Below are 55,865 nucleotides of genomic sequence, written 5' to 3'. Positions count from 1 at the left end.
GCGCTGCCCGAGCGGGGTGGCGGTGGTGTTGTCCACCGCGAGCAGCGCCCCGGCGGCGTGCGCCCGCTCCGCCAGCGCGGCGATGTCGCAGACGTCCAGGCCGGGGTTGGCCGGGGTCTCCAGCAGCACCAGGCGTACGCCGTCCAGCGCCGGGTACGGTCCGGCGGTCGGCGCGAACCGCACCGTGACCCCGATCCCGGCGAGGGTGTCGGTGGCGAAGGACCGGACCGGGAAGTACCCGTCGGCGGGGAGCAGCACGGTGTCCCCGGGACGCAGCACGGCCAGCAGCAGCCCGGTGATCGCGGCCTGGCCGCTGGCGAAGACCCGGCAGTCGCCCCTCTCCAGTTCCCCGATCGCCGCTTCGAGCAGCCGGCGGGTCGGGTTGTCCGGGCGGCCGTAGCCGTTCGGGCTGGCCGCCGGCCCCTGCCACGGGTCGAGGTGGTACGGCGCGGCGAAGACCGGACCGGGCAGGAACGGCTGCCCGGGGGCGGGTTCGGGCAGTCCGGCGTGCACGCAGCGGGTCCCGTCCGCCCAGTCGACCGGCAGGGCGCTTCCCGGCTCCCCCGCGTCCATCCGTCCTACTCCGGCTTCGTGGTGCGGCTCATCAGCGCCCGGACCGCCAGACGCGGGTCGACGCCCTCGTGGCAGACCCGTTCGACCTGCTCGGTGATGGGCATCTCCACCCTGTGCGCACGGGCCAGGTCGCGGATCGCCAGGCAGCTCTTGACCCCCTCGGCGGTCTGCCGGGTGGCCACCTGCGCCTGCTCCAGGGTCTCCCCCCGGCCCAGGTGCTCGCCGAACGTACGGTTGCGCGACAACGGCGACGAGCAGGTGCCGACCAGGTCGCCCATGCCGGCCAGGCCGGCGAAGGTCAGCGGGTCCGCGCCGAGCGCCACGCCCAGCCGGGCGGTCTCGGCCAGCCCCCGGGTGATCAGCATGGCGCGGGTGTTGTCCCCGAAGCCCATCGCGGTGGCGATGCCGTACGCCAGGGCGATCACGTTCTTGACCGCCCCACCCAGCTCGCAGCCGATCACGTCGTCGTTGGTGTACGGCCGGAAGTACGGCGTGGTGACCGCCCGCTGTACCAGGGTGGCCCGCCCGACGTCGGTGCAGGCGACCACCGTGGCGGCCGGCTGCCCGGCGGCGATCTCGGGGGCCAGGTTGGGGCCGGAGACCACCACCACCCGGTCCGCCGCCACCTTGGCGGTCTCCACGATCACCTCGCTCATCCGCTTGGTGGTGCCCAGCTCGATCCCCTTCATCAGGGAGACCAGGGTGGCGTCCGGCTCCAGGTGGCTGGTCCACTCGGCAAGGTTGCCCCGCAGCGTCTGCGACGGCACCGCCAGTACCACCACCTCGGCCCCGGAGATCGCCTCGACGGCGTCGCCGGTGGCCGTCACCCGGTGCGGCAGGCGCAGGTCGGGCAGGTACTCCGGGTTGCGCCCCCGGAACCGGATCGCCTCGGCGACCGGTGGCCGCCGCGCCCAGATCGCCACCTCCCGGCCCGCGTCGGCGAGGATCTTGGCGAACGCCGTGCCCCAGGACCCGGCCCCGAGCACCGCCACGTGCCCGCTCATCGCCGCCGGATCCCTTCTCGCGGTCATGCGCCACCCCCCGGTTCCTCGATGCCGTCCCGGCTCGCTTCGAGCGCGCCCGGACGTCCCGGGCGTTGCCAGAGCGGCGGTGGTGTGCCGCCCCGGATCCCGGCGAGCAGGTCGCGGATCCGGAGCATGATCTCGTCGGTCATCTCCTCCAGGGTCGCCTTGGTCGGTGGCGCGTCCGCCCAGCGGCCCAGGTCGACCGGCGGGCCGGCGGTCACGGTGACCGGGATCCTCGGACGTAGGCTCACCCGGTTGCGCCGGGAGTCGATGATCTTCTCCGGGCCCCACATCGCGAGCGGGACCACCGGCGCTCCGGTGGCCAGGGCGAGCCGGGCCGCCCCGGTCTTCCCGCGCATCGGCCACAGGTCGGGCTCCCGGGTGAGCGTGCCCTCCGGATAGATGACCACCGCGCCGCCCTCGTCCAGCGCGGCGACCAGGGCGTCGAGGGAGCGGGCCGCGTCGACGGTGCCCCGTTCGACCGGGATCTGGCGGCAGCGGTACAGGATCGACCCCACCAGCGGAACCCGGAAGACGCTGGCCTTGCCGAGGTAGCGCGGCCACCGGCCGGCGTCGTAGACGAAGTGCGCGGAGACCAGCGGGTCGGCGTGCGAGAGGTGGTTGGGGACGATGATCACCCCACCGTCGCGCGGGATGTGCTCCATGCCGATCCAGGTGCGCCGCGTCCAGACGGTCATCACGGGCTTGACCAGCACCACGGCGAACCACTGCCAGAATCCCAGCCTGCGCCGTGCCACGCTGCCTCCTCGTCCCACCGCCCCGCGACCGCGTCCACCGGTGACGCCCGCAGCGAAATCATGCCTGCTTCCAGCGGTCGGGGCCAGCGAGGGTGCCGCGCCCCGGCTGGGGCAGGATGAGCCAGTGAGCGAGCCGAGCTGGACCGTGGTGGTACCGGTGAAGCGCCTTGACGTGGCGAAGAGCAGACTACGCGGTGCACTGCCGGGCGTACCGCACGAGTCCCTGGCCCTCGCCCTCGCCCTCGACACGGTCCGCGCGGTGCTCGCCTGCGACGCGGTGGCCGCCCTGCTGGTGGTGACCGACGACCCCCGGGTCGCCCCGGCGGTCCGCTCGGCGGGCGCGCGGGTGCTGCCCGACGTCCCGGACGCCGGGCTCAACGCCGCGCTGCGGCACGGCGCGGAGACCGCCGGCGGTCCGGTGGCCGGGCTCACCGCCGACCTGCCCGCGCTGCTCCCGGCCGACCTGGGCGCGGCGCTGCGGGCCGCCGCCGGCACCCCGGGGGTACGCCACTTCGTCGCCGACGCCCCGGGGGACGGCACGGTGCTGCTCGCCGCACCGGCCGGCGTACCGCTGGACCCGCGCTTCGGGGCCGGTTCGGCCGCCGCGCACGCGGCCAGCGGGGCGCTCCCCCTGGCTGGCGGCTGGCCGACCCTGCGCCGGGACGTGGACACCCCGGCCGACCTGGCGGAGGCCGCCCGGCTCGGGCTGGGCCCGCACACCGCCGCGCTGGCCGCGCCCCGCTGCCCGGCCGCCGCCCCCGGCTGACCCGGGCGGGTGTACGGTGCGGGCATGCAGGGCACGGTGGCCACCTTCGACGGCGCGACACGCACCGGGACGCTGCTCCTCGACGACGGCACCGAGCTGTCCTTCCCGGCCCCCGCCTTCGACGCCTCCGGGCTGCGCCTGCTCCGCCTCGGCCAACGGGTCCGCGTCGACCGGGACACCGCCGGGGCGATCGTGAGGGTGACCTTGCCGACCATGGACTGACCTGGGCTGCGCAAGTTCATTTCGCGTTCACCCTCGTCGGGTCATGATGGCGGGGTGAGCACCCCTCCGCGCCGCCGACCGGTCCGCCCACGCCGCACCCCCGAGCCGTCCGGCCCGGTGGGCACCGACCCGGCCGACACCACCGCCACGGGTTCCGACGTGCCCGCCGGTGCCACCCCCGGCACCGAGGCCGGGACCACCGCCAGCGACGTCGACGGCCGGGTCGACGACGGACAGCCGGGACCGGGTGCCGGCGGCGCGGCGTCCGCCGGGCTGGAGGAGGTCGTCGACCCCGAGCAGGTCCCTGCGGCCGACGCCGGGCACGGTCCCGCGGCCGACGCCGGGCCGGACGGTCCCGACCCCACCGGTGGCGGACCGGCGCGGGAGCCGCTGCCCGAGGACCGCTTCCTCAACCGCGAACTCTCCTGGCTCGACTTCAACGCCCGGGTGCTCACCCTGGCCGAGGACCCCCGCACCCCGCTGCTGGAACGGGCCAAGTTCCTGGCCATCTTCGCCAGCAACCTCGACGAGTTCTACATGGTCCGGGTGGCCGGGTTGAAGCGACGCCTCCAGGCCGGCCTGCCGGTCCGTGGCGGCGACCGGATGCCGCTGCGCACCCAGCTCGACCTGGTCGCGGGGAAGACCGCCGGACTGGTCGGCCGGCACGCCACCTGCTTCGTCGACGACGTCCAGCCGAAGCTGGCCGCCGAGGACATCCACCTGCTGAACTGGTCCGACCTCGGTGACCCCGAGCGGGAACGGCTGCGCACCTACTTCCGCGAGCAGATCTTCCCGGTGCTGACCCCGCTGGCCGTCGACCCGGCGCACCCGTTCCCGTACATCTCCGGGCGGTCGCTCAACCTCGCGGTGACGGTCCGCGACCCGCACGGCGGGGCCGAGCTGTTCGCCCGGGTCAAGGTGCCGAACAACGTCCCGCGGTTCGTCCGGGTCTGCCGGGACCTGCCCGGGGTCCGGTTCCTGCCGGTCGAGGAGCTGATCTCGGTGCACCTGGGGCAGCTCTTCTCCGGCATGCAGGTGGTCGAGTGCCACCCCTTCCGGGTCACCCGCAACGCCGAGCTGGAGGTCGACGAGGACCGCGACGAGGACCTCCTCCAGGCGCTGGAGCGGGAGCTGGCCCGCCGCCGTTTCGGCCCGCCGGTGCGCCTGGAGGTCGCCGCCTCCATCTCCGACCACATGCTGGAGCTGCTCGTCCGGGAACTGGACATGGACGCCACCGACGTGCTGCGGGTCCGCGGCCTGCTGGACCTCTCGGCGCTCTGGCAGCTCTACGGCGAGGCGGACCGCCCCGACCTGAAGGACCCGCCGTTCGTCCCGGCCACCCACCCCAGGCTCACCGAGGGGGAGGTGCCGCGCAGCGTCTTCGCGACCCTGCGGGACGGGGACGTGCTGGTGCACCACCCGTACCACTCGTTCGCGACCAGCGTGCAGCGCTTCGTCGAGCAGGCCGCCGCCGACCCGAACGTGCTGGCCATCAAGCAGACCCTCTACCGCACCAGCGGCGACTCCCCCATCGTCGACGCGCTGGTCGACGCCGCCGCGGCCGGCAAGCAGGTGGTGGTGCTGGTCGAGCTGAAGGCCCGCTTCGACGAGGTGGCGAACATCGGCTGGGCGCGCACCCTGGAGCGGGCCGGCTGCCACGTGGTCTACGGCCTGGTGGGGCTGAAGACGCACTGCAAGACGTCCCTGGTGGTACGCCAGGAGGGCAACCAGATCCGCCGCTACTGCCACATCGGCACCGGCAACTACCACCCGAAGACCGCCCGGCTGTACGAGGACTTCGGGGTGCTCACCGCCGACCCGGAGATCGGCGCGGACCTGACCGACCTGTTCAACGTGCTCACCGGTTACAGCCGGCAGACCACCTACCGGCGGCTGCTGGTCGCCCCGCAGGGCATCCGGCGGGGCCTGATCGAGCGGATCGAACGGGAGATCGCGCACACCCGGCTCGGCGCGCCCGGACTGGTGCAGATCAAGGTGAACTCCCTGGTCGACGAGGAGGTGACCGACGCGCTCTACCGGGCATCCCGGGCCGGGGTGCACGTGGACCTGATCATCCGGGGCATGTGCACGCTGCGTCCGGGCGTACCGGGGCTGTCGGAGAACATCCGGGTCCGGTCGATCCTCGGCCGGTTCCTGGAGCACTCCCGGATCTTCCGGTTCGGCAACGACGGCGCGGCGGAGTTCTGGATGGGCTCGGCCGACCTGATGCACCGCAACCTGGACCGCCGGGTGGAGGCGCTGGTCCAGGTGAGCGACCCGGTCGCCCGCGCCGAACTGGACCACGTGCTGACCGCCGCGATGAGCCCCGAGGTGGACGCCTTCGAACTGGCCGCCGACGGCACCTGGAGCCGGCGGGAGAGCAGCCCGGACGCGCCGTCGCAGCACCTCCAGGAGCTGCTGCTGCGCCGGGTCGGTGGCACCGCCGGTTGACCCGGTGCGCCGACATAGTCTGGGGCGATGGTCGAACAGGAGCGCAAGTACGCGGTACCGGCCGCCTTCCGGCTGCCGGACCTGTCCCCCGCGCTGCCCTCGGGCGGCCGGGTCGACAGTCCGGCTCCGGTGACGCTGGTCGCCACCTACTTCGACACCGCCGACCTGCGGCTGGCCCGCGCCGGGGTCTCGCTGCGGCACCGGGAGGGTGACGAGCCGCCCTGGACGGTGAAGCTGCCCACCACCTCGCCCGGGGTCCGGCACGAGATCTCCCGGCCGGGGGCGACCGACACCGTGCCGGCGGAACTGGCCGAGTTGGTCACCGCGTACCACCGGGGCGCGCCGCTGGTCGCGGTCGCCCTGGTCAGCACGGTGCGGGACCGCCGTGAACTTCGCGACGGCGACGGCGGGCTGCTCGCCGAGGTGGTCGAGGACCGGGTGACCTCGGTGGCCGCCGGGGGCGCGACCGGCACGGTCGACCTGAGCTTCCGGGAGGTGGAGGTGGAACGCGGCAGCGCCGACGCCGACCTGCTCGACCGGGTGGAGGCGCTGCTCACCACGGCGGGCGCGCGGCTGGCGGAGTTCGTTCCCAAGCACGTCAAGGCGCTCGGCAAGCCGGCGCGACGGGCCCCGGACCTGGTCGGGCCGGGCGAGCTGCCGGCGGAGCCGACCGCCGGTGACGTGGTCACCGAGGCGATCCGGCGCGGCGTACGCCGCATCCTCCGCTACGACCCGCTGGTACGCCTCGGCGAGGAGGCTGGCGACGTCGAGGCGGTCCGGAAGATGCGGGTCGGCACCCGGCGGCTCCGCAGCGACCTGCGCACCTTCGCGCCGCTGCTCGACGCCGCCTGGGCGGATCCGCTCGCCGACCAGCTGCGCTGGCTCGCCGGGGTGCTCGGCGAGGCCCGGGACGTCGAGGTGCTCCGCGACCGGCTGCGACGCACCGCCGCGGCCGACCCGGTCGACCCGCTCGACGCGGGCGCGCTGGACCGGCTGGACGCCGCGCTCGCCGCCCGGCAGCGGCAGGCCACCACCGCCGTCGCCGACGCGCTGCGCTCGCCCCGCTACCTCGCCCTGGTCGAGTCCCTGGTGGTGGCGGACCGCGCCCCCCGCCTCACCCCGAAGGCGGACACCCCGGCGGAGAAGGCGCTGCCCCGGCTGGTCCGGAAACCGTGGCGCCGGCTGGCGCACGGCACCGGCCGGCACGGCGGCGTACCCGCGCTCGACCCGCTCGGGCCGGACGAGCAGTGGCACGACGTCCGTAAGGCGGCCAAGCGGGTCCGCTACGCGCTGGAGGCGGTCGCCCCGGTGCTGGGTGCGGGCGCCGGCAAGCTGGCCCGGGCGGTCCGGGAGAGCCAGGCGCTGCTCGGCGCGCACCAGGACGCGGCCGTCGCCGCCGAGACCTGGACGGCGCTGGCCCTGGCACACCCCGACGACCCGACCCTGGCGGTGACCGCCGGTCGGCTGGCCGAGCGGGAGCGGGCCGAGGTCCGCCGGGCCCGCGCCGACCTCCCGGACACCTGGCGTCGGGCGGTACGCCGCCGGAAGGGCTGGCTGACATGAGCGTCATCCGGGCGGCGGGCGGGGTGGCGTGGCGTCCCGCCGTGGGCGGCGGGACCGAGGTGTGCCTGGTGCACCGCCCCCGGTACGGGGACTGGTCGCTGCCGAAGGGCAAACTCGAACCGGGCGAGCACCCGCTGCTCGCCGCGGTCCGCGAGGTCGCGGAGGAGAGCGACGTCCAGGGGGTGCCCCAGGTCCGCCTGCCGAGCGTCTCGTACCGCAGCGAGGGCCGCCCGAAGGTGGTCGACTACTGGTCGCTGCGGGCGGTGGCGGAGGGGGGCTTCCAGGCGGACACCGAGGTCGACGGGGTGCGTTGGTTACCGGTGGCGGCGGCGCTGGAGCTGGTGAACTACCCGCACGACGCCCAGGTGCTGCGCGCGTTCGCGGCCCTGCCGCCGGTGACCGGGGCGGTGGCGCTCCTCCGGCACGCGCAGGCCGGTGCCCGGGGCACCTGGTCCGGGCCGGACACCGCCCGGCCGCTCGACGCCACCGGTCGGGTGCAGGCGCGTACGCTCGCCCCGCTGGTGGCCGCGATCCGCCCGGTACGTCTCGTCTCCGCCTCGCCCCGCCGCTGCGTGCAGACCCTCGACCCGCTGGCCGAGCTGCTGGACCTACCGATCGAGGTGAACCGCGACCTGGACGAGCCGGAGCCGGGCCAGCAGCTGGTGGAGCGGGCCCTGGCCGCCGCGGCCCGGCTGACCGCGCTGGCCGCCGCCGGCGACCCGGTCGCGGTGTGCAGCCAGGGCAAGGTGATCCCGCCGGCCCTGGAGCGGCTGACCGGCCGTACGGACGACTTCACCACGGTCAAGGGTGGCGGCTGGCTGCTGGCGTTCACGGCCGACGGGGTGCTCCCACCCGACCGTCTCTGACGCCCCGACCGGTGCCGGGTCGGGTCCCGGGCGGCGGGCACGACGAAGGGCGCCCACCTCGACGGTGGACGCCCCTCGGTCGGTGCGGGATCAGCGGGTGGCGGTCTTCTTCGCCGGTGCCTTGCGGGCCGGCGACTTCTTGGCCACCGTGCTCTTGGCCGTCGTGGTGCCGGCCTTCTTCGCGGCGGTCGTCTTCGCGGCCGTGGCCGTCTTGCTCGCCGCCGTGGCCTTGGCGGTGGCCGCGCTCTTCTTCGCCGGAGCGGCCTTCGCGCCGGCCGCCTTGGTGGTGGCCTTGGTGCCGGCTGCCTTGGTGGCCGCCTTCGTCGCGGCCTTCGTCGCGGCCTTCGTGGCCGCCTTGGTGGCCGCCTTCGTCGCGGCCTTGGTGGCCGTCGCCGGGGCGGCCTTGGCCGCAGCCGTGGCCTTCTTCGTGGCGGTGGCCTTGGTGCCGGTGGCCTTCGCCCCGGTCGCCTTGGCACCCGTCGCCTTGGCACCGGTCGCCTTCGCCCCGGTGGTCTTGGCCGCCGCCGTCGTCTTCGCTGCGGTCGTGGTCTTCTTCGCGGCGGTCGTGGCCTTCGGCGCCTTGCCGCTGGCCACCATCTCCTTGAAGCCCGCGCCCGGCCGGAAGGTCGGCACGGATGTCTTCTTGACCTTCACCGCCTCTCCGGTGCGCGGGTTGCGGGCTGTTCGCGCGGCGCGTACGCGCTTCTCGAACGCTCCGAAACCGGTGATGGACACCTTCTCGCCCTTCGCCACCGCCGCCTGGACCTCAGCGAGGACCGCGTCGAGCGCCGCAGTCGCCGACTTCCTGTCCCCCAGGCGAGCGGCGAGCGCCTCGATGAGCTCGGCCTTGTTCACGACTTCCTCCCGATTGTGCAACTGACTCGACGCGAGCCATTCTGCGCGCACGGTATGCCCTCTGCTGCCCGGACACAAACATTCGGTGGAAAAAAGCCCTTGTGTCGTAACGGATTCGCCCCCGTCGGCCGAGGCGACGGGGGCGAAAACCAAGGCGTGAGTGCCCTTACGGCTACCCGAGGACGGGCAGGAACGGCAACCGGCGGGCCTCGTAGGCGCTGATCTCCGCCTCCTGGCGCAGGGTCAGTCCAATGTCGTCCAAGCCCTCCATCAGCCGCCAACGGCTGAAGTCGTCCATGGGGAAGGCCCAGGTGTCCGTCCCGACCCGGACCTCCCGCGCGGCCAGGTCGACGGTGACCGGAGTGGTCGGGTCGGCATCGAGCCGATCCCACAACTCTTCGACCGTCTTCAATTCCAGCTCGACCGGGAGGAGCCCCTCCTTCAACGCGTTGCCACGGAAGATGTCACCGAAGCGGGGCGAGATCACCGCCCGGAAGCCCCAGTCCCGCAGCGCCCACACCGCGTGTTCACGGGATGACCCGGTGCCGAACTCTGGGCCAGCGACGAGAATCGATGCCCCGGAATACGAGGAATCGTTCAGCACGAATCCCGGGTCCTCCCGCCACGCGCTGAAGAGGCCGTCGGCGAAACCGGTCCGGGTCACCCGCTTGAGGTACACCGCGGGAATGATCTGATCCGTGTCCACATTGGAGCGCCGCAATGGCACGGCGGTGCCGGTGTGCGTGGTGAACCTGTCCATCGTCCCAGTCATCCCTTCACAGGTCGGCCGGCGCGGCCAGCCGGCCGACCACGGCGGTGGCGGCGGCGACCGGGGGCGACACCAGATGGGTACGCCCGCCCCGGCCCTGCCGGCCCTCGAAGTTGCGGTTGGAGGTGGAGGCGGACCGCTGCCCCGGCGAGAGGGTGTCCGGGTTCATGCCCAGGCACATGGAGCAGCCGGCGAAGCGCCACTCCGCCCCGGCGTCGCTGAAGATCTTGTCCAGCCCCTCCGCCTCGGCAGCCTGGCGGACCGCGGCGGAGCCGGGCACCACCAGCATCCGCACCCCGTCGGCGACCCGCCGGCCGCGCAGCACGTCGGCCGCCGCACGGAGATCCTCCAGCCGGCCGTTGGTACAGGAGCCGACGAAGACCACGTCCACGGGCAGATCGCGCAGCGGCGTCCCGGGGCGCAGGTCCATGTACTCCAGCGCGCGGCGGGCGGCGGTCCGCTCGGCCTCGTTGTCGAAGCCGTCCGGGTCGGGCACCCGCTCGGCCAGGGGCGCTCCCTGGCCCGGGTTGGTGCCCCAGGTGACGAAGGGCGTCACCCGGGAGGCGTCCAGGGTCACCTCGGCGTCGAAGACGGCATCCTCGTCGGTGGGGAGCGTCCGCCAGTACGCCACCGCGGCGTCCCAGTCGGCTCCCTGCGGCGCGTTCGGCCGCCCCTGGAGGTACGCGAAGGTCGTCTCGTCCGGGGCGATCATGCCGGCCTTCGCGCCCCACTCGATGGACATGTTGGCGATGGTCATCCGCCCCTCCATCGACAGCGACCGGATCGCCTCCCCCCGGTACTCCACGATGTGGCCACGACCGCCGCCGGTGCCGACCTGGGCGATCAGCGCGAGCACCAGGTCCTTGGCGGTGACCCCGGGGCCGAGCTGACCGGTGACGTTGACCGCCATGGTCCTCGGGCGGGCCTGCGGCAGGGTCTGGGTGGCCAGGACGTGCTCGACCTCACTGGTGCCGATGCCGAAGGCCAGCGCCCCGAACGCGCCGTGGGTGGCGGTGTGCGAGTCGCCGCAGACGATGGTCATGCCGGGCTGGGTCAGGCCGAGTTGGGGCCCGATGACGTGGACGATGCCCTGGTTCTCGTCACCCAGCGGGTGCAGCCGTACGCCGAACTCGGCGCAGTTGCGGCGCAACGTCTCGATCTGGGTGCGGGAGGTCGGGTCCGCGATGGTGAGCAGGTCGCCCCGACGCTGGCGGAAGGCCGGGTCGGCGTACCCGGTCGGGGTGTTGTGGTCCTCGGTCGCGATGGTCAGATCGGTCCGGCGCACCCGGCGCCCGGCCAGGCGGAGGCCGTCGAACGCCTGGGGGCTGGTGACCTCGTGCAGCAGATGCAGGTCGATGTAGAGCAGGTCGGGCTCGCCCTCGGCGGATCGCACGACGTGCGCGTCCCAGACCTTCTCGGCCAAGGTCCTTGGCTTCGGAGTGACTCCCACCATCTGGACATCCTAAATTCTGGGAGGTAAATTTCGGCTTGTGGGACACAGTATGAGCGGTGTCGGCGTTCTCGACAAGGCGGTGGTCATCCTGGCCGCCTGTGTCGACGGCGCCAGCCTGGCCGAACTCGTTGATCGCACCAAGCTGCCGAGGGCCACGGCCCATCGGCTCGCGCAGGCGCTGGAGATCCACCGGATGCTCGTCCGGGACACACAGGGGCGGTGGCGGCCCGGTCCACGCCTCGGCGAGCTGGCCAACGCCGCGCCGGACGTGCTGCTGACCGCGGCGGAGCCGCTGCTGGCCGCCCTGCGCGACGCCACCGGGGAGAGCGCCCAGCTCTACCTCAGGCGGGCCGACGAGCGGGTCTGTGTGGCCGCCGCCGAGCGGGCCAGCGGTCTGCGGGACACCGTGCCGGTCGGCTCGGTGCTGCCGATGACCGCCGGTTCGGCCGCCCAGATCCTGCTGGCCTGGGAGCCGCCCGAGGCGGTGATGCCACTCCTGCCCCGGTCGAAGTTCACCGGCCGCACCCTCGCCGAGGTACGCCGGCGCGGCTGGGCGCAGAGTGTCGCGGAACGGGAGGCCGGCGTGGCGAGCGTCTCGGCCCCGATCCGCGACCGCACCGGACGGGTGATCGCCGCGATCAGCATCTCCGGCCCGATCGAACGCCTCGGCCGGCGCCCCGGCGAACGCCACGCCATGGCCGTCGTCCGCGCCGGCCAACGCCTCTCCGGCCTCTGACCCGCTCGTGTTGGTCATGAAGTGGACGGCGGTCCAGGAACCCGACGTCGCCGTCCACTTCATGACCAACAGCGGAGGCGGGCCGCCCCGAGGGTCGCGAACCTGAGCCCGGGAAACGGAGGCGGCGGGCCACCCCGGGGGCCGCGACCTGGGCCCGGGAAACGGAAAGGCCCGTCTCCCGGATGGGGAAACGGGCCGATATGGTAGCCCCGACCGGATTCGAACCGGCGCTACCGCCTTGAGAGGGCGGCGTCCTGGGCCGCTAGACGACGGGGCCAAGACTTTTCCTGCTTCACCACCCTGCCGGGCGGTGCCGCCGTAGTCTAACCATGTCCCCCGGGCCGGGTGTCGACCGGGTGGGACCGGGTAGACCCGGCAGAAGCGAAACAGCCCGCCCCGCTGACACGGGACGGACCGGTGACGCTGTAGCCCCGACCGGATTCGAACCGGCGCTACCGCCTTGAGAGGGCGGCGTCCTGGGCCGCTAGACGACGGGGCCAGAACTTCTTTCGCACCGCCACCCTCGCGGGCGGCGATGCTGCACTCTAACAGAGATCAACTTCCCGTCCCCACGTGGGAGGCGGGAGGCGAACTCCACCAGAATCCAGCGTCCGAGGCTCTCGCGAACCTCGGTTGCGCTGGGGTACCAGGACTCGAACCTAGACTAACTGAACCAGAATCAGTCGGGCTGCCAATTACCCCATACCCCATTGGTGCCTTGCGGCACCGGATCGGCACCTTGCGGCACCGGGGAGAAACTTTACTCCACCGGTGCCGGTAGGCCAAATCGGGTTACCGAAACCGCACTTGAGCTGCGGTTTCACCCTCCACACCGGCCATCAGAGCGAGACCACGGGGTTCGAGAGTTCCCCGATCCCCTCGATACGTACCGTGACGGTATCCCCGTCCAGGAGCGGACTAACCCCGGCCGGGGTGCCGGTCAGGACGACGTCCCCGGGCAGCAGCGTCATCACGTGCGAGATGTACGACACCAGGGACGGCACGTCGAAGACCATGTCCTTGGTCCGGCCCAGCTGACGGACCTCCATCTCCTCCGGGTCGCGTCCGACCTCGCAGCGGACCTCCAGGTCGCCGACGTCCAGCCCGGTGGTGATCCAGGGGCCGATCGGGCAGAACGAGTCGAAGCCCTTGGCCCTGGTCCACTGCCCGTCGTTGCGTTGCAGGTCGCGCGCGGTCACGTCGTTGGCGCAGGTGTAGCCGAAGATGGCCCGCTCGGCGGCGGCCCGGTCGGCACGCCGGGCACCCGGCGGCCCGATCACCACCGCCAGCTCCGCCTCGTGCTCGACCTGCTTGCTGAACAGCGGCAGCCGGATCGCGTCACGCGGCCCGATGACGCTGGTGGAGGGCTTGAGGAAGAGCAGCGGCTCCTTCGGCACCGCACTGCCGTGCTCGGCGGCGTGCTCGGCGTAGTTACGGCCGACGCAGACCACCTTGCTGGGCAGGATCGGCGAGAGCAGGCGGACGTCCGACAGTGCCCACCGGGCACCGCTGAACTGGATCTGCCCGAACGGGTGCCCCTCGATCTCGGCGATGGTGAGACCCTGCGGTCCCGCCCCCGGCTCCCCCTCGACGGCACCGAACGACATTCCCTTGGCATGAGCGAAACGAGCGATACGCACACCGCCAATCTAGCCCTGCCGCCCAGGCCACCGGCACCTCGCCACGGGCGGCGCAGCGTACCGACGACGCAGGTCGGGCGGATCGGGTTCGGCACTTTCCACCCGGGCGGGACGGCCACCGCCCTAGCGTCGGTCCGGGAGGTGCGTTCGTATGCCTGCATCGACACGGCCCCACCGGACCCTCGCGGTGCTCGTCCACTGCCTCGGTCTCCTCACCGCGCTACCGGCGCTGTCGACGCCCGACCCGCCCCGTGCGGCGGCCACACCGGCGACCCCGGGGGCGGCCCCGGCGGTCCGGGTGCGCGTCGCCCCCGCCGGCACTCCGGCCCCGGCCTACCGGATCGAGGTACGCAACGACGGCAACGCCCCGGTCGACACCACCGTGCGCCAGGAACTGCCGCCGGGCGCCACGGCGGCCACGGTCACCGCCGGGGGCCGGGCGACCCGACCGACCGGCGGGGCCGAGTCGGCCGAGGTCACCTGGCGGCTCACCCTCCCGGCTCGCAGCACGACGACCCTGAACACCGCGCTGAGCGCCGCCCCGGACCGGCCACTGACCGCACCGGCGTGCGCCTTCGACGGTGCCGGCGACCGGCCGTACGACTGCGCGACGGCGACCTGGCGGCAGGGCGCGGGGGACGGGGGCGGGGCCGACGCGACGCCGTTCTGGCAACGCCCCACCACCGCGCTGGCCGCAGGCGCGGCGCTGCTGCCGGTGCTGGCCGGTACGGGCTGGTGGTTGCGGCGCCGACGAAGCCGGCCGGACGAGCGGGCAGCCGGACGGTCCGGCACCCCCGACCCCGGCAGCCGACCCGACGGACGCCCGGACGGCCGGGGCACGGTGTACCCCCGCGTGGCGGTCCCGATGCCGGCGTACCGCCGCCGTAGGCCGCCGGTCTGGCTGGTGGTCGGGGTGGCCGCGACGATCCTGGTCGCGGTGGCCGGCGCGGCGACCTGGACCGCGACCAGGCGGGTCTCCGCGATCAACTCCGGCGCGCAGCCCACCAGCGGCGCGTGGACCGGGCAGGGCCACGCCGGCGCGCTCGGGGTGCCCCTGCGGGAGGCCGCGTTCGAGTTCACCGTCTACCGGATGGCCTGCGACCCGGCGGCGGACCGACGACGCTGCCAGGCGACGGTCGGCGTGCGCAACCTCACCCCGCACCAGCAGGTCTGGCACGGGGAACTCCAGCGGGCGTACCTGCCGGACGGCCGGTGGGTCACCACCGACGAACCGGCCACCCGAACGGCCAACCGGGGGCGGGACGTCTTCGCCGACCCCGTGGCGGCCGACCAGCGGATGGTGGTGCCGCTGGTCTTCACCGTCGGCGGAACGGAGCCGCCGAGACAGGTGGAACTGCGTAGCGGGGTGTTCTCCGCCGGGGTGCGGGTGGACGTGCCCTGACGGCGGCGCGGGGCGGCGGTCGTACCCTGGGATCCGTGACCGCCGCCCTCGCCACCGTGCTCGACGCGCCGACCTGGCGGGCCCGCCGCCGGGCGCACGAGGAGCGGGTCGACGCCTGGCTGGCCCCGCACCTGGCCCGGCGACGCGGTGGCGTGCGGCACCCGGTGGAGGACTTCCTCTTCACCTACTACTCGCACCGCCCGGCCCAGTTGCGCCGCTGGCATCCGGGGGCCGGCGTGGAACTGCGGGACGCCGAGCCGGCCGAGTTCGGCCCGGACTACCGCGCCACCGCCGCCGGGGTCACCCTCGACGTCGACGCGGTACGCGCCCGCCGCGCCGGGTCCGTCGACTGGATCCGGGACCTGCTGGTCGCGACGGCCGGGCGGCCGGCGCACCTGGGCTGCTTCGGCATGCACGAGTGGGCGATGGTCTACCGGCAGCCCCAGGACGAGGTACGCCACAACGCCTGGCCGCTGCGGCTCGGCCCGGAGCGGACCGCCGCCGTCGTCGACGAGCGGGGCGTCCGGTGCAGCCACTTCGACGCGTACCGGTTCTTCACCGCTCCGGCCCGGCCGCTGAACGTGCTCAACCCGACCCGGGAGAGCCAGCACGACCTGGAGCAGCCGGGCTGTCTACACGCCAACATGGACCTCTACAAGTGGGCGTACAAGCTCGCGCCGCTGGTCTCCGCCGAACTCGTCGCGGACTGCTTCGCGCTGGCCCGCGAGATCCGCACCCTGGACATGCGGGCCAGCCCGTACGACCTGGCCGCGCTCGGGTATCCGCCGGTCCGGGTCGAGACGCCGGAGGGCCGGGCCGAGTACGTCACCGCCCAGCGTGGCTTCGCCGAGCGCGCCGCCACGCTCCGCGCCCGCCTGCTCGCCGCCCTGGAGACGCCGGGCGCTTCGCGGCCCTGAAGGAGACCGCCGTCGTGGACCGGGGCCGGGTGAGCGGAGGCCCCGCCGGGCCGGCGGGGCCTCGGTGCTCAGCTCGCCGTGCAGGTCACCGTGGGCACGACCGGGGTGCCCGTGGTGCCGCCCAGGAAGCCGAAGGTCGCCTCGGCAGCAGGGGCGAGAGACCCGTTCCAGCTCACGTTGCGGGCGGTGACCGACGTGCCGGTCTGGGCCAGTTCGGCGTTCCACGCCTGGCTGATCCGCTGGCCGTCGGGGAGGGCGAAGGTCACCGTCCACCCCCTGGTGGCGACTGATCCGGTGTTGCGGACCGTCACCTCGCCCTGGAAACCGCCCTGCCACTGCCCGACGATCCGGTAGCCGGCGGTGCACCCGGTGCCCGAGGTCGGAGTCGGCGTGGGCGAACCGGTCGGTGTGGGGGTGGCGGTCGGCGTGGCCGTGGGGGTGGCGGTCGGCGTGGCGGTCGGGTCCGGGGTGACGTCGGAGAGGGCGGCGGCCAGCGCCGGATACCAGCGGTCGGACATCTTCTGGTCGCCAGCGGCGTTGGGGTGCACCCCGTCGTAGGTGTCGGTGGCGGTGTCGAAGCCCGTCCACTGGTCGACCACCACGACCGGGGACCGCGCCGTGGTCTTCCCCGCCGCCCAGCCGTCGATCGCGGCGTTCAGGGCCACCGCCCGCTGCCCGCACCCGGCGCAGGTCGGTGGGGCCAGCGGGATGATCTTCGCGACGAGCACCCGCATCTCCGGGTTGCTCTCCCGCATCTGGTCCACCAGCGTGGAGTACGCGGCCAGGATGGTCGCCGGTGGGATGCTGCTCCACACGTCGTTGGTGCCGAAGTGCATGAGGACGATGTCGGGGCGGGTGGCGGCGAGCCAGCCGGGCAGCAGCTTCTGGTTGGCGACGTTGGTCACCAGGTAGCCGCCGTGGCCCTCGTTGTCGCCGTCGTGGGGCTGGCCGCAGCCCTGCGGACCGAGGGTGCCGACGAAGTCCACGTCGGTGTGGCCGGTGGACTGGAGACGGTTCCAGAGGATGGCACGCCAGCAGCCGGGCGAGCCGGTGATCGAGTCGCCGAGCGGCATGACGCGTACCGGGGACGCGGCGACGGCCGGCCCGGTGGCGGACACGGCGACGGCCGGGCGGGCGGGCGACGCGGCGACCGGGCCGAGCAGCACGGTGAGTGGGACGGCCACGAGGGCCGCGAGCAGGGCCGGAAGGAATGACCTTCGGAGCATGGTGGAGGGACTCCTGTCACGTGACGTGGAACGTACGGTGACGGCCCTGATGCTCCCGGGGACATTCCACCAGAGAGCCGCCCCACGCTCAACGCCCTCCCAGCAGCCGGGCCGCCCTCCGCCGGTTCGCTGCGCCTGGATGTTTTGCAGGGGGTGGGTGTTTGCAGGGGTGGGTGGATGCAGGGGCCCCCTGCTCGACAAAAAGCGGTAACAAGGGTCCCCTGCTACCACCTCAGCGGCAGCGGCAGCGGCTCCGTCAGCGCTCGGGGTGCCCCCGGTGCGCCGTCCACTCGGGAGCCAGGATGGACATGACCGTCGCGTCCACCCAGCGGTCCCCGTTGCGCGACACGTCCCGCAGCACGCCCTCGGCGACGAAGCCGACCTTCTCGTAGACCCGGCGGGCCCGGGGGTTGAGGTGGTACACCTCCAGCGAAATCCGGTGCAGGCCGAGCCGCTCGAAGCCGTGCCCGACGACGAGGCGTACCGCCTCGGTGCCGAGGCCACGGTCGCGCCCACCGGGGCCGATCAGCGTACGGAAGTTGCAACTGCGGTTGTGCGCCTCCCACTGGTTGAGCACCACCTCGCCAACGCACGCTCCGGTCGCGCGGTCCACCACCGCCAGGTCGAGCCGGTCGGTCTGCGCGTTACGGGTGCCGTACCACTGGCGTAGCCGTTCCTCGTCGTGCGAGACGCCGATGCTGCCGGTGAGCCGGATCACCTCCGGATCGGCCAGAGCCGCGCACAGCGCCGGCAGGTCGTCGTCGACGAAGGGGCGCAGCACCACCCGTTCCCCGGTCAGCGTGGGCTTGTCGGCGAAGCCGGGGACACGGTCGGGCGCGGCGGCCACGGGATCGGTGTGCACCGGCCGATCCTCGCCAGCGCCGTTCACGCCGCCAACCGGTTTCCCGAAGGGCCGTCAGTCGCCGTCCACCCGGCGGTTGCGTTTGACCTGCGAGCGGCGCTTCTTCTCGTCCAGCCGACGCTGTTTCGCCGCCCGGGACGGGCGGGTCGGCCGGCGGGACGGCGGCGGTGGGGCGACCGCCTCGCGCAGCAGCGCGGCCATCCGTTCCCGGGCGGCCTCGCGGTTGGCCAGTTGCGCCCGGTGTTCGCTGGCGGCCACGGTGAGGACCCCGTCGACCAGCCGCCCGGCGAGCCGCTGGAGGGCCCGCTCACGCAGGTACGGCGGGAGACTCGGCGAGGCGGCGACGTCGAAGCTCAGCTCGACCCGCGAGTCGGTGGTGTTGACGCCCTGACCGCCCGGCCCGGACGACCGGGAGAACCGCTCCCGCAGTTCCGCGCCGGGCACCACCAGCCGGTCCGTCACCCGCAGTCCGTCGTCCATGTCCCGAGGCTAGTCGTCCGCGTGGCGGGCACGCGCGCCCATTCGACCCGGCCCGCCCACCGGCCCACCGGCCCACCGGCCCGCTGACTCGCCGGCCAGCCGGCCAGCCGGCACGCCGGCCCACTGACCCGCCGGCTCACCGGCCCGCTGACCCGCCCGGCCCGGCTGGCGGCGACCCGGCGCGCCGGTCACGGTCAGCCGCCCCGGCCGATGATGGTGTCGGCGGTCTGCTGGACCTGGTCGATCGGGATGGCGAAACCGATGCCGATCGAGCCGTTGCCGTCGATGGTGGCGATCGCGGTGTTCACCCCGACCACCTCGCCCCGCGCGTTGACCAGCGGCCCGCCGGAGTTTCCGGGGTTGATCGAGGCGTCGGTCTGCACCGCCGTGTGCCGGTTGTCGCCGAGTCGCACCTGACGGTTTAGTGCGCTGACGATGCCGGCGGTCACCGTGCCGGAGAGGCCGAGTGGGGAGCCGACGGCCAGGACCGGCTCGCCGACCCGGGTCGAACCCGGTTTCGCCAGCGGCAGCGGGGCCAGCCCGGCCGAGGCCGGCACCCGCAGCACCGCCAGGTCGCTGCGCGGCTCCCGGCCCACCACCTGGGCCGGGACGCGACGGCCGTCGGGCAGTTCCACGGCCACCACCCCACCGCCCCGGGCCAGGATGTGGTCGTTGGTGATGATGTGCTGCTGGTCGTCCACGGCGAACCCGGAGCCGGTCGCGCCCCGGCCCCTACCGTCGACGACCAGCACCGATACCACCCCGGGCACGGTCCGCTCGGCGGCGGTGACCAGTTCCGCCGGCACCGGCGCGGCCGTGGCCGCCGGTGATTCGGTCATCTCGTCCAGGTTGGCCACCCAGCCGCCGGCCACCGCGCCGGCACCGGTGGAGAGGGCCACCACCGCCGCCGCGGCGGCGAGCAGCCGCCCCGGGGCGTCCGGGCCACGCCGGTCCGGCCCGGACGCGGGTACGTCACCACGGGGACGCCCGTCCGGGTCCAGTTCGGGTGAGACGAACCAGGGTCCACGCGGCTCACCGAGTCCGGTCTGCACCGCCATACGTCCGCTCCTCATGTGTTGTCCGCTCCTGCCGTCCGTCCATCCGCCGGCTCCCCGGCTCGTCGCACCGGCACACCCGCCGCCTGTGCGCCGTTCCACCGCTGCGTCCGGCTCGTCGCACCGGCACCGCCCGCCGCCTGTGCCGTTGCACCGCTGCGTCCGGCACGGCGGTACGGACCGGTCAGGGCAGTCGGGAGAACCACCGCATCGAGCCGGCCGCCGCGCCCATGGCGAGGATCAGCCCGAGCCCGATGAAGCGGGCCGACACGTCCTGCCGCACCGTCCGGTACCCGACCGAGGTGCCGATGTCCTCGTAGACGGCGCGCAGTTCGTCGCTCGTGCTGGCCTCGTGGAAGCCGCCGCCGGTCTCCTCGGCGACCGCGCGCAGGGTCTGGCCGTCGACCGGCACCTGGATGGGCCGGCCGCCCCGGTCCACGAAGCCGCTCGGGGTGCCGAACGAGATGGTGTGCACCGGCACCTTGGCCGTCACCGCGTCGCCGGCCGCCTCGATCGGGTCCTTGCCCGAGGTGTTCGCCCCGTCGGAGAGCAGGATGATCCGGGCCGGCGGCGGGTCCTTCACCGCCTGGCTGTCCAGCGCCCGGACCGCGCCGAGGGAAGTGTTGATCGCCTCGCCGATCGCGGTGCCCTGGACCCCGGTCGCCCCTTCCACCAGCCGTTCGATCCCCTCGTGCAGCGCCTCCCGGTCGGTGCCGGGCGGGACCAGCACGGCGGCGCTGCCGGCGAAGGCGACCAACCCGACGTTGAACTCCTCGGGCAGGCCGTCGACGAACCGCCGGGCCGCGTGCTTCGCGGCGGTCAACCGGTCCGGCTCGACGTCGCTGGCGAGCATCGAGGTGGAGACGTCCACCGCCACCATCACGGTGGCCCGTTCCCGGGGTACCCGGACCTCGGCGGTCGGCCGGGCGAACCCGACCACCAGCAACGCCAGCATGGCCAGGAAGAGCCCGGCGGGCAGGTGCCGCCGCCAGGTCGGCCGCTGCGGCGCGACCCGGTCGAGCAGGCGCAGGTTGGTGAACCGTACGGCGTAACGGCTGTGCCGGCGCTGCGCCAGGACGTACGCGACGACGAGCGCGAGCACGCCGAGCAGCAGCCAGAGCCGGACCGGGGACTGCCAGATCACACGCCACCTCCTCCGGTCGGGACGCCGCGGGCGGCCGGGGCGAGAGCCAGCCGGCGCTGGGCGTGCACGTGCCGGACGATGTCCGCACCCCAGTCCCGGTCGGTCCGCAGCGCCAGGTGCGCCGCCCCGCACCGGCGCAGCGCCCGGCGGACCTGCTCCCGCTGGGCGGTCGCCGCCCGGGCGAACCGGTCCCGCAGCACCGGGTCGCCGGTCCACACCTCGCGACGCCGTCCGGTCTCCGGGTCGACCAGGGTGATCAGTCCGACGTCCGGCAGTTCCAGCTCGCGCGGGTCGGTCACCTCGACGGCGAGCACCTGGTGCCGGACGGCGAGCCGGCGCAATGCCGGTTCCCACCCGGCCTCGGCCCACGGGTCGTCGGGGAGGGCGTCGAGGAAGTCGGAGACCACCACGACCAGCCCTCGGCGGGGGGCGAGGCGGTGCACCGAGGCCAGCGCCTCGGTCAGGGAGACGGCGTCGGCCGCACCGGCGGGCCCGGTGTCGGACGGCACGCCGGCCGCCGTGGTGGGTCGCCCGGACGGATCCGGTACGGCGGCGGCCCGGTCGCCGCGCGGGGCGGCGAGCAGCGTCCGGAGCAGGTTGACCAGGTGCCGGCGTCCACCCCGGGCAGGGAACCGGCGTACCCCGTCACGGGTGAGCACCTGGGCGCCGAGCCGGTTGCCGGCACCGGCGGTGAGGAACCCGACCGCCGCGACCGCCGCCACCGCCAGTTCCCGCTTGTCGAGGTCGGCGGTGCCGAACTCCATGCTCGGGCTGGCGTCCACCAGCAGCCAGGTGGTCAGTTCCCGGTCGGCGTCGACCTCCCGTACGTGCGGTACGGCGGTGCGGGCGGTGACCGCCCAGTCCATCCGGCGTACCTCGTCCTCGCCGGGCCGGTACTCCCGGCTGCCGGCGGTCTCGCTGCCCGGCCCGGGGAACAGGCCCCGGTACTGGCCGTGCAACAGTCCGTCGAGCCGGCGGGTGACGGTCAGCTCCAGCCGGCGCAGTCGCTGGTCCGGGGTCAGCTCGGCCAGACCCGGGTCGCGCTGCGCGGAACCGGCCGGCAGCGGCGGGCGGCGGGCCCTCTTCATGCCGCCGCCAGGTCGGGGGCGACCGGTCGGCGGCCGGGTGCGATCCGGGGCGGGGGTACGGCCTCGACGAGCCGGTGGACCAGCGCCTCGGCGGACACCCCGTCGGCGACCGCGTCGAAGGAGAGCACCAGCCGGTGGGCGAGCACGTCCACCGCCAGCTCCCGGACGTCCTCGGGGACGACGTACCCGCGACCGCGCAGCAGGGCCTGGGCCCGGGCGGCGGCGACCAGGCCGAGGGTGGCGCGGGGGCTCGCGCCGTACGACAGCATGGGGGCGAGTCCGGGCAGGCCGAAGCGTCCCGGGTCGCGGGTGGCAAGAATGAGCCGGACGACGTACTCGGCGAGGGCGTGGTGCACGAAGACGTCCCGGGCGCGGGCCTGGAGGGTGCGCAGCCGGTCGGGGTCGAGCACCCGGCGGGGACGCGGCCGGGCGGTGCTCATCCGGTAGAGGATGGCCAGTTCGTCGGCGTCGTCCGGGTAGTCGACGACCACCTTCATCAGGAACCGGTCCCGCTGTGCCTCGGGCAGCGGATACACGCCCTCGGACTCGATCGGGTTCTGGGTGGCGAGCACCAGGAACGGGTCGGGTACGCCGAAGCTGCGCCCGCCGATGGAGACCTGCCGTTCGGCCATCGCCTCCAGCAGCGCCGACTGCACCTTGGCCGGCGCGCGGTTGATCTCGTCCGCGAGCACCAGGTTGGCCATGATCGGGCCGAGTTCGACGTCGAAGGTCTCCCGGGACGCCCGGTAGATCCGGGTGCCGACGATGTCCGAGGGGACCATGTCGGGGGTGAACTGGATCCGGGAGAACGTGCCACCGACCACGGTGGCGAGGGTCTGCGCGGCCAGGGTCTTGGCTACGCCCGGCACCCCTTCGAGCAGACAGTGCCCGTCCGCGACGAGCGCGGTGAGCAGACGCTCGACGAGTCGGTCCTGCCCGACGATCACACGTTTGACCTCGTGGAGGATCTGTTCCAACTCGATGCCGGGCGCGGGGGGATCGTCCGGGCTGGGCACGCTGGCCAGGGTGTCCGAGATGTCCGTCACGGTGCTTGCTTCCCGGGGCACCGCCACGACAAACGTCGGAATCTGAGCCGCTAACCTCGCTTTTCCCTCTCGAACGGGACGAGTTTCGCCGACCCGGCGGCCCTCCCCGACAGCCGACAGCCCCGTCCGACAGCCGACAGCCCCTTCCGACAGCCGGCGGCGCCGGCCCCCGTGGCGCAGGGGGCCGGCGCCGGTCGGGTGACCGACTCCGGCCACCCCCACGCCGTGCCGGGGTCAGCCCGTCACGTGCAGGTGGAAGGGCCGGTCCGCGGCGGTGCCGCTGGAGTTGCGGGTCTGGACGAAGACCCCGGTCGTGATGCTCAGCCGGGGCGCCACCGAGATCTCACCGTTCGCCGGGACGCAGCAGTCCGCGGAGTCTCCGAGGGTGGCCACGTAGGCACCGCGGGAGAGGACACGGTTGAACAACACCTCGTACTGGCCGACGCCGTACCGGGTCACCGAGACCACGTCCTGCCCCCGGGCCAGGACGCCGTTCGACCGGACGACGGCGAAGGAGACGGTGGTGGCGAGGGTGCCCGCGTCCTGCTTCAGCGCCTCCTGCGCCTTCCGGGCCGACTCCGGCGACAGCGGTGGCTGCTGACCCTGCCGGACCGCCGGCTGGGCGCCGCTGCCCTCGTTGGGCTGGGCGACGGCGATCCCCCCTCCGGCCAGGCTCAGCCCCAACACGGCGAGCGTCACCGCGACCGCCTTACGTGAGAACATTTTGGCCATGACAGATCTCCCTTGCTTCAAGCGAGGCGAGTAGAGCCGTTCCGCATTTCGTGGAACGGATTGTTGCCGGATCGCAGGGTCGGGAAAAATAGCGCAAGGCAGTCCCGACCGGGCAGAGTTTCTCGGGTCTACACCAGCATTGACCTGGTTAAACTACGGAGAGTATCGGCTCCAGCCACAGAGGAAAGTGGCACCACAAAATGCGCCTGGTCAATACCTGACCGTGGCTTTGGATGCCTTTTCAGCACCCTGCGGACAGCAGATGGTGAAACGAAGAACCGTTCACGAAACCACGTGGTGACCGGGCGCGGAGCGGGGGCGGCTACCGTGTCGGGATGACCGCAGGCACCGAGGGCCGACCGACGACCGGGTTACGACGCCAGGGCACCCTGCTCTGCTGGCTCGCGGTCACACCGGGGCTGGCCTTCGCCGCCGTCCGCCTGCCCGGACTGGAACGGAGCGCGCTCGTGCAGGCGGTGGCCTTCACGCCGTACGTGGCGGCCGGAAGCGTGCTGCCCCTGGTGCTCGCGCTCGCCCTGCGGCGACGCGGCCCTGCGGTGGTCGCGGCCCTGACCGCGCTGGCCCTGGCGATCGTGGTCACGCCCCGGGTCCTGCCCACCGGCCAACCGGCCGCCGACGGACCGACGCTCCGGGTGCTCACGGCCAACCTGCTGGCCGGCGCGGGCGACACCGGGCGGCTGGTCGACCTGGTGCGCAACGGGCGCGTGGACGTGCTGGCGGTGCAGGAGTTCACCCCCGACGCGCAGGCCGAACTCGACCGGCTCGGCCTGACCGGGCTGCTGCCGTACCGGCAGCTCAACCCCGAGGTGGGCACCACCGGCTCCGGGCTCTACGCACGCTTCCCGCTCACCGAGGTCGGCATCCGGCGCAACGTCGGCTTCGGCTTCAGCCAGGCGTACGGCACCCTCAGCGTGCCCGACGCGCCCCCGGTACGGGTCGAGTCGGTTCATCCGGCGGCCCCGTACGCGCCGTCGGTGGTCCCGGACTGGCGGACCGACCTCGCCGCCCAGCCCTCGGCCACTCCGGACGGGCAGCTGTCCGTCCTCGCCGGGGACTTCAACGCCACCCTGGACCACGCGCCGCTGCGGGACCTGCTCGACACCGGGTACGTCGACGCGGCCGACGCGGTCGGCGCCGGGCTGACCGGCACGTGGGGCCCGTACGACGGGGACCCGATCCCGCCGGTCGCCATCGACCACGTGCTGGTCGACCGGCGGATCGCGGTCCGCTCGGTGGCGGTGCGCCCGCTGCCGGGCAGCGACCACCGCACCGTCCTGGCCGAACTCCGCCTGCCCGGCCGCACCGCCTGAGGTGGTAGCCCCGCCTGAGGTGGTAGGAGGGGACCCCTGTTACCGCTTTTTGTCGTGCAGGGGACCCCTGCTACCACCCATCACCGCCCCGGCCCGGCCCGGCGCGGGATCAGACGTGTGCGCGGTCGAGACCGTAGGTGAGGGCGTCGACCAGGGCGTGCCAGCTCGCCTCGACGACGTTGGGGTGCACGCCGACGGTGGTCCAGTCCCGGCCGGCACCGGTGGTCTCCACCAGCACCCGGGTGACCGCGCCGGTGCCCTGGCTCCCCTCCAGGATGCGCACCTTGTAGTCGGCCAGCCCGAAGTCGCGCAGCTCCGGGTAGTGCCGGGCCAACCCGACCCGCAGCGCCTCGTCCAGGGCGTTGACCGGGCCGTTCCCCTCGGCGGTGGCGATCACCCGCTCTCCCCGTACCCGGATCTTCACCGTCGCCTCGGAGACGACCGCGCCGTCCTCCCGGTGTTCGACGATCACCCGGTACGACTCCAGCGTGAACGGCTTCGCCGGGGCGTGGTCGGGCAGCTCGGAACGGACCAGCAGCTCGAAGGACGCGTCAGCGGCCTCGAACGACCAGCCGCCGGCCTCCAGTTCCTTGACCCGGTTGGTGACCCGGGACAGCGTCTCCGGACGGCCGGCCAGGTCCAGCCCGAGCTCGCGGCTCTTGAGCTCGATGCTGGCCCGGCCGGCCATCTCGGTGACCAGGATCCGCATGTCGTTCCCCACCACGGCGGGGTCCACATGGTTGTAGAGCAGCGGATCCACTTTGATCGCACTCGCGTGCAGCCCCGCCTTGTGAGCGAAGGCGGCGGCCCCGACGTACGCCTGGTGGGTGTCGGGGGCGATGTTGGCGATCTCGGCGATGGCGTGCGAGACGCGCACCATCTGTTCGAGACACCCGTCCGGTAGGACGGGGATCCCGAGCTTGAGCTGGAGGTTGGCGACGACCGCGAAGAGGTCGGCGTTACCGGGGCGTTCGCCGTAGCCGTTGGCGGTGCCCTGGAAGTGCCGGACCCCGGCCTCGACGGCGGCGACGGTGTTGGCGACCGCGCAGGCGGTGTCGTTCTGGCAGTGGATGCCGAGCCGCTCCGGGCCGACCCCGGTGCGGGCGGTCAGGTCGACGATGGCGGCGGTGACCTGGGAGGGCAGCATGCCGCCGTTGGTGTCGCAGAGCACCATCACCTCGGCCCCGGCGTCCAGGGCGGTCTCCACCACCGCCGCGCCGTACGCCGGGTCGGCGCGGTACCCGTCGAAGAAGTGCTCCCCGTCGACGAAGACCCGGCGTCCCTCGGCGACCAGGTGGGCCACGGTGTCCCGGATCATGGCGAGGTTCTCGGCCGGCGTGGTCCGCAGTGCCCGTTCGACGTGCCGCAGGTCCGCCTTGGCGACCAGCGCGATCGCCGGGGTCTCGGCGTCGAGCAGGGCACGGACCTGCGGGTCGTCGCCGACCGCGACCCCGGCGCGGCGGGTGGCACCGAACGCGACCAGCAAAGCGTGACGCAGGTCGAGTTCGGTGCGGGCCCGGCGGAAGAACTCGGTGTCCTTGGGCACCGCGCCCGGCCAGCCGCCCTCGATGAAGCCGACGCCGAACTCGTCGAGCAGCCGGGCCACCGCGAGCTTGTCGACCACGGAGTAGCTGATTCCCTCGCGCTGGGCACCGTCGCGCAACGTCGTGTCGTAGACCTGGTACGTCATGGGAGACCTTTCTGGAACCAACAAAAAGACCCCCCGCGGCATGCGGGAGGTCTGCGCGCTCGGCGGAGGGTTGCCGGCGCGCTAGGTGCCAATAATCAGGGCGGTCCTGGTCACAGTCCGTACTCTGCCACCCGCGCACCGAATCTGGGAGGCAAAATCCACATCGCGGGACGGCGGGTGGCGGCGGGCCACTCCGGCGGGCGACGGCCGAACGCCTGATCGGGGCACCCAATCGGTGATCGACTTCACAAGTGGCCCGGCCGCCGACCACCCGACTTGAGACTGCGGCAAAATCTGGAACCAGTCCAGTTACGGACCCGCGCCGCATGTCAAGGAGGACCTGTGCTCACTGTCGGTGACCGCTTCCCGGAGTACGAACTCACCGCCTGCGTCTCCCTGGAGGCGGACAAGGCGTTCGAGACGATCAACCACAAGTCGTACCAGGGCCAGTGGCGGGTCGTCTTCTTCTGGCCGAAGGACTTCACCTTCATCTGCCCGACCGAGATCGCCGAGTTCGGCCGGCTGAACGGCGAGTTCGCCGACCGCGACGCCCAGGTCCTCGGCGTCTCGATCGACAACGAGTTCGTCCACTACGCCTGGCGCAAGGACCACCCGGACCTGCGTGAGCTGCCCTTCCCGATGCTCAGCGACATCAAGCGCGAGCTGACCGAGGCCTGCGGCGTGCTCGGCGAGGACGGCGTGGCCCAGCGCGCCACCTTCATCGTCGACCCGAACAACGAGATCCAGTTCGCCATGGTCACCGCCGGTTCCGTGGGCCGGAACGTCTCCGAGGTGCTGCGGGTGCTCGACGCCCTGCAGACCGACGAGCTGTGCCCGTGCAACTGGAACAAGGGCGGCGACACCCTGGACGCCACCAAGCTGATGGCCGGGGCCTGACCGATGGGCCTCGACGCCGTCAAGGCGGCTCTGCCGGAGTACGCCAAGGACATCAAGCTCAACCTCGGGTCCACGGTCGGCACCTCGACGCTGAGCCCGGTCCAGGCCTGGGGTACCGCGCTGGCCTGCGCGGTGGCCGCCCGCAACCCGGTGGTGCTGCGCGAGATCGCGGCCGAGGCGGCCGACCACCTCAAGCCGGAGGCGGTCGAGGCAGCCAAGGGCGCGGCCACCATCATGGCGATGAACAACATCTACTACCGGTCCAAGCACCTGATCGGTGACGAGTCGTACGCCTCGATCCCGGCCCGGCTGCGGATGCAGATCATCGCGAGGCCCGGGGTGGACAAGGGCGACTTCGAACTCTGGTGCCTGGCGGTGTCGGCGATCACCGGGTGCGGGGTGTGCCTGGAGTCGCACGAGAAGACCCTGCGCGGGTCCGGTTTCACCCGGGAGCAGGTGCACGAGGGGCTGCGCATCGCCGCCGTGGTGCACGCCGCCGCGGTGGCGCTCGACGCCGAGGCAGCGCTGGGCTGACGCCACGCGTCCGCCCGGTGTGTGGACTCCGACCGGGGCCGTCCGACCAGTGGACGGCCCCGGTCGCGTCGTCTCCGGGGCATTCCGGGTCTCCGGGGCGTGCCGCACCGGATCCTCCCCCGTGCCGCCCACCGGTGCCGGCCCCACCGCACGCCCCCGCGGGACCGGTCGCGGCGGTCGGGTGTGCGACCGCGACCACGGGGTACGAAGAGCCCTGACGGGAACAGTCTCCGCGATACGACGCAGTCGAGGCAGGAGGGCGGTCCGATGGACAGGCTCGATCCGGGTGCGGCGCACGCCTCGCCGAAGCCGGTGACCGACGACGGACAGGGCGGGTTCGCCGGTGGCGCACCCGCAGGGGCCTTCGACCCCTGGCGCTACCGCGACGAGGCCGGGGTCACCGACGCCGACCTGGCCGGCTACAAGGTCGAGGCGACCGACGGGTCGATCGGGAAGATCGACGAGGCGAGCCACGAGGTCAACGCCAGCTACCTGGTGGTGGACACCGGCCCATGGATCTTCGGCCGGAAGGTGATGCTCCCGGCCGGCACGGTCAACCAGGTCGACCACGACGCCCGTACGGTGTCCGTCGACCGGAGCCGCGACCAGGTCAAGGCCGCGCCGGAGTACGACGAGACCGACACCGACCCGGCATACCGGGACCGGCTGGGCGGCTACTACGACGACACGTACGCGCCCGTGCCACCGGGCACCGCCCGGTAGGTGACCACGACGTGACGGCCGGTGGGGTTCCGCCCCGCCGGCCGTTACCGTGTCGGGTGTGGACACCCCCCAGGTGAATCGACGAATCCCGTTCTCCGCGATGTTCAACTTCCGCGACGTCGGCGGCTACCGAGGCCACGACGGACGCACCGTACGGTGGGGGCGGCTCTACCGCTCCGACTCCCTGCACCGCGTCGACGAGACCGACCGGGCGGCGTTCGCCGCGCTCGGCGTCCGGACGGTGATCGACCTGCGCCGACCGACCGAGGTGGCCCGCGACGGCCGGGTGCCGGCGTACGACGGGCTCACCTACCGCCACATCCACCCGGAGCACCGGTCCTGGGGGGAGCAGATGTACGACCCGGAGACCAGCCTGGCCGGCTTCCTGGTCGACCGGTACGTCGCCCTCGCCACCACCGGCGCGGCCGGGCTGGGCGAGGCGGTCGGGCTGATCGCCGACGCCGAGAACGCCCCGGTCGTGGTGCACTGCGTGGCCGGCAAGGACCGCACCGGCATCGTCTGTGCGCTGACCCTGTCCCTGCTCGGGGTGAGCGACGCGGACATCGCCGCCGACTACGCGCTGAGCACCGAGGCGTCGGCCCGGTTCAGCGCCTGGCTCGCCGCCAGCAACCCGGACGCGGAGGACCCGCCCGCACCGTTCCTCTCCTCACCGGCCGAGACGATGCCGCTCTTCCTCGACGAGCTGCGCGGACGGCACGGATCGGTCGAGGGGTACCTCCGCCACGCCGGACTGACCGACGCGCAGCTCGACGCGCTCCGGACTCACCTGCTGGAGTGAACCGCCGGGTGGAGCCGCCGGGGGCCCGCCCAGGACCGGGGGTGGCTCACGCGGTGACCGACAACTGCCGACATGCTGACTCCCTATGACGCACCGAAGGTTCTGCGTCAGCAAGATAGGTCACCATGGATGACCTCCGGTAGTCCGGCACACCGGTCACAGACTGTGATCAGCGCCTCCACCGGCTGAAACAACGACATCCCGGGGTGATGTCCGATAGTGGACATCACCCCGGGACGCCGACGTGGAGGGGTCACGACCCCCTGACGGGTCAGAACACCCGGTGGACCCAGCCGTGCGGGTCGGCGGTGACGCCGCGCTGGAGGTCGACGAGCTGTTGGCGCAGCTCCATGGTGACCCGGCCGGGCCTGCCCGCCCCGACGGGGAACTCGCCGTCGGGGAAGCGGACGTGCCCGATCGGCGTGATCACGGCGGCCGTGCCACAGGCGAAGACCTCGCGCAACCGCCCGCTCACCGCGTCGGCCTGCCAGTCGGCGAAGCTGACCGACCGCTCCTGAACGGTCAGTCCCGCCTCGGCGGCCAGGGTCAGCACCGACTCCCGGGTGATGCCGGGCAGGATGCTGCCGGTCAGCGGCGGGGTCACCAGCGTGCCGTCGTCGTAGACGAAGAAGACGTTCATGCCGCCCAGCTCGTCGACGAAGCGCCGCTCGACCGCGTCCAGGAAGACCACCTGGTCGCAGCCGTGCTCGATCGCCTCGGCCTGGGCCGCCAGCGAGGCCGCGTAGTTGCCGCCGCACTTCGCCGCACCGGTGCCGCCCGGCGCGGCCCGGGTGTAGTCCGGGGAGATCCAGACCTTCACCGGCTTGACCCCACCGGAGAAGTACGACCCGACCGGGGCGGCGATCAGGACGTAGAGGTACTCCCGGGCCGGCCGGACACCGAGGAAGACCTCACTGGCGAACATGAACGGTCGCAGGTAGAGACTGCCGTCCTCGCCGGTCGGGATCCACTCCCGGTCGATCTCGATCAGCCGGTGCAGCGAGTCGAGGAACGCCTCCGGCGGCAGCGGGGGCATCGCCAGCCGTTCGGCCGAGGCGACGAACCGGTCGGCATTGGCCTCCGGACGGAACAGCGTCACCCCGCCGTCGGCGGTGCGGTACGCCTTGAGCCCTTCGAAGATCTCCTGCGCGTAGTGCAGCACGGCGCTGGCAGGGTCCATCGGGATCGGGGCGCGGGCCTCGACCCGGGCGTCGTACCAGCCCTTGCCCTCCGCATAGCGGATCGTGACCATGTGATCGGTGAAGACCCGGCCGAAACCGGGGTCGACCAGCAGCGCGGCCCGGTCGGCGGCGGATACGGGCGCGGGGTTCCGACGGATCTCGAATTCGAGCTTGTCACCACCGCTCATCGCGCTGACCTCCCTGGGACGACGTCACGGCGTGCTGGAGCGCACGCCGAAGGACTGGTGTTGTGGAACTTACCCCGAACGGCCGTTCAGCGGGAGGGCCGACCGACGCTCCGGCGCTACGTTGCGTGACGCCGGGGCTGGTTGCAGGGGACCCCTCCTCATCACGAGACGGTAGGAGGGGTCCCCTGCAACCAGCGTCCGGGTAACGGACTGTGCGGGCGGTCAGCCGGCCGCGTACTCGGCCAGGCGGTCGCCCACCTCGTCGGTGCGCAGCGGTACGCCCGGCGCCCGGTTCGCCAGTTCGCTGGCTACGGCCTCGGTGACCCGGCTGGCGGCGTCGGCGTGGCCGAGCTGTTCCAGCAGCAGCGCGGCGGAGAGCACGGCGGCCACCGGGTCGGCGACGCCCTTACCGGCGATGTCCGGGGCCGAGCCGTGCACCGGCTCGAACATCGAGGGGTAACGGCCCTCCGGGTTGATGCAGCCGCTGGCGGCCAGCCCGATGCCGCCGGTGACGGCGGCGGCGATATCGGTCAGGATGTCGCCGAAGAGGTTGTCGGTGACCACCACGTCGTACCGCTGCGGTTGCGTCACCAGGAACATCGCGGCGGCGTCGACGTGCTGGTACTCGGTGGTCACGTCGGGGTGCTCGGCGGCGACCGCCGCGAAGGCACGGGCCCAGAGCGAGCCGGCGTGGGTGAGCACGTTGGTCTTGTGCACCAGGGTGACCTTGCGCCGTTCCCGGCGGCCCGCGCGGGCGAAGGCGTCCCGGATCACCCGTTCCACGCCGTGCCGGGTGTTCAGGCTCTCCTCGGTGGCCACCTCGGCGGCAGTGTCCCGGTGCAGCGAGCCGCCCGCGCCGGCGTAGAGCCCCTCGGTGCCCTCCCGGACCACCACCAGGTCGACCTCGCCCGGCTTGACGGTGGCGAGCGGCCCGGTGACGCCCGGCCAGAGGCGGGACGGACGGAGGTTGACGTACTGGTCGAAGGCGAAACGGAGCTTGAGCAGCAGGCCGCGCTCCAGCACGCCCGGCGGGACGGTCGGGTCGCCGACCGCGCCGAGCAGGATCGCGTCGTGCCCGGCCAGCTCGGTCAGGACCGAGTCCGGCAGCACCTCGCCGGTGCGGTGGTAACGGGCGGCGCCGAGGTCGTACCCGGTGGCCTCCACCCCGGGGAGGACGGCGTCGATGACCTTACGGGCCTGCGTGACCACCTCGGGCCCGATCCCGTCCCCGGCCACCACCGCGATCCGCGTCACGTTCCACTCCTCAGCTCACCGTTGAACTCGTACGTTACGACGCCGTCCCGCCTCCCGGTACGTTGCGCCCAGGATATGGGATATGGAGATGCACAGCAGCTTTCCAGGTGACATTCATGGTCCAGTCACCTCGGCCCCCTAGGGTGGGGGTCGCGCGGGTCACGGGGGCCCGTGACGGAGGGTCGGCGACGGCGCGGCACCGTCCGGAGGGAGCAGGCACATGCGCATCGAGGAACAGACCCGGACGCGGTGGGTGGACCAACCCACCCACGTCAGCCGCCGTCCCGACCTGCGGCTCGGCGGTCGCGGCCTGCTCGACCGCTGGGGTGCGGTGGCCACCGACCGGCTCACCGTCACGCACACCGTGCGCACCTCGACCGGTGAGTACACCCTCGTCCTGAACGCCCCCGAGTGGCTCGGACGGCGGGGGGTCGGCGAGGCGCTGCGCGACGCCGTCGCCGAGCTGCGCGCCATCGACCTGACCTACGGACCCGGTCGACCGCAGAGCCTGGTCTCCCGGCTGCGCCGGGGCGAGATCGGCACCGAGTCGTACACCCCCCTGGCCGACCTGGTCAACCGCTGCACCGCGATGCGGGCCGCGACCGACGGTTGGTTCGACGCCTGGGCGGTGCCCGGCGGCTTCGACCCGGGTGGCCTGCTCGGCGGGTGGGCGGTGGAGCGGGCCGCCGCCCGGTTACGCGCCGCCGGGGTGCACGACTACGCCGTGGTCGCCGGCGCGGACCTGGTCGTCCGGGGACACGCCCCGCACGGCGGACCGTGGCGGGTGGCGGTGCACCACCCGGACGGCGAACACGCCCCGCTGGTGCTGGAGATGACCGCCGGCGCGATCGGCACCTCCGGGGTCAGCGGCCGGCGCGACCACGTGGTCGACCCGCACACCGGGGAGCCGGCCCGCCAGATGACCGCCGCCACCGTGGTGGGGCCGGACCTGGCGGTCGCGGACGCGTACGCCACCGCCCTCTACGCCGCCGGCCCGGCGGGGCTGGCCTGGTTCGCCGACGGGTCGAACTACCGGCCGCTCTTCGGCCACCGGCACTGACCCGCCTCACCCACCGGCACGCCCGCCGAGGCACCGGCACTGACCCGCCGACGGCTCCAGCACGACTCGCTGGGCGCGGCTGCGGCGGCAGGCGGCAGGGGGGCACGGAACGGGAAGAAGCGCGATCGGCTCCCACGGTCGCGGCAACGACGGTGGGAGCCGGTCAGCGACGAGTGCGCGTGGCTCGCGCATCCGAGGGGTGCGGAACCGAAAGGCCGGACGCCGGACACCGTCACCCGAAGACAGGTCGACGCCGCGAGTTCGTTCGGTAACCGCACGTGTACGCTAGCGAACCCTCGTGGACCGCCGCAAGGGTCTCCACAGCGGACCGTCCCGGTACGACGCTGCGGGTTCCCCTCCGGACGGTCCAACGGGGTCGGTGACACGGCGGGTCGACCGGATGGCACGCTGTCCGCCGTGAGTTTCGATCTGAGCGTGTGGGCCCTACCGGAAGGGGCCTCCCCCGCCGACGTGCGGGCGGCCGTGCAGCGGTGCCGTCAGGGACAGCACGTCGAGAGCTATCCCGACCCCCGGGTGGTCGCCTTCTACCGGGCGATCACCGCCAGCTACCCGGACCGTCCCGGGCCGGGATCGCCGTGGGAGGTGACGCCGTTGCACGCCGCCGCCGACCACGTGGCGATGTACCTCTATCCGACCTGTGAGGACCAGGTCCTCCTGGACATCGAACGGCTCGCCGCCGAGAACAACCTGATGCTCTTCGACCCCCAGGACGGCTCCGTCTACCCGCCGCCCGCGGCCGTCCCCTCCCCCGTCCACCGCGGCTCCGCTCCCGCGCCCCAGGGCACCCGCGTCGTCTAGGACCGGTCACCGGGGGACGCCCTGGTGACCGGGAGCGGGCACCGACCCGCCGGGATGTCCGGGCCGGGAACGCGCGAGCCCGACGACGGCACCGGGGCCCGGCCGTCGCTGGCCGGGCCCCGGTGCCGTACGGGGTGTCGGACTACTCGTCGCGCAGGTCGGCGGCGGAGGCGGCGGTCGCGCCGATCGACTCGGCGGCCGAGGTGAGCAGGTCCGCGCCGAGGGCCTGGTCGACGGTGAGCGTCATCAGCGTCTCGCCACCGGCCTCGCGGCGGGCCACCTGCATGGCCGCGATGTTGATGCCGGCCTCGCCGAGCAGCGTACCGACGGTGCCGACCACGCCGGGACGGTCGACGTAGCGGAGGAAGAGCAGAATGCCCTCCGCGCCGATCTCCACGTCGAATCCGTCGACCTCGGTCAGCTTGATGACGTCGCGTCCGCCGCTGCTGGCGACGGTGCCCGACACGCTGACCGTACGGCCGTCGGGCAGCGCGCCCCGGACGGAGACCAGGGTCGGCTGGTCGGCCTCGGCCTGGCTGGACAGGGTGACCTCGACGCCGCGCTCGGCGGCGAGGTGCGGGGCGTTGACGTAGGTGACCTGCTCCTCGACGACCGAGCTGAACAGCCCCTTGGTCGCGGCGAGCTTGAGCACCGAGACGTCGTGGTTGGCGATCTCGCCGCGCACCTCGACGGTGACGCTGGCGGCCACCCCGCCGGCCACGGCGGTGAACGCCCGACCGAGCTTCTCGGCCAGCGGCAGCAGCGGCCGGACGTCCTCGGCGACCACGCCGCCGGCCTGGACGTTCACCGCGTCCGGCACGAACTCGCCCTGGAGGGCGAGCTTGACGCTCTTGGCCACCGCGAGACCGGCCTTGTCCTGCGCCTCGTGGGTGGAGGCGCCCAGGTGCGGGGTGGCCACCACGTTGTCGAAGGCGAACAGCGGCGAGGAGGTGCAGGGCTCCTTGGCGTAGACGTCGACGCCGGCACCGGCGACCCGGCCCTCGGCGATGGCGTCCGCGAGGGCCTGCTCGTCGACCAGGCCACCCCGGGCGGCGTTGACGATCCGTACGCCCGGTTTGACGATCGCCAGTTCCTTCTCGCCGATCAGGCCGACCGTCTCCGGCGTCTTCGGCAGGTGGATCGAGATGAAGTCGCTCTCCCGGAGCAGCTCCTCCAGTCCGACCAGGCGGACCCCGAGCTGGGCCGCGCGGGCCGGCTGGATGTAGGGGTCGTACGCGATCAGCCGGGTGCCGAAGGCGGCGATGCGGGACGCGAACAGGACGCCGATACGGCCCAGGCCGACCACGCCGACCGTCTTGCCCTGGATCTCGACGCCGGTGTACTTGGACCGCTTCCACTCCCCCGCCTTGAGCGCGGCGCTGGCGCTGGCGGTGTTGCGGGCCACGGCCAGCAGCAGGGCGACGGCCTGCTCGGCGGCGGAGACGATGTTCGAGGTGGGCGCGTTGACCACCATCACGCCCCGGGCGGTGGCGGCGGGCACCTCGACGTTGTCCAGACCGACGCCCGCACGGGCGACCACCTTGAGCCGGGGCGCGGCGGCGACGGCCTCCGCGTCGATCTGGGTGGCACTGCGCACGATCACCGCGTCGGCCTCGGCGAGGGCGGAGAGCAGCGCCGGGCGGTCGGTGCCGTCGACGTGGCGTACGTCGAAGTCGTGGGCGAGCACCTCGATGGCGGCGGGAGCGAGTTCTTCGGCGATCAGTACGACAGGATTCATCGGTCCTCGTAGATATCGTCAGGGCGGTCGGCTACCTCGACGGGACGCCGCGCTGCGCCCTGTGCTTGACCGGGGCCATGGGCCGTGCGGGTGCCGGCAGCACCTACCGCGGTGGCGTGCGGGTGCCGGGAACACCTACCCGCGATGGTAGGCCGCCGCCCACTGCGGCCGTCCCAGGTACCGGGGTGAGGGCCCTCACACACCAGCCGGGCATGAGACGGTTCTCGACCGAACGTGCGGATCCGACGCGAGCACCGGAACGCCTCACCCGTCCGTCATCGTCCGTTCAACCGCTGGCCGGGCCCTGCTAAAGGGGAGACCACACCCGTACGGGGAGGGAGTCGCCGATGTCGCTCGTCGTCCGGATCGCGCTGCTACGCCCACTGGCCCGACGCCGGCCTCTGCGACGGGGTCCACGGCTGACCGAGGCGTTGGTCACCCGGTCCCACCACCTGAGCGTGCTGCCCGGCGCGCGGCTGCGGCCCGGGAGGCGGTTACCGGCGGTCGTCCCGCCACCGGCGGGCCCGGTGGCTGCTCTGGTGGTCTGCCCTGCCTCGCAGCCGGGCACCGTGGAGCAGGCCGCGACATGACGGCGGCCCGTGGCCGGACGCCGGGGAGGGCGTCGGCCACGGGCCGTGTCGGTACGACCCGACCGGGTCAGGCGGTCTCGGTGAGCGGACGGTCGACCCAGCTCATCATGCCGCGCAGCTTCTGGCCGGTCTCCTCGATCGGGTGCGCCGCGCCCTCGGCCTGCCACTTGCGGTAGTTCGGGCGGCCCGCGTCGTCCTCGGCGATCCACTCACGGGCGAACTCGCCGGACTGGACCTCGGAGAGGATCTTGCGCATCTCCTCCTTGACCCGGGCGTCGATCACCCGCGGTCCCCGGGACAGGTCGCCGTACTCGGCGGTGTCGGAGATGCTGTAGCGCATCCGGGCGATGCCGCCCTCGTACATCAGGTCGACGATGAGCTTCAGTTCGTGCAGGCACTCGAAGTAGGCCACCTCGGGGGCGTACCCGGCCTCGGTGAGCACCTCGAAACCGGTCTGCACCAGCGCGGACGCGCCACCGCAGAGCACCGCCTGCTCGCCGAAGAGGTCGGTCTCGGTCTCCTCCTTGAAGGTGGTCCTGATCACGCCGGCCCGGCTGCCACCGATGCCCTTCGCGTACGACAGGGCCAGGGCGAGCGCGTCGCCCGAGGCGTCCTGCTCGACGGCGACCAGGCAGGGCACGCCCTTGCCGTCGACGTACTGGCGGCGGACCAGGTGACCCGGGCCCTTCGGGGCGACCATCGCCACGTCCACGTCGGCCGGGGGCTTGATCAGCCCGTACCGGATGTTGAAGCCGTGGCCGAAGAAGAGGGCCTTGCCGGCAGTCAGGTTCGGGGCGATCGACTCGGCGTAGAGCTTGCGCTGCGCGGTGTCCGGGGCGAGGATCATGATCACGTCGGCCTCGGCCGACGCCTCCGCCGGGGTGAGCACCCGCAGCCCCTGCTCCTCGGCCTTGGCCCGGCTCTTCGAGCCCTCGGGCAGACCGATCACCACGTCGACGCCCGAGTCACGCAGCGACAGCGCGTGGGCGTGGCCCTGGCTGCCGTAGCCGATCACCGCGACCTTCCGGCCCTGGATCAGGCTCAGGTCGGCGTCGTCGTCGTAGAACACCTCAACGCTCATGAGAACTTCCCTTTCGTACGACGGCCCGGGTGGCCCGTCGTGGTCGGTGCGGCTGGGTTTCCGGCGGCGCGCGACGCCGGTCCGGTCGGGCTCCGGCGGCGCGCGCCGCTCATCTGTCGGGTCAGGCGGCCCGCAGCGACGGACCGGCGGTGATGGAGCGCGATCCGCGCCCGATCGCCACCGTGCCCGACTGGACCATTTCCTTGATGCCGAAGGGTTCGAGGTCACGCAGAAGTGCGTCCAGCTTGTCGGGGGTGCCGGTCGCCTCGATGGTCAACGTGTCCGGGGCGACGTCGACCACCCGGGCGCGGAAGAGGTTCACCGTCTCCAGCACCTGGCTCCGGGCCGCCCGGTCGGCGCGCACCTTGACCAGCAGGAGCTCCCGGGCGACCGAGACCTGCGGGTCCAGCTCAACGATCTTGAGCACGTTGACGAGCTTGTTGAGCTGCTTGGTGACCTGCTCCAGCGGCGAGGACTCGGCGTTGACCACGATGGTGATCCGGGAGACGTCCGGGTTCTCCGTCTCGCCGACGGCCAGGCTGTCGATGTTGAACCCGCGCCGGGAGAAGAGCCCGGAGACCCGGGCCAGTACGCCCGGCTTGTTCTCCACCAGAACCGACAGCGTGTGCAGGTTCATGCCACGGCCTCGCTTCGCTCGGTCGCGCCCGGGCGCGACATCCGACTGCGCTTGCTGATTCGTTCGCCTCGGCCACCCATGGTCAGACGTCGTCCTCGTCGAAGGCCGGGCGGACGCCACGGGCGAACATGATCTCGTCGTTGCTGGTGCCGGCGGCGACCATCGGCCAGACCATCGCGTCCTTGCCGACCACGAAGTCGATCACCACCGGCGCGTCGTCGATCGCCATCGCGGCCTCGATGGTCTTGTCCACGTCGGCGGCGTTCTCGCAGCGCAGCCCGACGCAGCCGAGCGCCTCGGCCAGCTTGACGAAGTCCGGGATGCGGTGCTTGTGGGTGCCCAGCTCGGTGTTGGAGTAGCGCTCCCCGTAGAAGAGGGTCTGCCACTGCCGCACCATGCCCAGGTTGCCGTTGTTGATGATCGCAATCTTGACCGGGATGCCCTCCAGGGCACAGGTGGCCAGCTCCTGGTTGGTCATCTGGAAACAACCGTCGCCGTCGACCGCCCAGACCACCGTGTCCGGCTTGCCGACCTTCGCGCCCATCGCGGCCGGGACCGCGTACCCCATCGTGCCGGCACCGCCGGAGTTCAGCCAGGTGTACGGCTTCTCGTACGAGATGAACTGGGCCGCCCACATCTGGTGCTGCCCGACGCCGGCCACGTAGATCGCGTCCGGGCCGACGATCTCGCCGAGCCGCTTGATCACGTACTGCGGGGCGAGGGTGCCGTCGGCGGGCTCGTCGTAGCCGAGCGGGTAGCGCCCACGCAGGTCGTCGAGCTGCGCCCACCAGTCGGTCAGGTCCGCCGTCCGACCGGCGGCGTGCTCGACGGTGACCGCGCCGATCAGCTCGTCGATCACCTGCCGGGCGTCACCGACGATCGGCACGTCCGCCGTCCGGTTCTTGCCGATCTCGGCCGGGTCGATGTCGGCGTGCACCACCGCCGCGCCGGGGGCGAACGAGTCCAGCCGACCGGTCACCCGGTCGTCGAAGCGCGCCCCCAGCGCCACGATCAGGTCGGACTTCTGCAACGCGTACACCGCGGCGACCGTGCCGTGCATGCCGGGCATGCCCAGGTGCTGCTCGTGCGAGTCGGGGAACGCCCCGCGCGCCATCAGCGTGGTGACCACCGGGATGCCGGTCAGCTCGGCGAGCCGGCGCAGCCCCTCGGTGGCCCCGGCCTTGAGCACGCCGCCGCCGACGTAGAGCACCGGCCGGCGGGAGCCGGTCATCAGCCGGGCCGCCTCCCGGATCTGCTTGCCGTGCGGGTGCAGGGTCGGCCGGTAGCCGGGCAGGTCGAGGGTGGGCGGCCAACTGAACGTGGTCTGCGCCTGGAGGACGTCCTTGGGGATGTCGACCAGCACCGGCCCGGGACGCCCGGTGGCGGCCAGGTGGAACGCCTCGGCCAGCACCTGCGGGATCTCCTCGGGGGTCTGCACGAGGAAGTTGTGCTTGGTGATCGGCAGCGTGATGCCCTGGATGTCCGCCTCCTGGAAGGCGTCCGTGCCGATCGCCGGGCGCGGCACCTGGCCGGTGATCGCCACCAGCGGCACCGAGTCCATGTACGCGTCGGCGATCGGGGTGACCAGGTTCGTCGCGCCGGGGCCGGAGGTCGCCATGCACACCCCGACCCGGCCGGTGGCCTGCGCGTACCCGGTCGCCGCGTGTCCCGCGCCCTGCTCGTGCCGGACCAGGATGTGCCGGACCCGGGAGTCGTAGAGCGGGTCGTACGCCGGCAGGATCGCCCCGCCGGGGATGCCGAACACCACGTCGACGCCGAGTGCCTCGAGCGAGCGCACCAGCGAACCGGCACCGGAGACCTGGAGCGGGGTGACCGGGGCGGGTACCGCCGGAACGGCGGCGCGGTCGGTGGCGGGCTCGGCGCTCGTGCGGGCTCGCCGAGCGGAGTGGGCGAGGGTCTCTGGCGTGGGTCTCGTCATGGCGGTTCTGGCCTTCGGCTCGGGTGAGTGGCTCGTCAAGCAGTGCAACGCGGGCGGGGCCCGCCCCGATGGGTCCAACGGCAATAAAAACGGCCCACGTGCAGACACGCACGGGGCCAGCGCACTCTCACGAGGAGGAGAGTGCGCTCAGGTAAGTACTCGCGGGAAGCGGAACGACGGCATGGGGACAGCCTGACGCATCTCACGCGATGAGTCAACTGGTCTCACATATTGGTCAACGGTGTGCCGCGCCACCGCGTATGTCCGGCGCCACACCCGGCCCGACCTGCGTCGATGCCACATCGTTGACGATCTGGTCGGACGCGCCCTCCGGCAGCGATGCCGGAACGGCGCGCGGCGCCGGGGGCGGTGCCGTCCCGGCGCGCGGTGCGGGAACGGCGCGCGGCGCTGGGGGCGGTGCCGTCCCGGCGCGCGGGGCCGGTGGCGGTGCGGCAGTCGGCTCCGACGGCCGGCTCTCCGCCGGGTCGCCGCCGGTGACCGGGGCCGGCCGCGCCAGGGTCGCGGCGTCGAGCATCGCCTCCAGGTGCTCCGCCGGTACGCCCCAACCGAAGAGCGCCCCCTGCCCGAACCGGCAGCCGGCGGCGACCACCGCGGCCAGTTCGGTCGGCGAGGTGACCCCCTCGGCGATCACCTCCAGGCCGAGCTGGTGGCCCAGCCGCATCACGACGTCGACCATCGGCGCGAACGGCGGCCCGTCCCGGTCCACCGGAGCGACCGGCTCGTGCTCGGCGACCAGACTGTGGTCGATCTTGAGGATGTCGATCGGCAGCCGGCGGAGCTGCCCCAGGGACGAGTACCCGGCCCCGAAGTCGTCCAGGGCGATCCGCACCCCGGTACGACGCAGCGCGGTCAACCGCCGGATCAGCTCGTCGACATCGGTCGCCACGGTGTGCTCGGTCACCTCCAGCACCAACCGTTGCGGCGGCACCCGGTGCGCCCGCAGCGCCTCGGCGACCTGGGCGACGTACGCCTCGGCGTGCAGTTCCCGGGGGGAGACGTTCACCGACACCCAGACGTCGTGACCGTCGGCCAGCCAGCGGGAGAGCTGGAGGCATGCCTGGTCGAGCACCCACGCGCCGAGCGCGGCGATCATGCCGCACTCCTCGGCGAGTGGGATGAACTCGTCCGGGCGGACGTTGCCCAGCTGCGGGTGGTGCCAGCGCAGCAGCGCCTCCGCCCCGACCGGACGCACCGACGGCAGGGAGGCCACCGGCTGGAACGCCAGGCGCAGCTCGCCGCGCCCGATCGCCCCGCGCAGCTCGTGCTCCACCGTCGTCCGGCGACGCAGCATCCGCTCGTACGTGGCGTCGTACCGCTCGACCCGGTTCTTGCCCTGCTGCTTGGCGTGGCGCAGCGCCAGGTCGGCGTGGCGCAGCAGCACCTCGACGTCCGACTCGTCGGCTTGGCGCGGCACCGGCGTGCCGTCCGGCCCCGTTCCGCCGGGCGACCGGTCGGCCTGCTGGGGAACAGCCGCGCCGTCCGGCCGGTCGGCCTGCTGGGGAGCAGCGGCGCTCTCCGGCCGGTCGGCCCGGTGGGGATCGGCCGCGCCGTCCGGGTCGCCCCGTCCGGCGACACCGACGCTCACCGAGAGGAAGACCGGCCCGTCCGGCTGCTCGTACGCCTCGCCCAGCGCGTGCAGCAGTTCCCGGGCGAGGCGGTCGACATCCTGCGGGCTCCGGTGGGTCAGCACCGCGAACTCGTCCCCGCCGAGTCGGGCGGGGAGGTCGCCGGGGCCCTGGTGGGCGCGCAGCCGCCGCCCCACCTCGGCGAGCACCGCGTCACCGACGTCGTGCCCCCGCATGTCGTTGACGTGCTTGAACCCGTCCAGGTCGAGACCGAGCAGCGCCACCGGCTCACGGCCGGCGACGGCGGACGCCAGCGCACGCAGCAGCCCTCGTCGGTTCGCCAGCCCGGTCAGTGGATCGGTGTGGGCCAGTTCACGGAAGTGCGCCTCCCGCTCGGCCAGCCGGGCGGCGTACCCGCGCATGTCGTGCAGGGTGAGGTACTGGCGGGTGACCAGCGCGAAGCCCTCGAGGCTGCCGGCGGTGATCGCGAAGGCGTCGAAGCGGCCGTCCTGGAGAAGGTGGTACGCCGCCGACGCGGCCATGGCGATCATCGGGATGAAGGCGTACTCGCTGTCCCGGCGGATCAGGTCGGCCGCGACCTGGCCGGGCGGGTCGGTGGTGTGCACGGCGAGCCCGGCGCTGAGCAGCCCGACGGCGAGCAGCACCGCACCGGCGAGGGCCAGCCGGGTGCCGCCCCCGCAGAGTCCCCCGGCCACCCCCAACCCGCCGAAGACCGTGTTGGTGACGCCGCAGCAGAGCCCGGCCAGGCGGGCCCGGGGGCGGGGCGCGCGGGCGGCGACGACCGCGTTCAGCCCCGCGGCGAGGGCCGCGCTGACCGTGGCGAACAGGATCGGCGCGCAGGTCAGGTGCGTCGCGTCACCGAGCAGGCGGGTCGGCTCGGAGAAGAGCACCCAGCCGACGAACCAGAACGCCGCCGCCGTGATCACCCCGTCGAGGAGCAGCCGGACCGCCCCGGACGGCGATCCGACGACCCCGGGCATCCGGAGCAGCCCGGCGCAGCCCAGGAAGCCGCTCACCGCGATGCCGATCGAGACCGCGGTCGCCCAGCCTGTTCGTTCCCCCGAGTGGGACCCGTGTACGGCGGCGGCGACCAGCCCGGTGGCCAGGCTGAGCGTCGCGACCGCGGCGCCGGCGGCCAGCAGCAGGTGGGCCTGTCGGTATCCGCCGCTCCGGTGCCGGACCGAGACGAGCAGCAGACAGGTGGCCGCCGTCGCCCCGAGCCCGCTCAGCGTCGCAACCGCGATCATGACCGGGGAGAACTGCACAGGGTCAACTCTGCCGGACGGCGCGCGAGCGCGGGGGGCGGGGTGTGCATCTGTTGGGACACGGCGTGATCGCCGCCGACGGACCGGGCCGGTGGTGCCACACTTGACCCCATGCCTGAGCTGCGGTCGAGGACCTCCACCCACGGTCGGACGATGGCCGGTGCCCGGGCCCTGTGGCGGGCCACCGGGATGACCGACGACGACTTCGGCAAGCCGATCGTCGCCATCGCCAACAGTTTCACCCAGTTCGTACCCGGACACGTCCACCTCAAGGACCTCGGCGGCCTGGTCGCCGACGCGGTCGCCGAGGCCGGCGGGGTGGGACGGGAGTTCAACACCATCGCGGTGGACGACGGCATCGCCATGGGGCACGGCGGGATGCTCTACTCGCTGCCCAGCCGGGAGCTGATCGCCGACGCGGTCGAGTACATGGTCAACGCGCACTGCGCGGACGCCCTGGTCTGCATCTCGAACTGCGACAAGATCACGCCGGGCATGCTGCTGGCCGCGTTGCGGCTGAACATCCCGACCGTCTTCGTCTCCGGCGGCCCGATGGAGGCCGGCAAGACGGTGGCGATCGAGGGGATCGTGCACTCCAAGATCGACCTGATCGACGCGATGATCGCCTCGTCGAACGAGGCCGTCACCGAGGACCAGCTCGGCGAGATCGAGCGCTCCGCCTGCCCGACCTGCGGCTCCTGCTCCGGCATGTTCACCGCCAACTCGATGAACTGCCTCACCGAGGCGATCGGGCTGGCCCTGCCCGGCAACGGCTCGACACTCGCCACCCACGCCGCGCGCCGGTCGCTCTTCGTCGAGGCCGGCCGCACCGTCGTGGAGATCGCCAAGCGCTGGTACGACGGGGACGACGCCTCGGTGCTGCCCCGGGCGATCGCCAACCGGTCGGCGTTCGAGAACGCCGTCGCGCTGGACGTGGCGATGGGCGGCTCGACCAACACGATCCTGCACCTGCTCGCCGCCGCCCGCGAGGCGGAACTGGGCTTCGACGTCGCCGACATCGACGCGATCTCCCGGCGGGTGCCCTGCCTGGCGAAGGTCGCCCCGAACTCGCCGCAGTACCACATGGAGGACGTGCACCGGGCCGGCGGCATCCCGGCCATCCTCGGTGAGCTGGACCGCGCCGGCCTGCTGCACCGGGACGTCTCGTCGGTGCACTCGCCCTCGCTGCAGCGCTGGCTGGCCGACTGGGACGTACGGGGAGGCTCGCCGAAGCCGGAGGCGGTCGAGCTGTTCCACGCCGCCCCCGGCGGGGTGCGCACCACCCAGCCGTTCTCCACCACCAACCGCTGGTCCACCCTGGACACCGACGCGGCCGGTGGCTGCATCCGGGACCGCGCGCACGCGTACTCCGCCGACGGCGGCCTGGCCATCCTGCACGGCAACCTCGCTCCGGACGGCTGCGTGGTGAAGACCGCCGGGGTGCCCGAGGAGTGCCTGACCTTCCGCGGCCCGGCGAAGGTCTACGAGTCGCAGGACGACGCGGTGACGGCGATCCTCGCCAAGGAGGTCGTCGCCGGGGACGTGGTGGTGATCCGGTACGAGGGCCCCCGGGGCGGGCCGGGCATGCAGGAGATGCTCTACCCCACCTCGTTCCTCAAGGGACGCGGGCTCGGTCGGTCCTGTGCGCTGCTCACCGACGGCCGGTTCTCCGGCGGCACCTCCGGCCTGTCGATCGGGCACGTCTCCCCCGAGGCCGCCTCCGGTGGGCTGATCGCGCTGGTCGAGCCGGGCGACGAGATCGTCATCGACATACCGGGCCGGTCGATCTCGCTCGACGTACCCGAGGACGTGCTGGCAGCCCGGCGGATCGCCCAGGAGAAGCGCGACAAGCCGTACACGCCGGTGGACCGGGAGCGTCCGGTCTCCGCCGCGCTGCGGGCGTACGCCTCGATGGCGACCTCGGCCAGCGACGGCGCGTACCGCCGCGTGCCGGAGTAGCGCCGGGCGCCGGGCGCCCGCTCGGGTGTTTGCAGGGGACCCTTCCTACCGCTTTTTGATGAGGAGGGGTCCCCTGCAACCACCGCAGGGCAGCGCGATCAGGCAAAGTCAGTCCGGGCGAACGCCGGCCAGGACCTGCATGGCGTGGCGTTCCCGGTCGGCGAGTTCGGTGAGGAACGCCGAGGCGCGGGCCAGATGTTCCGGGTCACCGGTTTCTCCGGCGGCCGTGATCTGGCGGGCGACCTCGGTCCACAACGGGGCGATCTCGGCGTACCGCTGGTGACCCAGACGGACGTTGTCGTCGTCGACGATGGTGGCGCATTCGGCGAGGAAGTCGCGGTACATGTTGCGAAACAGCGCGCCACCGGTCCCGCCGCGTTCCATCAGCGTCGCGGCCAGTGGGAGGTCCCGGGACGGGTCACTGGATCGGTCGAGCCATCGCGTCACCTGTCGGGCCGCCTTGTCGATGCCACGGTGACCGAGGTTGGCGATGGGTGGATGGAGAAAGACCTGCGCATTGTTGCGGATGGACGTCCGGATGGCGTGAGCCAGGTCGGGCCGGCGAGCGGGGCTCGCGATGGTGAAGGAGCGGTTGCGGGCGGTCATCGGTCCGCGTTCGTTGCGGGCCCGTTCCAGATTCGTCAGCGAGGTCGTCACCGCGCCGCCCTGCTGGGCGGTGTCGACCAGGTAGGCGTGGCTGTCGTCGTAGCCGTACATCGCGACGCAGTGACCACCGAAGTGGACCTTGGTGGTGAAGTAGTCCAGGTGGTAGGAGTCCAGTTGCAGGCCGACCGGGCGTCCGGTGGTCAGCGCGTCGACGACGTTCTGCCAGGCCCTACGGGGGGACGCGGTCTCCTGGATGTGCAGCGTCAGGCCCAGCCGGTCGGCCACCGTCCGGGTGATCGTGGTCGGCTTGGTGCGGCCCCCGAGGAACGGGAAATCCATGCTCTTGGCATCCCAGTAGACGAAGCCCAGCCCCTCGCCGAGGCCGAACAACATCGGCTCGGACAGGTCGACGCCCTCGTGGCGCAGCAGGGCACCGAGCGTGGTGGTCTCGCAGTGGCGACCGGCGGGAAACGCCACGTCCTCGATGATCATCGGGTCTCCTGACGTGCTGGCCGGGACGGGCCGGACACGCCTCCCTGCGACCACGAGCGAACGTATGTTCGGATCGGGCGGTACGTCAAACGACACGCGGCAGGCCCGCTCCTTGGGTGGTTGCAGGGGGCCGGTGGAGGGGGCCGGGCAGCGGCCGTGAGTCAGGCAGCCCTCCCCGCTCACCGGGGCGTCCGCGCCGCACAGGTTCCGTCGTGGTCGACCTGGCGCACGCAGCGCCGACGGTCGGGCAGCGGCAGGTCGCAGAAGACCCGATGGCGTACGCCCTGCTCGTCCTCGAAGCTGACGGTGACCTCGGCGGCGTCCACCTCGGACAGGAAGCTGACCGAGCGGGCAAGGGTGCCGGTGAACTGCCGCGCGGCGGGCAGGTCGGCGGCGGTGAACGGCAGGTGCGCCACGAACCGTTCGCTCATCGGGCACCGGCCAGCTCACGCCGGGCGACCTCGGTCTGCCACTCCCGCAGGGCCGTCCTGATCCGCTCGGCTTCAGCATGGGTGCGGGCCACCTCGGCGTAGAGGGCGGTCAGATCGTCGGCGACCCGGTCGAGGAACGCCCGCACCTCGGTGGCGTCCACCCCGTGCCGGCCGCGCGGGGTGAAGAGGCGGTCGCGGACCTGCCAGGGCCGCAGCGGTCCGACCGCCCCGCTCCGGTACGCGGTTCCGCGAGGTCTGCCGCCGCCCGGCCGGACCGGCTGGGCTGGGGACTGACGTACGGTGACGATCGCGTGTCGGCCGATCGCCACAGTTCGACGGATAATTGCGCGCACGACGGCAGCACTCCTTTTCCGGGTTCACGGATGACGGGCCTGGACAGCTGCCCGGGCCGGGAGACGGGAGAAGGGCGCGGCAGTCACACCGGGGGAAGACGAGACCACCGCGCCACCGCCATACTGCGACCTCGACCAGCAATAAAGCAACGATTTGCCGCCCCGATTCCTGACTTATTTCTGCCCAACAATCGGGCATTCCAGAGTCGGTGTTCGGGATGTTGCAAATTTGGATTGTGGCGGGACTGGCGGGCAACGATGCGACGTGGGTCAACTCGTGCTGCCGCACGCGCGTCCGCGTCCGAACCCGGACCCCACCTCGGCGGATCAGGGCCCGGTCAGATGTTGGACGCGTCGGGAGGCAGGTCGGCCGGCGGTTGCGGGGAGCCGGCGCCGTCGGGGACGCTCCGGCCGGTGAGTCCGAGCGCGTACGCCGTCATCGACAGCGACCCGTACGCGTAGCCGTCGACGAGGATCTCGGTGGCCGGCGCGTCGGCGGCTCCGGCGAGGCCGGCGAGGTACAGCGCGGGAATGAAGTGGTCGGGGGTGGGCACCGCGAGGCCGTAGTCGCGGTGGGCGTCGAGGGCCACGAACTCGGTCGGGTCGGTGAGCATGCGGCTCTTGGCGTCCTCGTCGAAGCGCTGAGCCCAGTCGTAGCCGGCGTCGGTGAGCGTCCAGTCCATGCCGCGCAGGTTGTGCACCACGTTGCCGCTGGCGACGATGAGCACTCCCCGGTGGCGCAGGGGAGCCAGCTTCGCACCCAGTTCCAGGTGGTAGTCCAGCGGCTTGGCGGCGTTGATGCTGAGCTGGACGACCGGGATGGACGCGTCGGGAAAGGCGTGCACGAGCACGGACCACGTGCCGTGGTCGATGCCCCAACTGTCGACGTCCGCCCCCACCCACGTCGGGTGGACGACATCGCTGACCTCGGTGGCCAACTCCGGCAGCCCGGGTGCGGGGTACTGCACCTCGAACAGCTTTCGGGGGAAGCCGTAGAAGTCGTGGATGGTGCGCGGCCTCGGCATCGCGGTCACGGCGGTGGCGTTGATGTACCAGTGGGCGCTGACCACCAGGATCGCACGGGGTCGCGGCACCGTTTCGCCGAAAGCCTTCCACGCCGCGGTGTAGCGGTTGGCCTCCAGGGCGTTCATCGGGCTGCCGTGGCCGAAGAAGGCCGCCGGCATCAGGACGTCCGAGGTCTTGACCAAGTCTGACGTCATGATCCGAGCCTTCCTCGATGCCGGTGGTGGCTTCGTCGCAGCCTGTCGTCAGGTCGCGAAGGTCGCGGTGATCACGCCGCAGCCAGCATATCCACTGTCGTTGGCGCTCGTGCCGCTTCGACCGACGGGCAGCAGCACCGGGTGGCTGGTCACGGCTCGACAGAGCCAGTTGCCAGGGTGCCCACCGCCCGGTCATCGTGGGGACCGAAAAGGCATCTCTCGTCCAATGCGGCGCGGAGTTCGCGATGGGATTCCCACAACCACCGGGGACGCTCACAAACTCGACCACCCCAAACCGGAATCACGAATAATGCAACGTTCCACCATGCCGATTCTTGACACTACGCGAATTAGCGGATAGGCATTTGAGACGCGAAATCGAAAATCGGATGGAGGCGTGATCGTTGGCCGAAGACATGGGCTCGACGGTGCCGCGACGGCAACTTGGCCGGGCACTGCGCCAGTTACGCACCGAGGCGGGGGTCACCCTGGACGCGGCAGCCGAGGCGTTGGAGTGCAGCCGGCAGAAGGTCTGGCGGATCGAGAGCGGCCTCGGGTCGGTGCGCTCGGTGGACGTTCGCGCGATGTGCCAGCTCTACGACGCGAACCCGGAACTGACCGGTGCGCTGGTCGCCCTGGCGAGCGAGACGAAGGCAAAGGGCTGGTGGCACGCCTACGGTGACGCCATCCCCGACTGGTTCGAGTTGTACGTGGGCCTGGAACAGGCCGCCAGCCGACTGCGTGAGTACGGAGACGCGCTGATGCCCGGCCTGCTTCAGACAAGGGAGTACGCCCGCGCCGTCTACCAACATCGAGCAGAGGTGACCGACGAGGAACGGGACCGCCTGGTTGACGTCCGGCTGCAACGGCAGTCACTGCTCCGTCGTCGGTTGCCTCCTCCGCCCCGGTTCGACGTGGTTCTCTCGGAGGCCGTGTTGCTGAGGACGGTTGGCAACCGCATCATCATGGCGAGCCAGCTCCGACACCTGCTGACGGTTGGGCAGGAACCCCACATATCAATCCGAGTACTGCCCCTCTCTGTCGGCTTGCACCGAGGTGTGGAGGCCGGCGCGTTCGTCATACTGGAGTTTCCGCCGGGAAACCGGACGACACCAGAGCCGCCGGTGGTCTACAGCGAGTCCTGGACCGGCGCGCTCTACCTGGACCGGCCAGAGGAGTTCGCCGCCTACGGGCAGGTCTGGTCGAGCCTCAAAGAACTGGCGCTCGATAGAGGACAATCAGCAGAGTTGATTAACAAGATCGCTGGGGAGGTACATCATGGCTGATTGGACCAAGGCCCGGTGGCGCAAGAGCAGGTACAGCGGCAGCAACGGTGGCAACTGCGTCGAGGTCGCCGACAACCTGCCCGGCCTCGTCGCCGTACGGGACAGCAAGGACCCGGCGGGTCCGGTCCTCACCTTCACCCCCACCGCTTGGAGGGCCTTCATTCGCGCTGCGCAACCCACCCGCTGACACTTCCGCTCCTGGACGCCCCGGCGCCGCTGGGGCATCCGCGCGCTCACACCCCGGCGAGGCTGATGCCTCAGACCCTCTCGCGTGGTTAACTCGCAGGGATCGGCCGGAGGGCCGAGGATCAGAGGGCACAGCCATGTTGTTGAGTTTCCGCTTCGCCAACCACCGGTCGTTCCGCGACGAGCAGCAGCTCAACCTGACGCCGGTCTACCGCAGCGGTGACGAGCCCGAGCAGGCGGTCCGGGTGGCGGGCGTCTTCGGTGCCAACGCCTCCGGCAAGTCCAACTGTCTGCACGCGCTGTTGTTCATGCGGCAGTTCGTGCTCTTTTCCGATCGGGAGGTCGAGCCCGGCCTCGGGATCAAACGCGAACCGTTCCGGCTGACGCCCGACTCGCTGGCAGCTCCGTCTCACTATGTTGTCGACCTGACCCTCAACGGTGTCCGGCACACGTATGGCTACGTTCTGGACGACGAACGAGTTCTTGAGGAATGGCTCTATCACTATCCCAAGAACCGGAGGAGGCGGGTCTTCGAACGTACCGGTGATGCCTACCGCTGGGGCGAGGAGTCCAATCGGGGTATGGCGTCGGAGCGGGTCGCCGAGGTCACGGCACCTGCTGCCCTCTTCCTGAGCACCGTCGCCCGCTTCGGCCATGGGCACGCCGAAGGGGCCGGGGCAGAGCCACTTCATGACGTCTACCGCTGGTTCCGGAACATCCACAGCCGATCTCGGCTCGGCCCTCGGTTGCCGGGCGGAGTTGGCCCGGCCTGGCCTGAAGGTGAGGTGAGTCAACGCACGGTCATCGAACTACTCCGAGCGGCCGACGTCGGAATCGTCGATGTCGTCACGGTCACTACCACGGTGACGGACGAACAGCCGGTCGTGTTGCGGCCGTCGGACCTGGAGACAGGCGACGCTCCTCTGGTCCGAGCCGTACGGAATTCGCCGAGTCACCGGCAGAGACGCCTGAAGTTCGCCCATCGGGGTCCATCCGGCGAGGTGCTGTTCGAGTTGACGGAGGAGTCGACAGGGACTCAGCAACTACTCGGACTCGCCACCGAAGCCGCCACGATCCTGAGCGACGGTGGCACCATGTGCGTGGACGAGATCGACGCAAGCCTGCACCCGTTGCTCACCGCGAAACTCATCGGGCTCTTCCAGAGCACAACATCGAACCCTCACGCCAGTCAGCTCCTCTTCACGAGCCACGACGCCGCCCTCCTCGGCACCATGGACACTGAGGAGATCCTCCGGCGGGACGAGATCTGGTTCACCGAAAAGGATGCCAAGGGCGTGTCGACGCTCTACCCGCTCACAGACTTCAAGCCACGCAAGGAAGGCGAGAACCGGCAACGCCGCTACCTGAACGGCAACTACGGCGCGGTGCCGAATCTGTCGACCTACCTGTTCGAGCAGGCGCTGGTAGCACGAGGACAGGTGAATGGCGAACCGACGGGCTGACCAGCGCAGCACGGGACGCAGGCAACCGGGCACCACCCGGAGGACCGACCTCCGTCGCAGAGCCGGCACCCGGGAACAGCGGCAGACGGTGCTCGTCGTCACCAACGGTGAGTCCACCGAGCGCGCCTACCTGGAGGGGCTCAGGCAGAAGTTGTCGGAGCAGTACCGCCTGGTTGTGGCCGTGGAGAAAGGCTCTCCCGTAGACGCGGTGCGAGGCGCTGCGCGTCGCCGGGACGACAACGACGTCGACCACGCGTACGTCGTCTGCGACGTCGACCAGTACCCGACCGCGGAACCGACGAGTGAGGCCCGGCGGCTCGGGGTGACGCTGCTCTGGTCGAACCCCTGCTTCGAGGTCTGGCTGATCCTGCACCACGCCGATTGCACGAAGTACCTGGAGAACGCCGGGAAAGCGGCCGATCTGCTGCGCGTACACGTCAAGGGATGGAGCAAGACGAGGCTCGAATTCGACGCGTTCCGGGAGGGGATCGAGGCCGCTGTCGATCGCGCCCGAAAGCTCGGTGAGCCTCCTGCCGCCAATCCCTCGACGGCCGTCTGGCGACTGGTCGAAGCCCTACGCTGATCGGCCAGGTCTCACCGAAGACCTCGACGAGGTCTTCGAGGCCGCCTGAGTCACCGCCGCTGCCAACCCTGTCCGCCCGAGGCACCCCCGCTACGCGTCGGGAGCCTTCGCCGCCGAGCCCCGAGCGCGTTCCACCGGATACCGCCGTGCCGAGTCGGCGAGCTTGTCGGTGGCCGCCTCGACCAGGTCGATACCGAGCACGTCGGCCAGCCGGACCAGGTAGATCATCACGTCGCCGATCTCGGCGCGAACCCGGCCACCGGCCTCCGGGTCGGCCATGACCGTCGCCGATTCCTCCGGGGTCAGCCACTGCAACTCGGCGAGCAACTCCCCCACCTCACCGGCCAGCGCCATGGCGAGGTTCTTCGGCGTGTGGAACTGCCCCCAGTCGCGCTCGTCGGCGAACCGCCGCAGCGCCTCGGTGAGACCACCGACCCCGGCATCGCCACCACTCGTCATGGAAAGCGCCCCTAACGCCACTTATCCCGGCCGAGTCCATGGTGACAGCAACCGGCGGAGACGGGGAGGTCGACCACACCGACCTCGGTGAGGAAGCAGCTGGCCTCGATCGCCATCCTGCTGACGGATGACGAGCGATGGATGATCACCCTCTGCAAGAGAAGCAACACACAGGGCTAGGTTGATGGCCTTCCCCGAATGGAGGTCGCCTGTGACCACCGTCCGAAGGCTCGGCATCGTGATCGCCGCCGTGATCGCCGTGCTGCTGCCCACCTCCGCCGCCCACGCCTCCGACGCCGCCTACGTCGTCAACCCGACCGGCCCCGTCCTGTACCAGACGAACTGGTGGTACTCCAGCACCACCGTCAACGCTCCGACCAGCGCGCCCACAGCGTCGTCGATCGACACGATCTACTGGTCGTACTCCATCTCCAACCAGTCGAACGTCATCGCCCAGCTCTGCAACCCGAACGGGCCGGGGCAGCTGCTCTGCCTCGACCTGCCCAACGGCTGGGCCACCGGCAACACCACCGCCTGGGCGGGCCTCTCCGCACAGCGCGGCTGGCTGTTCCGGCTCGCCGTCCTGGACCCGGTGACGAAGATCCTCAGCCCGTACCGGTACGCCGGGCAGCACCAGGTGATCGTGAACTACAGCTACACCACGCCGTCCCCCACTCGCACCCACACCTCGCCCCTCCGGCTCGTCTCACGCTGACCTCCGCCACCCCAGCGCCGAGTCTGCCGTCAGGAGACGCGCCGTAGAACGCCGGCTGCCCCGGTGGTGACGATGTCTGGTCGCGACACCGTCACCACCGGCGACACGTCGCCAGCCCTCAGGCGGGGACGAAGCGGGCCGCGTCGGCGACCACGTAGCCGTCCGTGCCATCGGTGCGGATCAGCACGCTGCTGGCCGTCCCCGCCGCGAACGTGTACGTCCCGAGCGGCATCCACTGTCCGCCCGAGCCGCGCTGGTCGACGGTACGGGTGGTGACGCCGCCGCTGTGCACCACGTCCACCGGCACGTTGCTGGCCCGGTTCGGGTCGGCGGTCCAGCGGAGGCTGACCGTGTAGCTGCCGGGCCGGCAGGAACGGGGTGAAACGCAGCCGGTTGACGCCCTTGCCGGTGTTGCCGTCGTGCTCGTAGTCGACGCCGTAGTACCCGCCGACGTGGCTGCTGCTCACCCAGGTGCCGCCCCGGGTCACCGACGCCGAGGCGTTGTCGACGACGACCTCACCGTCGACGGCCGGGGGCCACTGGAGGTGCTGGCCGTCCTGGCGTAGGCGGGACTGGAGGGCGGCGACGTTCACCTGTTGCACCGCCACACCCGCGTCGAGGGCGAGCTTCGCCGCCGTGGCGGCGGACTGGGCGAGGATCATGAAGACCGGTTCCATCCGGATCGAGCCGTACGCGATGTGGCTGGCCGACAGGCAGACCGGCACGAAGAGGTTGGCGCACTGCGCCTCGGTGGGCACGATCGCGCGGTAGCTGATCGGGTACGGGCCGGGCACCCCGACCTGTACGTCACCCTCGTTCCTGACCGCCCCGTCGACCACGACCCGCTGGCAGTTGTGCGAGTCCATGGTGTAGCTGGCCAGCCCGACCGAGTCGGGGGCCTTCACCGTGCCCCGGCAGTCCCGCTCGGTCATCACGTACGCCGACACCATGCGACGCGCCTCCCGGACGGACCCGCCACCGGGCGGATCAGCGCGTGGCGATGGCCAGGTCGCGGGCGTACCGGATGGCCGTTGGCGTGTCCGGGAAGACCAGGCCCTCCCGGCGCAACTCCTCGGCCACCCCCAGCGTGCTGAGCACCTGGTCGTGACCCGGGGTGATGCCGGAGATCAGCACCACGATCCCCCGCCCGCGCAACCGGCGGATCGCGTCGCCGAGGACGTGCGCGCCGGTGGCGTCGATCGTCGACACCCGGGACATCCGCAGGATGACCACCCGGACGTCGGCGACCTCGGACAGTTGCAGCAGGAAGTTGTGCGCGGCGGCGAAGAACAGCGGGCCGTCCAGCCGGTACGCGACGATGTGCTCGGCGAGCAGTCCCCGCTCCTCCGCGCTGTGGTCGCTCGTGTCCAGCGGCACCTGCTCCAGCCGGGCGCTGCGGGCCACCGCGCGCAGCGCGACGACGATCGCGACGGCGATGCCGACGGCCACGGCGGTGACCAGGTCCCAGATCACGGTGACGGTGAAGGTGAGCACGAGCACCAGCGCGTCACCCCGGGTGGCGCGGGCCAGCGCCCACAGCGAGCCGGCCTCGACCATGCGTACCGTCGTGGCCAGCAGCACGCCGGCCAGCGCGGCGAGCGGGATGCGGCCGACCAGCGGCGCGGCGGCGAGCACGATCGCGGCGAGTGCCACGGCGTGAGTGAGCGCGGCGAGCTTGGACGATGCCCCGGCACGGACGTTGACGGCGGTGCGGGCGATGGCGGCGGTGGCCGGGATGCCGCCGAACACCGGCGCGGCCAGGTTGGCCAACCCCTGCCCGAACAGCTCGCGGTCCGGGTCGTGCCGCTCGCCCACGGTCATCCCGTCGGCGACGGTGGCCGACAGCAGGCTCTCCAGCGCGGCGAGGGCGGCCACCGCGAGCGCGGAGGGCAGCAGGATGCCGACCGCGTCGAGGTCGACGAAGGCCAGCGACGGCGCGGGAACACCCTGCGGCAGCGCGCCGATGCGGACCAGGTCCAGCGGCGTGGTCTCCGCCAGGATGGTCGCGGCGGCCACCCCGACCAGGGAGAACGGCACGCCGGGCCGCCACTTGGCACCGAGCAGCATCAGCGCCGCGACACCGAGGGCCACCGTGAGGGCCGCCGGGTGGGGGTGTACGACGAAGCGGGCTACCGCGTCGCCGGCCACCGCCCAGACCCGCTCGCCGTGCACGTCGGTCACGCCGAGCGCGGCGGGCACCTGTTGCAGTGCGATGACCACGGCGATGCCGGCGGTGAAGCCCTCGATGACGGGAGTGGGCAGGTAGCGGACGTACCGACCGAGGCGGGCGACGGCGAGGGCGATCAGCACCAGCCCGGCCATCGCGCCGACCATCAGCACCCCGGCCGCGCCGAACTGCTGCACCACCGGAACCAGCACCACGGTCATCGCGCCGGTGGGGCCGGACACCTGGAGGTTGGAGCCGCCGAAGACGGCCGCGATCGCGCCGGCGACCACGGCGGTGACCAGCCCGGCCTGGGCGCCCAGCCCGGACGTGACGCCGAAGGCGAGGGCCAGCGGCAGGGCGACGACGGCGACGGTCAGCCCGGCGAGCAGGTCACGGCGGGGCGAGCGGCGGGCCGCGACCCAGTCGACGCGGTGCGGCAGCAGGCTGCGGACGCGGTCGCGGACCACTACGGCGACGCTCACCGACGCCGCCCGGCGGGCTCGCGGCCCTCCGCGCTGTCGCCCTCCCCGCCGATGGCGGGAACGGCCCTGGCCTCGTCGGCGCGCAGCTGGTCGAGCAGGGCGTCCCGGTCGGTGAGGACCGCGCCGAGGATGCGCCGCCCGGCGGCGAGCAGGTCGGCCACGTCGGGGGTGCTCAGCGCGTACATGACCAGGGGGCCGTCGCGGTGCGAGGTGACCATGCCGGCTCGGCGCAGGACGGCGAGTTGCTGCGACAGGTTGGACGCCTCGACCTCGATGGTTGCGAGCAGCTCGCGGACGGGCTTCGGCCCGTCCTGGAGCAGCTCCAGCACCCGAATGCGGACGGGGTGGCCGAGGGTGCGGAACAGCTCCGCCTTGGCCTGGTACAGCGGCACGGACACGAGACTGACCCTCCCGAGCTAGACATGAAGACCTTAACACTTGAGAAAGTCTTCAACTCGTCTGCCCGCGCGTCGGAAAGCGCCGCGACACCACCACCGGTCG

General features: G+C 72.4%; 53 protein-coding genes and 3 tRNA genes (1 of these 56 only partly in view). 22 read left to right on the top strand and 34 right to left on the bottom strand.

Annotation, left to right across the window (positions count from 1 at the left end; genetic code table 11):
- The 3 genes in view from IGA62_RS19655 to IGA62_RS19645 are tightly spaced (at most 23 nt apart) and all read right to left on the bottom strand, a layout consistent with a single transcriptional unit that may run on beyond the window.
- Nucleotides 1-573 carry the start of a cystathionine gamma-lyase gene (locus IGA62_RS19655; RefSeq protein WP_145819409.1) on the bottom strand. The gene continues 573 nt to the left of window position 1, outside the view, so the window shows 573 of its 1,146 coding nt (coding positions 1-573); its start codon is at nucleotides 571-573; the stop codon falls past the left edge of the window.
- A gap of 5 nt (nucleotides 574-578) precedes the next feature.
- Nucleotides 579-1,577 carry an NAD(P)H-dependent glycerol-3-phosphate dehydrogenase gene (locus IGA62_RS19650; protein WP_145822120.1) on the bottom strand — a complete coding sequence of 333 codons (999 nt, stop codon included), beginning with the start codon at nucleotides 1,575-1,577 and terminating at the stop codon, nucleotides 579-581.
- 23 nt (nucleotides 1,578-1,600) lie between these two features.
- Nucleotides 1,601-2,356 carry a lysophospholipid acyltransferase family protein gene (locus IGA62_RS19645; protein WP_145819410.1) on the bottom strand — a complete coding sequence of 252 codons (756 nt, stop codon included), beginning with the start codon at nucleotides 2,354-2,356 and terminating at the stop codon, nucleotides 1,601-1,603.
- A 124-nt stretch (nucleotides 2,357-2,480) separates the two neighbouring features.
- Between IGA62_RS19645 and cofC the strand changes: the two genes are divergently transcribed.
- From cofC to IGA62_RS19620, 5 genes are all read left to right on the top strand, one after another.
- On the top strand, nucleotides 2,481-3,122 hold the full coding sequence (cofC, locus tag IGA62_RS19640) for a 2-phospho-L-lactate guanylyltransferase (RefSeq protein WP_145819411.1): 642 nt from the start codon (nucleotides 2,481-2,483) through the stop codon (nucleotides 3,120-3,122).
- 24 nt (nucleotides 3,123-3,146) lie between these two features.
- A complete protein-coding gene (locus IGA62_RS19635) occupies nucleotides 3,147-3,344 on the top strand; it encodes a cold-shock protein (protein WP_145819412.1) in 198 nt (65 codons plus the stop codon).
- 273 nt (nucleotides 3,345-3,617) lie between these two features.
- Nucleotides 3,618-5,795: an RNA degradosome polyphosphate kinase gene (locus IGA62_RS19630; RefSeq protein ID WP_232625108.1), complete on the top strand. Its 2,178-nt coding sequence runs from the start codon at nucleotides 3,618-3,620 to the stop codon at nucleotides 5,793-5,795.
- A 27-nt stretch (nucleotides 5,796-5,822) separates the two neighbouring features.
- On the top strand, nucleotides 5,823-7,358 hold the full coding sequence (locus IGA62_RS19625; protein WP_145819413.1) for a CYTH and CHAD domain-containing protein: 1,536 nt from the start codon (nucleotides 5,823-5,825) through the stop codon (nucleotides 7,356-7,358).
- Complete coding sequence (locus IGA62_RS19620; RefSeq protein ID WP_145819414.1) at nucleotides 7,355-8,224, top strand: NUDIX hydrolase; 870 nt, start codon at nucleotides 7,355-7,357, stop codon at nucleotides 8,222-8,224. The genes IGA62_RS19625 and IGA62_RS19620 overlap by 4 nt, the downstream gene beginning before the upstream one ends.
- Before the next feature lie 90 nt (nucleotides 8,225-8,314).
- On the opposite strand, the gene IGA62_RS19615 is transcribed toward IGA62_RS19620, so the two are convergent.
- The 3 genes from IGA62_RS19615 to leuC form a co-directional block, all read right to left on the bottom strand.
- Nucleotides 8,315-9,079 carry an HU family DNA-binding protein gene (locus IGA62_RS19615; RefSeq protein ID WP_186499996.1) on the bottom strand — a complete coding sequence of 255 codons (765 nt, stop codon included), beginning with the start codon at nucleotides 9,077-9,079 and terminating at the stop codon, nucleotides 8,315-8,317.
- Between the two features lie 172 nt (nucleotides 9,080-9,251).
- Nucleotides 9,252-9,839, bottom strand: coding sequence for a 3-isopropylmalate dehydratase small subunit (leuD, locus tag IGA62_RS19610; protein ID WP_145819416.1), 588 nt, complete (start codon nucleotides 9,837-9,839; stop codon nucleotides 9,252-9,254).
- A 16-nt stretch (nucleotides 9,840-9,855) separates the two neighbouring features.
- A complete protein-coding gene (gene leuC, locus IGA62_RS19605; protein ID WP_145819417.1) occupies nucleotides 9,856-11,301 on the bottom strand; it encodes a 3-isopropylmalate dehydratase large subunit in 1,446 nt (481 codons plus the stop codon).
- 49 nt (nucleotides 11,302-11,350) lie between these two features.
- Here leuC and IGA62_RS19600 point away from each other — a divergent pair, with 49 nt between their 5' ends.
- Nucleotides 11,351-12,037, top strand: a complete 687-nt coding sequence (locus IGA62_RS19600) for an IclR family transcriptional regulator (RefSeq protein ID WP_091458257.1) — start codon at nucleotides 11,351-11,353, stop codon at nucleotides 12,035-12,037.
- Nucleotides 12,038-12,238: 201 nt separating this feature from the next.
- Here IGA62_RS19600 and IGA62_RS19595 read toward each other — a convergent pair.
- The 4 genes from IGA62_RS19595 to IGA62_RS19580 all read right to left on the bottom strand — a co-directional run bounded on the left by IGA62_RS19595 (nucleotide 12,239) and on the right by IGA62_RS19580 (nucleotide 13,677).
- Nucleotides 12,239-12,314, bottom strand: a tRNA-Glu gene (locus tag IGA62_RS19595).
- Between the two features lie 149 nt (nucleotides 12,315-12,463).
- Nucleotides 12,464-12,536: transfer RNA gene (locus IGA62_RS19590), tRNA-Glu, on the bottom strand.
- A 139-nt stretch (nucleotides 12,537-12,675) separates the two neighbouring features.
- Nucleotides 12,676-12,747 (bottom strand) — tRNA-Gln (locus tag IGA62_RS19585).
- 129 nt (nucleotides 12,748-12,876) lie between these two features.
- The gene (locus tag IGA62_RS19580) at nucleotides 12,877-13,677 is read right to left on the bottom strand and encodes a fumarylacetoacetate hydrolase family protein (RefSeq protein ID WP_091458254.1); all 801 of its coding nucleotides are present in this window, start codon (nucleotides 13,675-13,677) and stop codon (nucleotides 12,877-12,879) included.
- A gap of 151 nt (nucleotides 13,678-13,828) precedes the next feature.
- Between IGA62_RS19580 and IGA62_RS19575 the strand changes: the two genes are divergently transcribed.
- Together IGA62_RS19575 and IGA62_RS19570 are read left to right on the top strand one after the other, a co-directional pair.
- Nucleotides 13,829-15,079 carry a hypothetical protein gene (locus tag IGA62_RS19575; RefSeq protein ID WP_145819418.1) on the top strand — a complete coding sequence of 417 codons (1,251 nt, stop codon included), beginning with the start codon at nucleotides 13,829-13,831 and terminating at the stop codon, nucleotides 15,077-15,079.
- Between the two features lie 35 nt (nucleotides 15,080-15,114).
- Nucleotides 15,115-15,996, top strand: a complete 882-nt coding sequence (locus tag IGA62_RS19570) for a 3-methyladenine DNA glycosylase (RefSeq protein WP_145819419.1) — start codon at nucleotides 15,115-15,117, stop codon at nucleotides 15,994-15,996.
- Between the two features lie 68 nt (nucleotides 15,997-16,064).
- Here IGA62_RS19570 and IGA62_RS19565 read toward each other — a convergent pair whose 3' ends face one another.
- From IGA62_RS19565 to IGA62_RS19530, 8 genes are all read right to left on the bottom strand, one after another.
- Nucleotides 16,065-17,222 carry a cellulose binding domain-containing protein gene (locus IGA62_RS19565; protein ID WP_145819420.1) on the bottom strand — a complete coding sequence of 386 codons (1,158 nt, stop codon included), beginning with the start codon at nucleotides 17,220-17,222 and terminating at the stop codon, nucleotides 16,065-16,067.
- A 256-nt stretch (nucleotides 17,223-17,478) separates the two neighbouring features.
- Complete coding sequence (locus tag IGA62_RS19560) at nucleotides 17,479-18,084, bottom strand: GNAT family N-acetyltransferase (protein ID WP_232624715.1); 606 nt, start codon at nucleotides 18,082-18,084, stop codon at nucleotides 17,479-17,481.
- A 54-nt stretch (nucleotides 18,085-18,138) separates the two neighbouring features.
- Nucleotides 18,139-18,564 (bottom strand): alternative ribosome rescue aminoacyl-tRNA hydrolase ArfB, encoded by a 426-nt coding sequence (gene arfB / locus IGA62_RS19555; RefSeq protein ID WP_145819421.1) that lies wholly within the window; start codon nucleotides 18,562-18,564, stop codon nucleotides 18,139-18,141.
- A gap of 194 nt (nucleotides 18,565-18,758) precedes the next feature.
- Entirely contained in the window at nucleotides 18,759-19,622 is an 864-nt protein-coding gene (locus IGA62_RS19550; protein ID WP_145822123.1) for a S1C family serine protease, read from the bottom strand.
- A 181-nt stretch (nucleotides 19,623-19,803) separates the two neighbouring features.
- Nucleotides 19,804-20,763, bottom strand: a complete 960-nt coding sequence (locus tag IGA62_RS19545) for a VWA domain-containing protein (RefSeq protein WP_145819422.1) — start codon at nucleotides 20,761-20,763, stop codon at nucleotides 19,804-19,806.
- Nucleotides 20,760-21,851: a DUF58 domain-containing protein gene (locus IGA62_RS19540; RefSeq protein ID WP_145819423.1), complete on the bottom strand. Its 1,092-nt coding sequence runs from the start codon at nucleotides 21,849-21,851 to the stop codon at nucleotides 20,760-20,762. Before IGA62_RS19540 ends, IGA62_RS19545 begins: the two co-directional genes overlap by 4 nt.
- Nucleotides 21,848-22,897: an AAA family ATPase gene (locus IGA62_RS19535; RefSeq protein ID WP_190289186.1), complete on the bottom strand. Its 1,050-nt coding sequence runs from the start codon at nucleotides 22,895-22,897 to the stop codon at nucleotides 21,848-21,850. Before IGA62_RS19535 ends, IGA62_RS19540 begins: the two co-directional genes overlap by 4 nt.
- 234 nt (nucleotides 22,898-23,131) lie before the next feature.
- Nucleotides 23,132-23,629 (bottom strand): hypothetical protein, encoded by a 498-nt coding sequence (locus IGA62_RS19530; protein WP_145819424.1) that lies wholly within the window; start codon nucleotides 23,627-23,629, stop codon nucleotides 23,132-23,134.
- 335 nt (nucleotides 23,630-23,964) lie between these two features.
- Here IGA62_RS19530 and IGA62_RS19525 point away from each other — a divergent pair, with 335 nt between their 5' ends.
- Nucleotides 23,965-24,960: an endonuclease/exonuclease/phosphatase family protein gene (locus IGA62_RS19525; protein ID WP_145819425.1), complete on the top strand. Its 996-nt coding sequence runs from the start codon at nucleotides 23,965-23,967 to the stop codon at nucleotides 24,958-24,960.
- Nucleotides 24,961-25,069: 109 nt separating this feature from the next.
- Here the strand turns inward: IGA62_RS19525 and cimA are convergent, their stop codons facing one another.
- The gene (cimA, locus tag IGA62_RS19520) at nucleotides 25,070-26,650 is read right to left on the bottom strand and encodes a citramalate synthase (RefSeq protein WP_145819426.1); all 1,581 of its coding nucleotides are present in this window, start codon (nucleotides 26,648-26,650) and stop codon (nucleotides 25,070-25,072) included.
- A 342-nt stretch (nucleotides 26,651-26,992) separates the two neighbouring features.
- On the opposite strand from cimA, the gene IGA62_RS19515 reads away from it, so the two are divergent.
- The 4 genes from IGA62_RS19515 to IGA62_RS19500 all read left to right on the top strand — a co-directional run bounded on the left by IGA62_RS19515 (nucleotide 26,993) and on the right by IGA62_RS19500 (nucleotide 29,603).
- A complete protein-coding gene (locus IGA62_RS19515) occupies nucleotides 26,993-27,547 on the top strand; it encodes a peroxiredoxin (protein WP_145819427.1) in 555 nt (184 codons plus the stop codon).
- Nucleotides 27,548-27,550: 3 nt separating this feature from the next.
- Nucleotides 27,551-28,081 carry a carboxymuconolactone decarboxylase family protein gene (locus tag IGA62_RS19510; protein ID WP_091458232.1) on the top strand — a complete coding sequence of 177 codons (531 nt, stop codon included), beginning with the start codon at nucleotides 27,551-27,553 and terminating at the stop codon, nucleotides 28,079-28,081.
- Between the two features lie 267 nt (nucleotides 28,082-28,348).
- A complete protein-coding gene (locus tag IGA62_RS19505; protein WP_145819428.1) occupies nucleotides 28,349-28,804 on the top strand; it encodes a PRC-barrel domain containing protein in 456 nt (151 codons plus the stop codon).
- A 49-nt stretch (nucleotides 28,805-28,853) separates the two neighbouring features.
- Nucleotides 28,854-29,603: a tyrosine-protein phosphatase gene (locus IGA62_RS19500; RefSeq protein WP_377464245.1), complete on the top strand. Its 750-nt coding sequence runs from the start codon at nucleotides 28,854-28,856 to the stop codon at nucleotides 29,601-29,603.
- 271 nt (nucleotides 29,604-29,874) lie between these two features.
- Here IGA62_RS19500 and IGA62_RS19495 read toward each other — a convergent pair whose 3' ends face one another.
- The gene (locus IGA62_RS19495) at nucleotides 29,875-30,972 is read right to left on the bottom strand and encodes a branched-chain amino acid aminotransferase (protein WP_145819429.1); all 1,098 of its coding nucleotides are present in this window, start codon (nucleotides 30,970-30,972) and stop codon (nucleotides 29,875-29,877) included.
- A 222-nt stretch (nucleotides 30,973-31,194) separates the two neighbouring features.
- Nucleotides 31,195-32,226, bottom strand: coding sequence for a 3-isopropylmalate dehydrogenase (locus IGA62_RS19490; RefSeq protein ID WP_091458223.1), 1,032 nt, complete (start codon nucleotides 32,224-32,226; stop codon nucleotides 31,195-31,197).
- Between the two features lie 220 nt (nucleotides 32,227-32,446).
- Here IGA62_RS19490 and IGA62_RS19485 point away from each other — a divergent pair, with 220 nt between their 5' ends.
- Nucleotides 32,447-33,286, top strand: a complete 840-nt coding sequence (locus IGA62_RS19485; RefSeq protein ID WP_145819430.1) for an FAD:protein FMN transferase — start codon at nucleotides 32,447-32,449, stop codon at nucleotides 33,284-33,286.
- A gap of 417 nt (nucleotides 33,287-33,703) precedes the next feature.
- Entirely contained in the window at nucleotides 33,704-34,105 is a 402-nt protein-coding gene (locus tag IGA62_RS19480) for a hypothetical protein (protein WP_145819431.1), read from the top strand.
- Nucleotides 34,106-34,247: 142 nt separating this feature from the next.
- Here the strand turns inward: IGA62_RS19480 and serA are convergent, their stop codons facing one another.
- Nucleotides 34,248-35,843, bottom strand: coding sequence for a phosphoglycerate dehydrogenase (serA, locus tag IGA62_RS19475; RefSeq protein ID WP_145819432.1), 1,596 nt, complete (start codon nucleotides 35,841-35,843; stop codon nucleotides 34,248-34,250).
- A 347-nt stretch (nucleotides 35,844-36,190) separates the two neighbouring features.
- Here serA and IGA62_RS19470 point away from each other — a divergent pair, with 347 nt between their 5' ends.
- Nucleotides 36,191-36,433, top strand: coding sequence for a hypothetical protein (locus IGA62_RS19470; RefSeq protein ID WP_145819433.1), 243 nt, complete (start codon nucleotides 36,191-36,193; stop codon nucleotides 36,431-36,433).
- Nucleotides 36,434-36,500: 67 nt separating this feature from the next.
- Here the strand turns inward: IGA62_RS19470 and ilvC are convergent, their stop codons facing one another.
- From ilvC to IGA62_RS30220, 4 genes are all read right to left on the bottom strand, one after another.
- Nucleotides 36,501-37,514: a ketol-acid reductoisomerase gene (ilvC, locus tag IGA62_RS19465; RefSeq protein WP_145819434.1), complete on the bottom strand. Its 1,014-nt coding sequence runs from the start codon at nucleotides 37,512-37,514 to the stop codon at nucleotides 36,501-36,503.
- A 121-nt stretch (nucleotides 37,515-37,635) separates the two neighbouring features.
- Nucleotides 37,636-38,151, bottom strand: a complete 516-nt coding sequence (gene ilvN, locus IGA62_RS19460) for an acetolactate synthase small subunit (RefSeq protein WP_088980265.1) — start codon at nucleotides 38,149-38,151, stop codon at nucleotides 37,636-37,638.
- 82 nt (nucleotides 38,152-38,233) lie between these two features.
- A complete protein-coding gene (locus IGA62_RS19455) occupies nucleotides 38,234-40,090 on the bottom strand; it encodes an acetolactate synthase large subunit (RefSeq protein WP_145819435.1) in 1,857 nt (618 codons plus the stop codon).
- Nucleotides 40,091-40,325: 235 nt separating this feature from the next.
- Complete coding sequence (locus tag IGA62_RS30220; RefSeq protein ID WP_232625107.1) at nucleotides 40,326-42,944, bottom strand: putative bifunctional diguanylate cyclase/phosphodiesterase; 2,619 nt, start codon at nucleotides 42,942-42,944, stop codon at nucleotides 40,326-40,328.
- A gap of 129 nt (nucleotides 42,945-43,073) precedes the next feature.
- On the opposite strand from IGA62_RS30220, the gene ilvD reads away from it, so the two are divergent.
- Complete coding sequence (gene ilvD, locus IGA62_RS19440; protein WP_145819436.1) at nucleotides 43,074-44,921, top strand: dihydroxy-acid dehydratase; 1,848 nt, start codon at nucleotides 43,074-43,076, stop codon at nucleotides 44,919-44,921.
- A gap of 108 nt (nucleotides 44,922-45,029) precedes the next feature.
- Here ilvD and IGA62_RS19435 read toward each other — a convergent pair whose 3' ends face one another.
- The 4 genes from IGA62_RS19435 to ygiD all read right to left on the bottom strand — a co-directional run bounded on the left by IGA62_RS19435 (nucleotide 45,030) and on the right by ygiD (nucleotide 48,023).
- Nucleotides 45,030-46,019 (bottom strand): BtrH N-terminal domain-containing protein, encoded by a 990-nt coding sequence (locus IGA62_RS19435; RefSeq protein ID WP_145819437.1) that lies wholly within the window; start codon nucleotides 46,017-46,019, stop codon nucleotides 45,030-45,032.
- Between the two features lie 179 nt (nucleotides 46,020-46,198).
- A complete protein-coding gene (locus IGA62_RS19430) occupies nucleotides 46,199-46,450 on the bottom strand; it encodes a hypothetical protein (protein ID WP_145819438.1) in 252 nt (83 codons plus the stop codon).
- Nucleotides 46,447-46,779, bottom strand: coding sequence for a DivIVA domain-containing protein (locus tag IGA62_RS19425; RefSeq protein ID WP_232624714.1), 333 nt, complete (start codon nucleotides 46,777-46,779; stop codon nucleotides 46,447-46,449). Before IGA62_RS19425 ends, IGA62_RS19430 begins: the two co-directional genes overlap by 4 nt.
- A 362-nt stretch (nucleotides 46,780-47,141) precedes the next feature.
- Nucleotides 47,142-48,023 (bottom strand): 4,5-DOPA-extradiol-dioxygenase, encoded by an 882-nt coding sequence (ygiD, locus tag IGA62_RS19420; protein WP_232624713.1) that lies wholly within the window; start codon nucleotides 48,021-48,023, stop codon nucleotides 47,142-47,144.
- 404 nt (nucleotides 48,024-48,427) lie between these two features.
- On the opposite strand from ygiD, the gene IGA62_RS19415 reads away from it, so the two are divergent.
- The 4 genes from IGA62_RS19415 (at nucleotide 48,428) to IGA62_RS19400 (ending at nucleotide 51,541) form a co-directional block, all read left to right on the top strand.
- Entirely contained in the window at nucleotides 48,428-49,309 is an 882-nt protein-coding gene (locus IGA62_RS19415; RefSeq protein WP_145819439.1) for a helix-turn-helix domain-containing protein, read from the top strand.
- The gene (locus IGA62_RS19410; RefSeq protein WP_145819440.1) at nucleotides 49,302-49,496 is read left to right on the top strand and encodes a DUF397 domain-containing protein; all 195 of its coding nucleotides are present in this window, start codon (nucleotides 49,302-49,304) and stop codon (nucleotides 49,494-49,496) included. Before IGA62_RS19415 ends, IGA62_RS19410 begins: the two co-directional genes overlap by 8 nt.
- A gap of 136 nt (nucleotides 49,497-49,632) precedes the next feature.
- Entirely contained in the window at nucleotides 49,633-50,958 is a 1,326-nt protein-coding gene (locus IGA62_RS19405) for an AAA family ATPase (protein ID WP_145819441.1), read from the top strand.
- A gap of 88 nt (nucleotides 50,959-51,046) precedes the next feature.
- The gene (locus IGA62_RS19400) at nucleotides 51,047-51,541 is read left to right on the top strand and encodes an RloB family protein (RefSeq protein ID WP_186499997.1); all 495 of its coding nucleotides are present in this window, start codon (nucleotides 51,047-51,049) and stop codon (nucleotides 51,539-51,541) included.
- A gap of 90 nt (nucleotides 51,542-51,631) precedes the next feature.
- On the opposite strand, the gene IGA62_RS19395 is transcribed toward IGA62_RS19400, so the two are convergent.
- Nucleotides 51,632-52,000: a nucleotide pyrophosphohydrolase gene (locus IGA62_RS19395; protein ID WP_145819443.1), complete on the bottom strand. Its 369-nt coding sequence runs from the start codon at nucleotides 51,998-52,000 to the stop codon at nucleotides 51,632-51,634.
- 211 nt (nucleotides 52,001-52,211) lie between these two features.
- On the opposite strand from IGA62_RS19395, the gene IGA62_RS19390 reads away from it, so the two are divergent.
- On the top strand, nucleotides 52,212-52,715 hold the full coding sequence (locus IGA62_RS19390; protein ID WP_186499998.1) for a flagellar protein FlhE: 504 nt from the start codon (nucleotides 52,212-52,214) through the stop codon (nucleotides 52,713-52,715).
- Nucleotides 52,716-52,744: 29 nt separating this feature from the next.
- On the opposite strand, the gene IGA62_RS19385 is transcribed toward IGA62_RS19390, so the two are convergent.
- The 3 genes from IGA62_RS19385 to IGA62_RS19375 are packed head-to-tail and all read right to left on the bottom strand — an operon-like array spanning nucleotide 52,745 to nucleotide 55,762.
- Nucleotides 52,745-53,665, bottom strand: coding sequence for an FAD-dependent oxidoreductase (locus IGA62_RS19385; protein ID WP_232624712.1), 921 nt, complete (start codon nucleotides 53,663-53,665; stop codon nucleotides 52,745-52,747).
- Nucleotides 53,666-53,702: 37 nt separating this feature from the next.
- Nucleotides 53,703-55,364, bottom strand: a complete 1,662-nt coding sequence (locus IGA62_RS19380; RefSeq protein ID WP_145819445.1) for a SulP family inorganic anion transporter — start codon at nucleotides 55,362-55,364, stop codon at nucleotides 53,703-53,705.
- Complete coding sequence (locus IGA62_RS19375) at nucleotides 55,361-55,762, bottom strand: ArsR/SmtB family transcription factor (protein ID WP_232624711.1); 402 nt, start codon at nucleotides 55,760-55,762, stop codon at nucleotides 55,361-55,363. The genes IGA62_RS19380 and IGA62_RS19375 overlap by 4 nt, the downstream gene beginning before the upstream one ends.
- Nucleotides 55,763-55,865: the final 103 nt, after the last annotated feature.

This window comes from Micromonospora sagamiensis (genome assembly GCF_014680085.1).
GTDB lineage: Bacteria > Actinomycetota > Actinomycetes > Mycobacteriales > Micromonosporaceae > Micromonospora > Micromonospora inyonensis.
The sequence above is the reverse complement of the archived record's forward strand: the minus strand, read 5'-3'. Positions and strand labels throughout refer to the sequence as shown.

Bases quoted from the DNA above. Each gene is read 5' to 3' on its own strand.
- IGA62_RS19430 (WP_145819438.1), bottom strand. From the start codon at position 46,450: ATGAGCGAACGGTTCGTGGCGCACCTGCCGTTCACCGCCGCCGACCTG.
- IGA62_RS19470 (WP_145819433.1), top strand. From the start codon at position 36,191: ATGTCGCTCGTCGTCCGGATCGCGCTGCTACGCCCACTGGCCCGACGC.
- ygiD (WP_232624713.1), bottom strand. From the start codon at position 48,023: ATGACGTCAGACTTGGTCAAGACCTCGGACGTCCTGATGCCGGCGGCC.
- IGA62_RS19525 (WP_145819425.1), top strand. From the start codon at position 23,965: ATGACCGCAGGCACCGAGGGCCGACCGACGACCGGGTTACGACGCCAG.
- IGA62_RS19435 (WP_145819437.1), bottom strand. From the start codon at position 46,019: ATGATCATCGAGGACGTGGCGTTTCCCGCCGGTCGCCACTGCGAGACC.
- IGA62_RS19540 (WP_145819423.1), bottom strand. From the start codon at position 21,851: ATGAAGAGGGCCCGCCGCCCGCCGCTGCCGGCCGGTTCCGCGCAGCGC.
- leuC (WP_145819417.1), bottom strand. From the start codon at position 11,301: ATGGTGGGAGTCACTCCGAAGCCAAGGACCTTGGCCGAGAAGGTCTGG.
- IGA62_RS19635 (WP_145819412.1), top strand. From the start codon at position 3,147: ATGCAGGGCACGGTGGCCACCTTCGACGGCGCGACACGCACCGGGACG.
- IGA62_RS19530 (WP_145819424.1), bottom strand. From the start codon at position 23,629: ATGGCCAAAATGTTCTCACGTAAGGCGGTCGCGGTGACGCTCGCCGTG.
- IGA62_RS19565 (WP_145819420.1), bottom strand. From the start codon at position 17,222: ATGCTCCGAAGGTCATTCCTTCCGGCCCTGCTCGCGGCCCTCGTGGCC.
- ilvN (WP_088980265.1), bottom strand. From the start codon at position 38,151: ATGAACCTGCACACGCTGTCGGTTCTGGTGGAGAACAAGCCGGGCGTA.
- IGA62_RS19455 (WP_145819435.1), bottom strand. From the start codon at position 40,090: ATGACGAGACCCACGCCAGAGACCCTCGCCCACTCCGCTCGGCGAGCC.
- IGA62_RS19505 (WP_145819428.1), top strand. From the start codon at position 28,349: ATGGACAGGCTCGATCCGGGTGCGGCGCACGCCTCGCCGAAGCCGGTG.
- cimA (WP_145819426.1), bottom strand. From the start codon at position 26,650: ATGACGTACCAGGTCTACGACACGACGTTGCGCGACGGTGCCCAGCGC.
- IGA62_RS19625 (WP_145819413.1), top strand. From the start codon at position 5,823: ATGGTCGAACAGGAGCGCAAGTACGCGGTACCGGCCGCCTTCCGGCTG.
- arfB (WP_145819421.1), bottom strand. From the start codon at position 18,564: ATGGACGACGGACTGCGGGTGACGGACCGGCTGGTGGTGCCCGGCGCG.
- IGA62_RS19385 (WP_232624712.1), bottom strand. From the start codon at position 53,665: ATGGTGTCGGCGTACGTGATGACCGAGCGGGACTGCCGGGGCACGGTG.
- IGA62_RS19405 (WP_145819441.1), top strand. From the start codon at position 49,633: ATGTTGTTGAGTTTCCGCTTCGCCAACCACCGGTCGTTCCGCGACGAG.
- IGA62_RS19410 (WP_145819440.1), top strand. From the start codon at position 49,302: ATGGCTGATTGGACCAAGGCCCGGTGGCGCAAGAGCAGGTACAGCGGC.
- IGA62_RS19395 (WP_145819443.1), bottom strand. From the start codon at position 52,000: ATGACGAGTGGTGGCGATGCCGGGGTCGGTGGTCTCACCGAGGCGCTG.
- IGA62_RS19575 (WP_145819418.1), top strand. From the start codon at position 13,829: ATGCCTGCATCGACACGGCCCCACCGGACCCTCGCGGTGCTCGTCCAC.
- IGA62_RS19550 (WP_145822123.1), bottom strand. From the start codon at position 19,622: ATGGCGGTGCAGACCGGACTCGGTGAGCCGCGTGGACCCTGGTTCGTC.
- IGA62_RS19620 (WP_145819414.1), top strand. From the start codon at position 7,355: ATGAGCGTCATCCGGGCGGCGGGCGGGGTGGCGTGGCGTCCCGCCGTG.
- IGA62_RS19600 (WP_091458257.1), top strand. From the start codon at position 11,351: ATGAGCGGTGTCGGCGTTCTCGACAAGGCGGTGGTCATCCTGGCCGCC.
- IGA62_RS19485 (WP_145819430.1), top strand. From the start codon at position 32,447: ATGCGCATCGAGGAACAGACCCGGACGCGGTGGGTGGACCAACCCACC.
- ilvC (WP_145819434.1), bottom strand. From the start codon at position 37,514: ATGAGCGTTGAGGTGTTCTACGACGACGACGCCGACCTGAGCCTGATC.
- leuD (WP_145819416.1), bottom strand. From the start codon at position 9,839: ATGGACAGGTTCACCACGCACACCGGCACCGCCGTGCCATTGCGGCGC.
- IGA62_RS30220 (WP_232625107.1), bottom strand. From the start codon at position 42,944: ATGATCGCGGTTGCGACGCTGAGCGGGCTCGGGGCGACGGCGGCCACC.
- IGA62_RS19495 (WP_145819429.1), bottom strand. From the start codon at position 30,972: ATGAGCGGTGGTGACAAGCTCGAATTCGAGATCCGTCGGAACCCCGCG.
- IGA62_RS19510 (WP_091458232.1), top strand. From the start codon at position 27,551: ATGGGCCTCGACGCCGTCAAGGCGGCTCTGCCGGAGTACGCCAAGGAC.
- serA (WP_145819432.1), bottom strand. From the start codon at position 35,843: ATGAATCCTGTCGTACTGATCGCCGAAGAACTCGCTCCCGCCGCCATC.
- ilvD (WP_145819436.1), top strand. From the start codon at position 43,074: ATGCCTGAGCTGCGGTCGAGGACCTCCACCCACGGTCGGACGATGGCC.
- IGA62_RS19650 (WP_145822120.1), bottom strand. From the start codon at position 1,577: ATGAGCGGGCACGTGGCGGTGCTCGGGGCCGGGTCCTGGGGCACGGCG.